The 57395-nt window shown below is 61.5% G+C and carries 52 protein-coding genes (2 of these 52 cut by a window edge); 45 read left to right on the top strand and 7 right to left on the bottom strand.

Features of this window, described 5'->3' with window-relative positions; all coding sequences use genetic code 11:
* From purL to AAIE04_RS19695, 15 genes are all read left to right on the top strand, one after another.
* Positions 1-107, top strand: partial view of a phosphoribosylformylglycinamidine synthase gene (purL, locus tag AAIE04_RS19765; RefSeq protein ID WP_498577600.1) — the end only. It extends 3787 nt beyond the left edge of the window; only the last 107 of its 3894 coding nucleotides appear in the window; its start codon lies beyond the left edge, outside the window; the stop codon is at positions 105-107.
* A gap of 887 nt (positions 108-994) precedes the next feature.
* Complete coding sequence (locus AAIE04_RS19760; RefSeq protein WP_019452329.1) at positions 995-2431, top strand: sensor histidine kinase; 1437 nt, start codon at positions 995-997, stop codon at positions 2429-2431.
* Between the two features lie 3 nt (positions 2432-2434).
* Positions 2435-3307 (top strand): two-component system QseEF-associated lipoprotein QseG, encoded by an 873-nt coding sequence (gene qseG / locus AAIE04_RS19755; RefSeq protein WP_498577564.1) that lies wholly within the window; start codon positions 2435-2437, stop codon positions 3305-3307.
* Positions 3304-4641 (top strand): two-component system response regulator GlrR, encoded by a 1338-nt coding sequence (gene glrR / locus AAIE04_RS19750; protein WP_498577563.1) that lies wholly within the window; start codon positions 3304-3306, stop codon positions 4639-4641. Before qseG ends, glrR begins: the two co-directional genes overlap by 4 nt.
* A gap of 130 nt (positions 4642-4771) precedes the next feature.
* Entirely contained in the window at positions 4772-6394 is a 1623-nt protein-coding gene (locus AAIE04_RS19745) for an NAD+ synthase (RefSeq protein ID WP_498577562.1), read from the top strand.
* An 11-nt stretch (positions 6395-6405) separates the two neighbouring features.
* Positions 6406-6744 (top strand): nitrogen regulatory protein P-II, encoded by a 339-nt coding sequence (gene glnB, locus AAIE04_RS19740; protein WP_004847623.1) that lies wholly within the window; start codon positions 6406-6408, stop codon positions 6742-6744.
* Between the two features lie 216 nt (positions 6745-6960).
* Positions 6961-7884 carry a LysR substrate-binding domain-containing protein gene (locus AAIE04_RS19735; protein ID WP_074055553.1) on the top strand — a complete coding sequence of 308 codons (924 nt, stop codon included), beginning with the start codon at positions 6961-6963 and terminating at the stop codon, positions 7882-7884.
* A gap of 115 nt (positions 7885-7999) precedes the next feature.
* Positions 8000-9463 (top strand): gamma-aminobutyraldehyde dehydrogenase, encoded by a 1464-nt coding sequence (locus AAIE04_RS19730; protein WP_498057121.1) that lies wholly within the window; start codon positions 8000-8002, stop codon positions 9461-9463.
* A gap of 73 nt (positions 9464-9536) precedes the next feature.
* Positions 9537-10691 carry a putative ABC transporter substrate-binding protein YdcS gene (gene ydcS / locus AAIE04_RS19725; protein ID WP_019452335.1) on the top strand — a complete coding sequence of 385 codons (1155 nt, stop codon included), beginning with the start codon at positions 9537-9539 and terminating at the stop codon, positions 10689-10691.
* 53 nt (positions 10692-10744) lie between these two features.
* Entirely contained in the window at positions 10745-11773 is a 1029-nt protein-coding gene (locus tag AAIE04_RS19720; protein ID WP_019452336.1) for an ABC transporter ATP-binding protein, read from the top strand.
* 1 nt (position 11774) lies between these two features.
* The gene (locus tag AAIE04_RS19715; RefSeq protein ID WP_498577561.1) at positions 11775-12719 is read left to right on the top strand and encodes an ABC transporter permease; all 945 of its coding nucleotides are present in this window, start codon (positions 11775-11777) and stop codon (positions 12717-12719) included.
* Positions 12709-13515 (top strand): ABC transporter permease, encoded by an 807-nt coding sequence (locus AAIE04_RS19710; RefSeq protein WP_016929774.1) that lies wholly within the window; start codon positions 12709-12711, stop codon positions 13513-13515. The genes AAIE04_RS19715 and AAIE04_RS19710 overlap by 11 nt, the downstream gene beginning before the upstream one ends.
* A 35-nt stretch (positions 13516-13550) precedes the next feature.
* Positions 13551-14975: an aminobutyraldehyde dehydrogenase gene (gene patD / locus AAIE04_RS19705; RefSeq protein WP_019452338.1), complete on the top strand. Its 1425-nt coding sequence runs from the start codon at positions 13551-13553 to the stop codon at positions 14973-14975.
* A gap of 139 nt (positions 14976-15114) precedes the next feature.
* The gene (locus AAIE04_RS19700) at positions 15115-17025 is read left to right on the top strand and encodes an NAD(P)-binding protein (RefSeq protein ID WP_019452339.1); all 1911 of its coding nucleotides are present in this window, start codon (positions 15115-15117) and stop codon (positions 17023-17025) included.
* A complete protein-coding gene (locus tag AAIE04_RS19695) occupies positions 17022-18206 on the top strand; it encodes a c-type cytochrome (RefSeq protein ID WP_498577560.1) in 1185 nt (394 codons plus the stop codon). Before AAIE04_RS19700 ends, AAIE04_RS19695 begins: the two co-directional genes overlap by 4 nt.
* A gap of 37 nt (positions 18207-18243) precedes the next feature.
* Here AAIE04_RS19695 and hmpA read toward each other — a convergent pair whose 3' ends face one another.
* The gene (gene hmpA, locus AAIE04_RS19690) at positions 18244-19434 is read right to left on the bottom strand and encodes an NO-inducible flavohemoprotein (RefSeq protein WP_498577559.1); all 1191 of its coding nucleotides are present in this window, start codon (positions 19432-19434) and stop codon (positions 18244-18246) included.
* A gap of 357 nt (positions 19435-19791) precedes the next feature.
* Between hmpA and glyA the strand changes: the two genes are divergently transcribed.
* Positions 19792-21045, top strand: coding sequence for a serine hydroxymethyltransferase (glyA, locus tag AAIE04_RS19685; protein WP_004941389.1), 1254 nt, complete (start codon positions 19792-19794; stop codon positions 21043-21045).
* Positions 21046-21201: 156 nt separating this feature from the next.
* Entirely contained in the window at positions 21202-22347 is a 1146-nt protein-coding gene (locus AAIE04_RS19680) for a 3-phenylpropionate MFS transporter (protein WP_019452342.1), read from the top strand.
* Between the two features lie 6 nt (positions 22348-22353).
* On the opposite strand, the gene csiE is transcribed toward AAIE04_RS19680, so the two are convergent.
* Positions 22354-23619, bottom strand: a complete 1266-nt coding sequence (gene csiE, locus AAIE04_RS19675; RefSeq protein ID WP_498577558.1) for a stationary phase inducible protein CsiE — start codon at positions 23617-23619, stop codon at positions 22354-22356.
* Positions 23620-23800: 181 nt separating this feature from the next.
* Between csiE and AAIE04_RS19670 the strand changes: the two genes are divergently transcribed.
* Both AAIE04_RS19670 and AAIE04_RS19665 read left to right on the top strand, forming a co-directional pair.
* Complete coding sequence (locus AAIE04_RS19670) at positions 23801-24436, top strand: DUF1007 family protein (protein WP_025159550.1); 636 nt, start codon at positions 23801-23803, stop codon at positions 24434-24436.
* Positions 24427-25449 carry a nickel/cobalt transporter gene (locus AAIE04_RS19665; RefSeq protein WP_063919895.1) on the top strand — a complete coding sequence of 341 codons (1023 nt, stop codon included), beginning with the start codon at positions 24427-24429 and terminating at the stop codon, positions 25447-25449. The genes AAIE04_RS19670 and AAIE04_RS19665 overlap by 10 nt, the downstream gene beginning before the upstream one ends.
* A gap of 55 nt (positions 25450-25504) precedes the next feature.
* Here the strand turns inward: AAIE04_RS19665 and suhB are convergent, their stop codons facing one another.
* Positions 25505-26308: an inositol-1-monophosphatase gene (suhB, locus tag AAIE04_RS19660; RefSeq protein ID WP_004941400.1), complete on the bottom strand. Its 804-nt coding sequence runs from the start codon at positions 26306-26308 to the stop codon at positions 25505-25507.
* Positions 26309-26427: 119 nt separating this feature from the next.
* Between suhB and trmJ the strand changes: the two genes are divergently transcribed.
* The 22 genes from trmJ to AAIE04_RS19550 all read left to right on the top strand — a co-directional run bounded on the left by trmJ (position 26428) and on the right by AAIE04_RS19550 (position 46659).
* Complete coding sequence (gene trmJ, locus AAIE04_RS19655; protein WP_019452346.1) at positions 26428-27162, top strand: tRNA (cytosine(32)/uridine(32)-2'-O)-methyltransferase TrmJ; 735 nt, start codon at positions 26428-26430, stop codon at positions 27160-27162.
* 193 nt (positions 27163-27355) lie between these two features.
* Entirely contained in the window at positions 27356-27850 is a 495-nt protein-coding gene (gene iscR, locus AAIE04_RS19650; protein ID WP_025159551.1) for a Fe-S cluster assembly transcriptional regulator IscR, read from the top strand.
* A gap of 54 nt (positions 27851-27904) precedes the next feature.
* Positions 27905-29119, top strand: coding sequence for a cysteine desulfurase (gene iscS / locus AAIE04_RS19645; protein ID WP_015378780.1), 1215 nt, complete (start codon positions 27905-27907; stop codon positions 29117-29119).
* Positions 29120-29143: 24 nt separating this feature from the next.
* Positions 29144-29530: a Fe-S cluster assembly scaffold IscU gene (gene iscU, locus AAIE04_RS19640; protein WP_004941408.1), complete on the top strand. Its 387-nt coding sequence runs from the start codon at positions 29144-29146 to the stop codon at positions 29528-29530.
* 54 nt (positions 29531-29584) lie between these two features.
* The gene (iscA, locus tag AAIE04_RS19635) at positions 29585-29908 is read left to right on the top strand and encodes an iron-sulfur cluster assembly protein IscA (protein ID WP_004941410.1); all 324 of its coding nucleotides are present in this window, start codon (positions 29585-29587) and stop codon (positions 29906-29908) included.
* 62 nt (positions 29909-29970) lie between these two features.
* Complete coding sequence (gene hscB, locus AAIE04_RS19630) at positions 29971-30492, top strand: co-chaperone HscB (protein WP_498577557.1); 522 nt, start codon at positions 29971-29973, stop codon at positions 30490-30492.
* A 32-nt stretch (positions 30493-30524) separates the two neighbouring features.
* Complete coding sequence (gene hscA, locus AAIE04_RS19625) at positions 30525-32375, top strand: Fe-S protein assembly chaperone HscA (protein ID WP_498577556.1); 1851 nt, start codon at positions 30525-30527, stop codon at positions 32373-32375.
* Positions 32376-32377: 2 nt separating this feature from the next.
* Positions 32378-32713, top strand: a complete 336-nt coding sequence (gene fdx / locus AAIE04_RS19620; RefSeq protein ID WP_004941417.1) for an ISC system 2Fe-2S type ferredoxin — start codon at positions 32378-32380, stop codon at positions 32711-32713.
* A 32-nt stretch (positions 32714-32745) separates the two neighbouring features.
* Positions 32746-32946, top strand: a complete 201-nt coding sequence (iscX, locus tag AAIE04_RS19615; RefSeq protein WP_006327336.1) for a Fe-S cluster assembly protein IscX — start codon at positions 32746-32748, stop codon at positions 32944-32946.
* Positions 32947-33169: 223 nt separating this feature from the next.
* Positions 33170-34465 (top strand): aminopeptidase PepB, encoded by a 1296-nt coding sequence (gene pepB, locus AAIE04_RS19610; RefSeq protein WP_498577555.1) that lies wholly within the window; start codon positions 33170-33172, stop codon positions 34463-34465.
* 89 nt (positions 34466-34554) lie between these two features.
* Positions 34555-35385 (top strand): enhanced serine sensitivity protein SseB, encoded by an 831-nt coding sequence (gene sseB, locus AAIE04_RS19605; RefSeq protein ID WP_498577554.1) that lies wholly within the window; start codon positions 34555-34557, stop codon positions 35383-35385.
* A gap of 162 nt (positions 35386-35547) precedes the next feature.
* Positions 35548-35973: a nucleoside-diphosphate kinase gene (gene ndk, locus AAIE04_RS19600; RefSeq protein WP_004941424.1), complete on the top strand. Its 426-nt coding sequence runs from the start codon at positions 35548-35550 to the stop codon at positions 35971-35973.
* A gap of 232 nt (positions 35974-36205) precedes the next feature.
* Entirely contained in the window at positions 36206-37402 is a 1197-nt protein-coding gene (gene rlmN / locus AAIE04_RS19595; RefSeq protein WP_004941426.1) for a dual-specificity RNA methyltransferase RlmN, read from the top strand.
* Positions 37403-37500: 98 nt separating this feature from the next.
* Positions 37501-38250 carry a type IV pilus biogenesis/stability protein PilW gene (gene pilW / locus AAIE04_RS19590; protein ID WP_025159554.1) on the top strand — a complete coding sequence of 250 codons (750 nt, stop codon included), beginning with the start codon at positions 37501-37503 and terminating at the stop codon, positions 38248-38250.
* Positions 38240-39214: a cytoskeleton protein RodZ gene (gene rodZ, locus AAIE04_RS19585; RefSeq protein ID WP_063919891.1), complete on the top strand. Its 975-nt coding sequence runs from the start codon at positions 38240-38242 to the stop codon at positions 39212-39214. The genes pilW and rodZ overlap by 11 nt, the downstream gene beginning before the upstream one ends.
* Before the next feature lie 45 nt (positions 39215-39259).
* Entirely contained in the window at positions 39260-40381 is a 1122-nt protein-coding gene (gene ispG, locus AAIE04_RS19580) for a flavodoxin-dependent (E)-4-hydroxy-3-methylbut-2-enyl-diphosphate synthase (RefSeq protein WP_016929756.1), read from the top strand.
* 139 nt (positions 40382-40520) lie between these two features.
* Complete coding sequence (hisS, locus tag AAIE04_RS19575) at positions 40521-41795, top strand: histidine--tRNA ligase (RefSeq protein ID WP_025159556.1); 1275 nt, start codon at positions 40521-40523, stop codon at positions 41793-41795.
* A gap of 13 nt (positions 41796-41808) precedes the next feature.
* Positions 41809-42429: a YfgM family protein gene (locus tag AAIE04_RS19570; protein ID WP_019452355.1), complete on the top strand. Its 621-nt coding sequence runs from the start codon at positions 41809-41811 to the stop codon at positions 42427-42429.
* Positions 42430-42440: 11 nt separating this feature from the next.
* Positions 42441-43622: an outer membrane protein assembly factor BamB gene (gene bamB / locus AAIE04_RS19565; RefSeq protein WP_019452356.1), complete on the top strand. Its 1182-nt coding sequence runs from the start codon at positions 42441-42443 to the stop codon at positions 43620-43622.
* A 255-nt stretch (positions 43623-43877) separates the two neighbouring features.
* Complete coding sequence (gene der, locus AAIE04_RS19560) at positions 43878-45368, top strand: ribosome biogenesis GTPase Der (RefSeq protein WP_019452357.1); 1491 nt, start codon at positions 43878-43880, stop codon at positions 45366-45368.
* Between the two features lie 99 nt (positions 45369-45467).
* Complete coding sequence (locus tag AAIE04_RS19555) at positions 45468-46424, top strand: AEC family transporter (RefSeq protein ID WP_498577553.1); 957 nt, start codon at positions 45468-45470, stop codon at positions 46422-46424.
* Between the two features lie 13 nt (positions 46425-46437).
* The gene (locus AAIE04_RS19550) at positions 46438-46659 is read left to right on the top strand and encodes a zinc ribbon domain-containing protein (protein WP_498577552.1); all 222 of its coding nucleotides are present in this window, start codon (positions 46438-46440) and stop codon (positions 46657-46659) included.
* A 4-nt stretch (positions 46660-46663) separates the two neighbouring features.
* Here the strand turns inward: AAIE04_RS19550 and AAIE04_RS19545 are convergent, their stop codons facing one another.
* The 3 genes from AAIE04_RS19545 to AAIE04_RS19535 form a co-directional block, all read right to left on the bottom strand.
* Entirely contained in the window at positions 46664-47005 is a 342-nt protein-coding gene (locus AAIE04_RS19545) for a protealysin inhibitor emfourin (RefSeq protein ID WP_019452360.1), read from the bottom strand.
* Positions 47005-48030 (bottom strand): M4 family metallopeptidase, encoded by a 1026-nt coding sequence (locus tag AAIE04_RS19540; protein ID WP_019452361.1) that lies wholly within the window; start codon positions 48028-48030, stop codon positions 47005-47007. Before AAIE04_RS19540 ends, AAIE04_RS19545 begins: the two co-directional genes overlap by 1 nt.
* A 62-nt stretch (positions 48031-48092) precedes the next feature.
* Positions 48093-49163: a LacI family DNA-binding transcriptional regulator gene (locus AAIE04_RS19535; RefSeq protein WP_025159557.1), complete on the bottom strand. Its 1071-nt coding sequence runs from the start codon at positions 49161-49163 to the stop codon at positions 48093-48095.
* A gap of 358 nt (positions 49164-49521) precedes the next feature.
* On the opposite strand from AAIE04_RS19535, the gene AAIE04_RS19530 reads away from it, so the two are divergent.
* Positions 49522-50832 (top strand): MFS transporter, encoded by a 1311-nt coding sequence (locus AAIE04_RS19530; protein ID WP_019452363.1) that lies wholly within the window; start codon positions 49522-49524, stop codon positions 50830-50832.
* 11 nt (positions 50833-50843) lie between these two features.
* A complete protein-coding gene (locus AAIE04_RS19525) occupies positions 50844-53210 on the top strand; it encodes a glycoside hydrolase family 31 protein (RefSeq protein ID WP_498577551.1) in 2367 nt (788 codons plus the stop codon).
* Between the two features lie 3 nt (positions 53211-53213).
* Here AAIE04_RS19525 and xseA read toward each other — a convergent pair whose 3' ends face one another.
* Positions 53214-54590, bottom strand: a complete 1377-nt coding sequence (gene xseA, locus AAIE04_RS19520; protein ID WP_154747522.1) for an exodeoxyribonuclease VII large subunit — start codon at positions 54588-54590, stop codon at positions 53214-53216.
* Between the two features lie 170 nt (positions 54591-54760).
* Between xseA and guaB the strand changes: the two genes are divergently transcribed.
* Together guaB and guaA are read left to right on the top strand one after the other, a co-directional pair.
* Positions 54761-56224 (top strand): IMP dehydrogenase, encoded by a 1464-nt coding sequence (gene guaB, locus AAIE04_RS19515; protein ID WP_026036091.1) that lies wholly within the window; start codon positions 54761-54763, stop codon positions 56222-56224.
* 101 nt (positions 56225-56325) lie between these two features.
* Positions 56326-57395: the 5' portion of a glutamine-hydrolyzing GMP synthase gene (guaA, locus tag AAIE04_RS19510; RefSeq protein WP_019452367.1), read on the top strand. It continues 508 nt past the right edge of the window; 1070 of the gene's 1578 nt are visible here — the first part of the coding sequence; it begins with the start codon at positions 56326-56328; the stop codon falls past the right edge of the window.

The following is a 57395-nucleotide window of genomic DNA, read 5'->3' as shown; positions in this document are numbered from 1 at the left end:
CGGAACGCGTGTTCCGCACGGTCAGCAACTCCTGGCACCCGGAAGAGTGGGGCGAGGACAGCCCGTGGATGCGCATGTTCCGCAATGCCCGTAAGCAGTTGGGCTAAAAACGACCACCACCGTACAGAGGGCGCAAGCAATTGCGCCCTTTTTTATGGCCGCTGTTCACCGCCGGGCGGCAGTGTCTGCATTTTGCGACAAGGGCCATTTTTCTTGTCGCTAAATGGAGACATTTAACTGGTTGATTTTATTGGTGCTAATTGGGTTTGGCTTTAGTTGTCTGCGTTTGGCGACAGCACGGCGTTTTTTTCATCGCCCATCGGTGCCTGATGAGTGAGAGTATTTGCCGTTGTAAATTTATTTTTAATTAAAATCAGTGTGTTATGATTTTTATTGCAAAGTTGGCATGCAACGTGCATTATTCTCAGCGGTTGCTCATTCAACTTTTTATGACGGCGCCGTAATTAGACGGCAAATCACCTCATAAGCCTCCGAATGATGCCAAAGAAATGGTGCCTATCGTCCAACCAAACCGATAACAGACCGTGCAAGCGGCTTTATCAAGCATCGGGCGACACGTGGAGTGAGGCACCGCCTGTATCCAACTGTGATGAAGGGTTCATCAATCCTGGATACTTACGGATGCTATTCGTCCTGTTCGATGCCAGCCGCTGCGCTACATCACCCTGGGGACGAGACTCAAGGGCATCCACACTTTCCTTGCGGCGGGGCAAACTTCTTGCCCCGGCGTCAATTCTCAACGCTGCGTTTATCCCTGTTTCGTCGCCTATGCCCGCGAACACAGACGTTGTCCAAACAGTATCGCTTTTATTCCCGTTTATCGTATTGCTGCCGCGTGTCGTCGGTGCGCTGCGCTTCTGCGCACGCTTCACCGATCCCGCGGCTTTTTCCTTGCGCGTTCAGGATTCTCCCTTGCCGGGCTTTTCTCTTTCCGGCGAGTCAGTTAGCATCGTGACAGAGCTGAGAGAATGAGATGATTTCGTTGAAAAAATGGCGTTTATTCCCCCGTTCGCTGCGGCAGCTGGTGTTGTTGGCGTTCCTGTTGGTGCTGCTGCCGCTGTTGGTGTTGGCTTATCAGGCTTATCAAAGCCTGGATCACCTCAGCGCACAGGCGGCGGACATCAACCGCACCACGCTGGTGGACGCGCGGCGCAGCGAGGCGATGACCAGCGTGGCGCTGGAGATGGAGCGCAGCTATCGTCAGTACTGCGTGCTGGTCGATCCTACGCTGCAGAAGCTGTATCAGAACCAGCGCAAACAGTATTCGCAGATGCTGGACGCCCACGCGCCGATCCTGCCGGACGAACGTTATTACCAAACGCTGCGTCAGTTGCTGACCCAACTGGCGGCGATCAAATGCCATAACAGCGGGCCGGACCAAGAGGCCTCGGCCCTGCTCGAGTCGTTCTCGCGATCCAATGCCGAAATGGTGCAGGCCACGCGCGCGGTGGTGTTTTCACGCGGCCAGCAGCTGCAGCAGGCCATCGCCGAGCGCGGTCAGTTCTTCGGCTGGCAGGCGCTGCTGCTGTTCCTGGTCAGCGTGCTGCTGGTGGTGCTGTTCACCCGCATGATCATCGGGCCGGTCAAGGCCGTGGAGCGGATGATCAACCGTCTGGGAGAAGGGCGCGCGCTGGGCAGCACCGCGTCGTTCAAAGGGCCGCGCGAGCTGCGTTCGCTGGCGCAGCGCATCATCTGGCTGAGCGAACGGTTGGCGTGGCTGGAGTCGCAGCGCCACGAGTTCTTGCGCCATATCTCGCACGAGTTGAAAACGCCGCTGGCCAGCATGCGTGAAGGCACCGAACTGCTGGCCGACGAAGTGGCGGGGCCGCTGACCTCCGATCAAAAAGAGGTGGTGGCGATCCTCGACAACAGCAGCCGTCATCTGCAACAGCTGATTGAACAACTGCTGGATTACAACCGCAAACTGGCCGACGGCCCGGCGGAACACGAGAACGTCGAGCTGCGCGACATGGTCGATCTGGTGGTCGCCGCGCACAGTTTGCCGGCACGGGCGAAAATGATCGCCACCGATATCGATCTGAAGGCGGAAATCTGCTGGGCAGAGCCTACGCTATTAATGCGCGTGCTGGATAATCTCTACTCCAATGCGGTGCACTACGGCAAGGAATCCGGTAACATTTGGATCCGCAGCCGTCAGGTTGGACAACGGGTGCAAATCGACGTCGCCAATACCGGCACGCCGATCCCCGAGGCTGAAAGAGCCATGATTTTCGAGCCTTTTTTCCAGGGTAGTCACCAGCGAAAAGGGGCGGTAAAAGGAAGCGGACTGGGGTTGAGCATCGCTCAGGACTGTATCCGTCGCATGCGCGGTGAGCTGCAACTGGCGACGGTCGCCGGTGCAGACGTCTGCTTCCGCATTGAACTGCCGTTAACCGCCGAGAATGAATAAATAATGTACACATGGTCTAAACGCCTTCGTCTTTCACAGACCGAACGTTCACCGCGTGCCACGCACAGAGCGCCGCTCGGCAAACGCCCGATCAGCTGGTTGGGCGCCGTTTTCTTTATGCCGCTGTTGCTGGCGGGCTGTGTCGATCGCGCCGTCAGCGGCGGCCTGAATCCTCAGCAGCAAGAGGCGATCCCGGATACCAAGGTGATCGATTACCGTACTGCGGCCTGCGATACCCTGTGGCAATTGGACGATAAGGACGCGTTGGATAACTCGCTCTACTGGCTGCGCGCGATGGATTGCGCCGATCGCATCGGCTCGACTCAGGCGCGCGCGCTGGCGAAAACGGTGCCTGGCGACAGCTGGTCCGGCGTTTTCAAGCAGAGCATCCTGCTGGGAAGCGCACAGCCGACCTCCGGCGAACGCCGCCAGATAATCGATCGGATCAATAGCTACCGCATGGAATTCCCCGGTTCGCTGCGTCCGCTGACGCAGCTGTGGCGCCAGCAGCAGATGCTACAGATCACGCTGTTCGATGAAAAAGCGCGTTATCAGCATCTGCAGGAAAGCAGCGACAGCCAGATCGATTCGCTGCGTCAGAACCAGGCGCGCTTGCAAGCGCAGCTGCAGGACACCTCGCGCAAGCTGGAAAACCTGACCGACATCGAGCGCCAGCTCTCGTCACGCAAGCAGCTGCAAGGCGAAATCCCGGAAAATGGTGCGGGCTCGCAAAAGGGCGAGGCCGCCGGTAAAAATGGCGCGGCCGCCAAAGGCGCCGAGTCGCAGGAGGAACCGGAAAAGGGCACCGCGCTGCCGGTTGAACCGGAAGACACCTATACGCCGCACCCCGCCAATAAGGAGTCCCACGCGCAATGACCGCACGCAAACCGGCCAACCTGTTATTGGTTGACGACGATCCCAGCCTGCTGAAGCTGTTGGGCATGCGCCTGACCAGCGAAGGTTTTCACGTCACCACCGCCGAAAGCGGCCAGGAAGCGCTGCGCCTGTTGGCGCGCGAACAGATCGATCTGGTGATCAGCGATCTGCGCATGGACGAGATGGATGGCATGGCGCTGTTCGCTGAGATCCAGAAACATCAGCCGGGCATGCCGGTGATCATACTCACCGCGCACGGCTCGATTCCCGATGCGGTAGCCGCGACTCAGCAGGGGGTGTTCAGCTTCCTCACCAAGCCGGTGGATCGCGATGCGCTGTACAAGGCTATCGACGAGGCGCTGTCGCTGTCGGCACCGGGCGGTGACGACGCCTGGCGCGAAGACATCGTCACCCGCAGCCCGTTGATGCTGCGCCTGCTGGAGCAGGTGAATATGGTGGCGCAGTCCGACGTCAGCGTGCTGATCAACGGCCAGAGCGGCACCGGTAAAGAGGTGTTGGCGCAGGCGATCCACCGCGCCAGCCCGCGCGCCGGTAAAGCATTCATCGCCATCAACTGCGGCGCGTTGCCGGAGCAGCTGCTGGAATCCGAACTGTTCGGCCACGCCAAGGGCGCCTTCACCGGCGCGGTCAGCAGCCGTGAAGGGCTGTTCCAGGCGGCGGCGGGCGGCACGCTGTTCCTCGACGAGATCGGCGATATGCCGCTGTCGCTGCAGGTGAAGCTGCTGCGCGTGCTGCAGGAGCGCAAGGTGCGGCCGCTGGGCAGCAACCGCGATCTGGACATCGACGTGCGCATCATCTCCGCCACCCACCGCGATCTGCAAAAGGCGATGGCGAAGAACGAGTTCCGCGAAGACCTTTACTACCGCCTCAACGTGGTGAACCTGAAGATCCCGGCGCTCAACGAGCGGGCCGAAGACATTCCGCTGCTGGCCAACCACCTGTTGCGCGAAGCGGCTCAGCGGCACAAGCCGTTCGTGCGCAGTTTCTCGACCGACGCCATGAAACGGCTGATGACCGCCAGCTGGCCGGGCAATGTGCGTCAACTGGTCAACGTTATCGAACAGTGCGTGGCGCTGACCTCGGCGCCGGTGATCAGTGAAGCGCTGGTGGAACAGGCGCTGGAAGGGGAAAACACCGCGCTGCCGACCTTTGCCGAAGCGCGCAACCAGTTCGAGTTGCACTATCTGCGCAAGCTGCTGCAGATCACCAAGGGCAACGTGACACAGGCCGCGCGCATGGCGGGCCGCAACCGCACCGAGTTTTACAAATTGCTGTCGCGCCACGAGCTGGACGCCAACGATTTTAAAGAATGACAGTGTTCCGCCGGTGCCTGCCATGCAGGTTCTCAACAAATCCGGCGGAATGATTTACACTCCGTTCTCTTTGCCGCGGCATGTCCCGGCGTAGAGCACCATGGAACGTATTAAGCGGGATCGTACACAAATGAGCAGATCACTTTCCATCGCCCTGGCCCAGTTGAACCTGCTGGTCGGCGACATTGAAGGCAACACCGAACGCATGTTGCAAATCGTGCAGGAGCAGCAGAAGGCGGGAGCCGATCTGGTCATGTTCACCGAACTGGCGCTGTCCGGTTATCCGCCGGAAGATCTGCTGTATCGCAATGACTTCTACCAGCGCTGCGATGCGCAGCTGCTGCGTCTGCAGCAGGCCTCCGCCGAGACGGTGATCCTGGTCGGCCACCCGTGGCGCGAAGGCGACAAGCTGTACAACGCGCTGTCGCTGTTCGCCGAGGGCCGCCTGCTGACCCGCTACTTCAAGCAGCAGTTGCCGAACTACGGCGTGTTCGATGAGAAGCGCTATTTCCACGCCGGCAACGACACCTGCGTGGTGGAGCTGAAAGGCTACCGTCTGGGGCTGCTGATCTGCGAAGATCTGTGGTTCCCTGAGCCGATCGACGCCGCCAAGGCGGCCGGTGCGGAGATTATCCTGTCGATCAACGCCTCGCCGTATAACCGCGAAAAGCCGTATATCCGCAAAACGCTGATGGCCGGCCACTGCCAGCGCACTCAGCTGCCGCTAGTGTACCTCAACCAGGTCGGCGGCCAGGATGAGCTGATCTTCGACGGCTGCTCCAAGGTCTTCGACGCCGCCGGCACCATGACTCACCGTCTGGCGGCCTTCGACGAGCAGGTGACCCGCCTGGAATTCAACGATCTGGCCGTGGTGCCGATGGCCGATCCGGCCGCTGAGCTGCCGCAGCTGGCGCAGGTGTACCAGGCGCTGGTGCTGGCGGTGCGCGACTACGTGACCAAAAACGGCTTTAAAGGCGCGGTGCTGGGCCTGTCCGGCGGCATCGACTCGGCGCTGACGCTGGCGATCGCCGTGGATGCGCTGGGCAAAGACAAGGTGCAGGCGCTGATGATGCCGTTCCGCTATACCGCGGATATCAGCATCGCCGACGCCAAAGAAGAGGCGGAAATCCTTGGCGTGGAGTTCGATATCGTCTCCATCGAGCCGATGTTCGATGCCTTTATGGGCCAGCTGTCGCCGATGTTCGCCGGCACCGAGCGCGACACCACCGAAGAGAACCTGCAGGCGCGTTGCCGTGGGGTGGTGCTGATGGCGCTGTCCAACAAACGCCGCAGCATCGTGCTGACCACCGGCAACAAGAGCGAAATGGCGGTGGGTTACGCCACGCTGTACGGCGATATGGCCGGCGGTTTCGACGTGCTGAAAGACGTGCCGAAAACGCTGGTGTTCAAGCTGTCCGAATACCGTAATACCGTCTCCTACGTGATCCCGCAGCGGGTGATCGATCGTCCGCCGTCCGCCGAGCTGGCGCCGGATCAGGTCGATCAGGACAGCCTGCCGCCGTACGATATCCTGGATGCGATCCTGGAAGGTTACGTCGAGCGCGACAAGTCGGTCGCCGATCTGGTGGCCGAAGGGTTCGATGAAGCGATCGTGCGCAAGGTGATCCGCCTGGTGGACATCAACGAATACAAGCGGCGTCAGGCCGCCGTCGGGCCGCGCATCACCGCCCGTAACTTCGGCAAAGACCGCCGCTACCCCATCACATCCGGTTTTGGCCGCAAAAATTGGTAAAAGGAAAGAAGATGAAAAAGATCGACGCGATTATCAAGCCGTTCAAACTGGATGACGTCCGCGAAGCGCTGGCCGAAGTGGGCATCACCGGCATGACGGTCACCGAAGTCAAAGGCTTCGGCCGCCAAAAGGGCCACACCGAGCTGTACCGCGGCGCCGAATACATGGTCGATTTTCTGCCTAAGGTGAAGATCGAGATCGTGGTTGCCGACGACATCGTCGACACCTGCGTGGAAACCATTATGCAAACCGCGCAGACCGGCAAGATCGGCGACGGCAAAATCTTCGTCTTCGACGTGGCGCGCGTGGTGCGTATCCGTACCGGCGAGCAGGACGAAGAAGCGATCTGATCCTCGCAAGGGTCCTCGGCCATCAGGGCGCAGCGTGCTGCGCCCTTGTCATTTCTGTTCCCCGCACATCGCACTTCTTCGCCTCATTGTTTCCCCCATTTTTGCCTGTCGGCATTCTAAAAAAGCGAACGCTATCGCGTTTTTGATACTTTTCCCGATCGCTTCATGGCCGGCGTCTACACTCAACGCAATGTTTTTGCTTGAGGAATCACCCCCATGATGACGTTACGCCAAATCCGCCACTTCATTGCAGTGGCGGAAACCGGGTCGATCTCCGCCGGCGCCCAGGCGGTGTTTGTCTCCCAGTCTTCACTGACGCTGGCGATCCAGCAGCTGGAAACCGAGATCGGCGTGCGGCTGTTCGATCGCCACGCCAAGGGCATGACGCTGACCCATCAGGGGCACCAGTTCTTGCGCCAGTCGTATCTGATCCTGGCGACGGTGGACAACGCCAAGCGCAGCCTGCAGATCGGCACCGAGAGCCTGACCGGCAAGCTGACCGTTGGCGTCACCAGCCTGGTGGCCGGTTACTTCCTGGTGGAACTGCTCACGCGCTTTAAATCGGCCTATCCCAACGTCACTGTGCAGGTGGTTGAAGACGAGCGCCCGTATATCGAGCATCTGCTGGTCAGCGGCGAGATCGACATCGGCGTGCTGATCCTGTCGAACATCGAAGACCGCGATGCGCTGCAGACTGAGGTGCTGATGCACTCGCCGTATCGCCTGTGGCTGCCGCCGCTGCACCCGCTGCTGGATCACGAGAGCATTAGCCTGGCGGACGTGGCCAAACAGCCGCTGATCCAGCTCAACGCCGATGAAATGGACGTGCACGCGCGGCGTATCTGGTCGCGCGCCGGGCTGAAGCCGGAGATCGCCATGAAAACCGCCTCGACCGAGGCGGTGCGCAGCCTGGTGGCGGCGGGGATGGGGGTGTCTATCCAGCCGGACATGGCGTATCGCGCCTGGTCGCTGGAGGGCAACATGATCGAGGCGCGCAAGCTGGACGATCTGCTGGAGCCGCTGGATATCGGGCTGGCGTGGCGGCGCGGCAGCGCGCGGCCGGAGCTGGTGACGCCGTTCCTGACCATTGCGCGCGAGAACGGCAGCAAGCACGCCGCCGGGCTTAAGCATTCGATTTAATCGAACGCGGCGTTCAGTATTTAGAATTTGTTGCCCGCCAGAGGCTCGCTTAGGCTGATTAAAACTAACTTATTCACATTTGGTTAACGTTTTTGTCACTTAGGGGCGTCAGGCGATGGCAGATGTGCAGGTTCTCTCGGGTTTGTCCTGTCAGCAGTTCATTAACGGTCAGCTTATCGACGGCGAAGGCCAGCAGGAGTGCATTGTCAATCCGGCCAACGGCGAGACGCTGATCGCCCTGACCGAAGCCTCTGCGGCGCAGGTCAGCAGCGCGGTGAAAGCCGCGCAGCAGGCGTTCGGCCACTGGTCGCGCACCACGCCAGGCCAGCGCGCCGCCTTATTGCTGCGCATCGCCGACGCCATCGAGCGGCAGGCACCGCAGCTGGCGCAGCTGGAAGCCCTCAACTGCGGCAAACCGCTGCATCAGGCGCTCAATGACGATCTGCCGGCGGCGGTCGACGTGTTCCGCTTCTTCGCCGGCGCGGTGCGCACGCAGCAAGGGCAGCTGGCCGGCGAGTATGTGCCGGGCCACACCTCGATGATCCGCCGCGATCCGGTCGGCGTAGTGGCCTCGATCGCCCCCTGGAACTATCCGCTGATGATGGCGGCGTGGAAGATCGCGCCGGCGCTGGCGGCGGGCAATACCGTGGTGTTTAAACCCTCCGAACATACGCCGCTGACCATTCTGGCGCTGGTGCCGGCGCTGCAGGAGATCCTGCCGCCGGGCGTGCTGAACATTGTCTACGGCGGCGGTGAAGGGGTCGGCAGCCAACTGGTAGGGCACCCGCAGGTGCGGCTGGTGTCGGTCACCGGCGATATCGTCACCGGGCAAAAAATTCTTCAGGCGGCGGCCAAAAGCGTCAAGCGCACCCACCTGGAACTGGGGGGCAAGGCGCCGGTGATCGTCTGCGACGACGCCGATCTCGACGAGGTGGTCAACGGCATTCGCACCTACGGCTATTACAACGCCGGCCAGGACTGCACCGCCGCCTGCCGCATCTACGCGCAGGCCGGCATCTATCCCAAACTGGTGGACGCGCTAGGCGAGGCGGTCGCCAGCCTGCGCTTCGCCCGCAAGCGCGATCAGGACAACGAGATCGGCCCGTTGATAAGTAGCCGCCAGCGCGATCGCGTCGCCAGCTTTGTCGAGCGGGCGCTCAGCCAACCGCATATCGAATTGATCACCGGCGCCGCGGCCCACTCCGGGCCGGGGTTCTACTACCAGCCGACCCTGTTGGCGGGTTGCCTGCAAAGCGACGAGATCGTGCAGCGCGAGGTGTTCGGCCCGGTGGTCAGCGTCACGCGCTTCGAGCACCTGGAGCAGGCGGTCGAGTGGGCCAACGACTCGGAATACGGGCTGGCTTCGTCGGTGTGGACGCAAAATATCGACCGGGCGCTGCACATCGCCGCCCATCTGCAATATGGCAGCACCTGGATCAATACCCATTTCACCTTGGCGAGCGAGATGCCGCACGGCGGCCTGAAACGCTCCGGCTACGGCAAGGATCTGTCCAGCGATTCGCTGCAGGATTACAGCGTTGTCAGGCACGTTATGGCGAAGTTCAAAGCCAGCTTCTAACGGTTATATCAAGAAAAATCAGGCGGCAGCCGTTCCCTGCCGCACACCGATAAGCAACACAGGGGTAATTACGATGGGAAAAACTACCGCAGTCACCACCACCGTCTCCGCGCTCTGCCTCACCGTGCTGTGCGGCCTGGCCCAGGCGGCCGATCTGCCGCAGTCGCTGGGCAAAGGCGAAGGCCGGCTGGATATCATCGCCTGGCCCGGCTACATCGAACGCGGCCAGTCCGACAAAAACTACGACTGGGTCACCCAGTTTGAAAAGCAAACCGGCTGCGCGGTGAACGTGAAGACCGCCGCCACTTCCGATGAAATGGTCAGCCTGATGGCCAAGGGCGGCTACGATCTGGTGACCGCCTCCGGCGACGCCTCGCTGCGTCTGATCTTCGGCAAGCGGGTGCAGCCGATCAACACCGCGCTGATCCCGAACTGGAAGAACATCGATCCGCGCTTGCTGAACGGCGCCTGGTACACCGTGGACGGCAAAACCTACGGCACGCCGTATCAGTGGGGGCCGAACCTGCTGATGTACAACACCAAAACCTTCCCGACGCCGCCGGACAGCTGGGCGGTGATCTTCCAGCAGCAGAACCTGCCGGACGGCAAGAGCAACCAGGGGCGGGTGCAGGCCTACGACGGCCCGATCTACATCGCCGACGCGGCGCTGTTCCTGAAGGCCACCCAGCCGCAGCTCGGCATCAGCGATCCTTACCAGCTCAACGAAGAGCAGTACCAGGCGGCGCTGAAACTGCTGCGTAGCCAGCACGCGCTGATCCACCGCTACTGGCACGATACCTCGGTGCAGATGAGCGACTTTAAAAACGAAGGCGTGGTGGCCTCCAGCGCCTGGCCGTATCAGGCCAACGCCCTGAAGGGCGAAGGGCAGCCGATCGCCACCGTGTTCCCGAAAGAGGGCGTGACCGGCTGGGCGGACACCACCATGCTGCATGCCGACGCCAAACACCCGAGCTGCGCCTACCAGTGGATGAACTGGTCGCTGGAGCCGAAGGTGCAGGGCGACGTGGCGGCCTGGTTCGGTTCGGTGCCGGCTTCGCCGGCGGGCTGCAAGGCCAGCGCGCTGCTGGGTGAGAAGGGCTGCGAAACCAACGGCTTTAACCAGTTCGACAAAATCGCCTTCTGGAAAACGCCGCAGGCGCAGGGCGGCAAGTTCGTGCCGTACAGCCGCTGGACCCAGGATTACATCGCCATCATGGGCGGCCGCTAAGCCGCGGGGCGCAGCCCGCTGCGCCCGAATTACATCAGTATGGAGCACAGAAAATGACCATTGCCGTGCAATTCATCGATGTTTCGCGGACTTTCGGCGATGTTCGCGCCGTGGATCGGGTATCCATCGACATTCAGGACGGGGAATTCTTCTCCATGCTCGGGCCGTCCGGCTCGGGCAAAACCACCTGCCTGCGCCTGATCGCCGGCTTTGAACAGCTCACTTCCGGCTCGATTCGCATCCACGGCCAGGAAGCCGCCAACCTGCCGCCGTACCAGCGCGACGTGAACACCGTGTTTCAGGATTATGCGCTGTTCCCGCACATGTCGGTGCTGGAAAACGTCGCCTACGGCCTGATGGTGAAGGGCGTCGCCAAACGCGAGCGGCTGGCGCGGGCGCAAGAGGCGCTGGAGAGCGTGGCGCTCGGTTTCGTCGCCGAACGCAAGCCGGCGCACCTGTCGGGCGGCCAGCGGCAGCGCGTGGCGTTGGCGCGCGCGCTGGTCAATCGGCCGCGGGTGCTGCTGCTGGACGAACCGCTCGGCGCGCTGGATCTCAAGCTGCGCGAGCAGATGCAGGGCGAGCTGAAGAAGCTGCAGCGCCAGCTGGGCATCACCTTTATCTTCGTCACCCACGATCAAAGCGAAGCGCTGTCGATGTCCGATCGGGTGGCGGTGTTCAATAACGGCCGCATCGAACAGGTGGATACGCCGCGCGAGCTTTACATGCGGCCGAAGACGCCGTTCGTCGCCGAGTTCGTCGGCACCTCCAACGTGGTGCGCAGCGAGCTGGCGCAGCGTCTGCTCGGCGAAAGCCGGACCTTCTCGATTCGGCCGGAACATATCCGCCTGCTGGAGCAAGGCGGCGCGGCGCAGGACGAGATCCAGGTGCAGGGCACGCTGCAGGAAATCCATTACCAGGGCGCGGCCACGCGGTATGAGATCGCGCTGAACGGCGGCGAAAAGCTGCTGGTCAGCCAGGCCAATCCGCAGTGGATCGCCGCAGGGCAACAGCGGCAGATCGGCCAGCCGATTGTCGCCTGCTGGCCGCGCGCGGCGATGGTGCCGCTGCTGGAGGAGAGGTGAGATGGACATGAGCATCGATTCCCCCTCGGCGCGCGGCGGTAGCGTGCGCGCGCTGTCGACCTGGCTTTATCGCCGGCCGACGTTGTACCTGCTGCTGTTGCTGGTGCCGCCGCTGCTGTGGTTTGGCGCGGTGTACCTCGGTTCGCTGCTGACGCTGCTGTGGCAGGGTTTTTACACCTTCGACGATTTCACCATGGCGGTGACGCCGGATCTGACTTTCGCCAACCTGGCGGCGCTGTTCAACCCGGCCAACTACGACATCATCCTGCGCACGCTGACCATGGCGGTGCTGGTGTCGCTGGCCAGCGCGGCGCTGGCGTTCCCGATCGCCTATTACATGGCGCGCTACACCAGCGGCCGCGTCAAAGCGTTCTTTTACATCGCGGTGATGATGCCGATGTGGGCCAGCTATATCGTCAAAGCCTATGCCTGGACTCTGCTGTTGGCGAAAGACGGCGTGGCGCAGTGGTTCCTGCAGCACCTGGGGCTGGAGCCGCTGTTGGCTTCGCTGCTGACGGTGCCCGGCGTCGGCGGCAACACGCTGTCGACCTCGGGCCTGGGGCGTTTTCTGGTGTTCGTCTATATCTGGCTGCCGTTCATGATCCTGCCGATCCAGGCGGCGCTGGAGCGCCTGCCGCCCTCGCTGCTGCATGCCTCGGCGGATTTGGGCGCCCGGCCGGCACAAACCTTCCGTCACATCATTTTGCCGCTGGCGGTACCGGGCATCGCCGCCGGGTCGATCTTCACCTTCTCGCTGACGCTGGGCGACTTTATCGTGCCGCAGCTGGTGGGGCCGCCGGGCTATTTCATCGGCAGCATGGTGTACGCCCAGCAGGGCGCGATCGGCAATATGCCGATGGCCGCGGCCTTTACGCTGGTGCCGATCGTCCTGATCGCCATCTACCTTTCCATCGTCAAACGTCTGGGGGCCTTCGATGCACTCTGAACGCGCGCCCTTAGGGCTGAAGCTGGCCGCCTGGGGCGGACTTGTCTTCCTGCATTTCCCGTTGGCGATCATCGCCATCTACGCCTTCAACACCGAGGACGCGGCCTTCAGCTTCCCGCCGAAGGGCTTCACGCTGCACTGGTTTAACGTCGCCGCCGGACGGCAGGACATCATCGATGCGGTGCTGCTGTCGGCGCAGATCGCCTGCCTGGCGACCGCCATCGCGCTGGTGCTCGGCACCCTGGCGGCGGCGGCGCTCTATCGGCGCGATTTCTTCGGCAAGGACAGCATTTCGCTGCTGCTGCTGCTGCCGATCGCGCTGCCGGGGATTGTCACCGGCCTGGCGCTGCTGGCGGCGTTCAAGGCGCTGAACATCGAGCCGGGCATCCTGACCATCGTCGTCGGCCATGCGACTTTCTGCGTGGTGATCGTGTTCAACAACGTCATCGCCCGGTTCCGCCGCACCTCATACAGCCTGATCGAGGCTTCGATGGACCTCGGTGCCGACGGGTGGCAAACCTTCCGCTATGTGATCCTGCCGAACCTCGGCTCGGCGCTGCTGGCCGGCGGCATGCTGGCGTTCGCGCTGTCGTTCGATGAAATCATCGTGACCACCTTTACCGCCGGCCACGAGCGCACGCTGCCGCTGTGGCTGTTGAACCAGCTCGGTCGCCCGCGCGACGTGCCGATCACCAACGTGGTGGCGCTGTCGGTGATGCTGTTGACCATGCTGCCGATCCTCGGCGCTTACTACCTGACCAAAGGTGGGGAAAGCGTCGCCGGCAGCGGCAAATAATTTCCTTACCCGACCTCTGATAAAAGGATAACCCTATGCAAAGCCAACTGTTGATTGACGGCCAACTGGTGAATGGCCAGGGCGCGACCCAGCCGGTGTATAACCCGGCGACCGGCGAAGTGATCGCGCAGGTGGCGGAGGCCAGCCCGGAGCAGGTCGATCGCGCGGTGCTGGCGGCAGACGCCGCGTTCGCCGCCTGGGGGCAAACCACGCCGAAAGAGCGCGCCGAGCATCTGCTCAAGCTGGCGGATCTGATCGACGAGCATGCCGAGACCTTCGCCAGGCTGGAGTCGCTCAACTGTGGCAAGCCTTATCACTGCGTGCTGAACGACGAGCTGCCGGCGGTGGCCGACGTGTTTCGCTTCTTCGCCGGTGCCAGCCGCTGCCTGACCGGCATGGCGGCCGGCGAGTATCTGGCCGGGCACACCTCGATGATCCGCCGCGATCCGCTCGGCGTGGTGGCCTCGATCGCGCCGTGGAACTACCCGCTGATGATGGCGGCCTGGAAACTGGCGCCAGCGTTGGCGGCGGGCAACTGCGTGGTGATCAAGCCTTCGGAGCAGACGCCGCTGACCACCTTCAAACTGGCCGAACTGGCCGCCGGGTTGTTCCCGCCGGGCGTGCTCAACGTGCTGTTCGGCCGCGGCGCCAGCGTCGGCGATCGGCTGACCGGGCATGACAAGGTGCGCATGGTGTCGCTGACCGGGTCGATCGCCACCGGCGAGCACATCATCGCCCACACCGCCGCCGGCATTAAGCGCACCCATATGGAGCTGGGCGGTAAGGCGCCGGTGCTGGTGTTCGACGACGCCGATTTGCAACAGGTGGTAGAAGGCATTCGCGGCTTCGGGTTCTACAACGCCGGGCAGGATTGCACCGCCGCCTGCCGCATCTACGCGCAGAAAAGCATTTATCCCGAGCTGGTGAAGCGGCTGGGCGAGGCGGTGGCCAGCCTGAAGATCGGCGCGCCGGACGATGAGAGCACCGAACTGGGGCCGTTGATTACCGCCCAGCATCTGGAGCGGGTCGCCGGTTTCGTCGAGCGAGCCAAAGCGTTGCCGCACGTGCAGGTAGTGACCGGCGGCGAGAAGGTGAAGGGGCCGGGCTACTATTTCCAGCCGACGCTGCTGGCTGGCGCGCGCCAGGAAGATGAGATCGTGCAGCGCGAAGTGTTCGGCCCGGTGGTGACGGTGACGCCGTTCGACGACGAAGAGCAGGTGCTGGCCTGGGCGAACGAATCCAACTACGGGTTGGCCTCGTCCGTGTGGACCCGCGACGTGGGCCGCGCGCATCGCTTAAGCGCCCGCCTGCAATACGGCTGTACCTGGGTGAATACCCACTTCATGCTGGTGAGCGAGATGCCGCACGGCGGCCAGAAACTGTCCGGCTACGGCAAGGATATGTCGATGTACGGGCTGGAGGATTACACGGCCATTCGTCATGTGATGTTCAAACATTGATTTTACAATAATTATCCGCACAATAGCGCGGCCTTTGGGCCGGCCCCGGCCGGCCGATGATAATAATATTCCCCTATGCATTTCAGGCGGCAACGCCGCAATTTGACGTGCGACGGGGAAAAATTGAAAGGAAGCCTATATGGGTATCACCCGACGCGATTTTCTCAACGGGGTGGCGATCACCATCGCCGCCGGGTTGACGCCGCTGCAAATCCTGCGCGCGTCACCGCAAACCGCCAATCAAACCCTGTACTACCCGCCGGCGCTGACCGGGCTACGGGGTAACCATCCGGGCTCGTTCGAGCATGCGCATCAACTGGGGCGCGACGGAAAAACCTTTGACTTCGGCAGCGTGCCCGCCGTTGAAGAGTTCGATCTGGTGGTGGTGGGCGCCGGCATCAGCGGCCTGGCGGCCGCCTGTTTCTGGCAGCAGCTGAAGGGCGAGCAGCAGCGCATTCTGCTGATCGACAACCATGACGACTTCGGCGGCCACGCCAAGCGCAACGAATTCAACAGCGACGACGGCATGTTGCTCGGCTACGGCGGCAGCGAATCGCTGCAGTCGCCGCGTTCCAACTTCAGCCCGGTGGCGATGGGGCTGCTGCGCAAGATCGGCGTCGATATCGATCGGTTGGAGCAGGCTTTTGACACCAATTTCTATCCGGATCTGAACCTGAGCCGCGGCGTTTATTTCGATCGCAAAAACTTCGGCGTCGATAAGGTGGTGAGCGGCGATCCGGGCCGCACGGTGGCGGACGATATTCCGCGCGATCGCCTCAACGGGCGGCCTTACGCAGAGTTCATCGGCGATTTCCCGCTGCCGGAAAGCGACCGCCAGGCGCTGATCGCGCTGCATACGGTGGAGAAAGATTATCTGCCGGAGATGACGCTGGAGCAGAAGGTCGAATGGCTCGACACCCACAGCTACACCCAGTTCCTGCGTGAGAAGGTTGGGCTGAGCGAGCTGGCGATCCGCTACTTCCAGCAGACCACCAACGATTTCCAGGCGGTGGGCATCGACGGCACCTCGTGCAGCGATGCGCGCATCTGCGATCTGCCGGGCCTCGGCGGCATGAATCTGCCGCCGCTGGACGAAGAATCGCAGGCGGATCTCGACGATCCTTATGTGTTCCATTTCCCGGACGGCAACGCCACGCTGGCGCGCCTGATGGTGCGCAAGCTGATCCCGGCGGTGGCGCCGGCCGGCAAGGACATGGACGACGTGGTGCTGGCCAAATTCGACTACAGCCAGCTCGATCGGCCGGAGTCGCCGGTGAAGCTGCGTTTGAACAGCACCGGGCTGCACGCGGCCAACGTCGGCGACAAGGTGGAAGTCACCTATATGACCGGCGAGAAGATGACCAAGGTGCGCGCGGGCCAGGTGGTGATGGCAGGCTACAACATGATGATCCCGTATCTGGTGCCGGAGATGTCGCACGAGCAGCAGGAGGCGTTGAAGCAGAACGTCAAGTCGCCGCTGGTGTACAGCAAGGTGGTGATCCGCAACTGGCAGCCGTTCATTAAGCTGGGCGTGCACGAGATCTACTCGCCGGCCGCACCGTACAGCCGCGTGAAGCTGGATTATCCGGTGAGCATGGGCGGCTACCAGCACCCGCGCGATCCGGATCGGCCAATCGGCCTGCATATGGTGTATGTGCCGACGCTGCCGGGCAGCGGCCTCAGCCCGCGCGAGCAGTCGCGCAAAGGGCGCGCGCTGCTGCTGGGCACGCCGTTTGAGGTGCACGAGCAGATGATCCGCGAACAGCTGCAGGGCATGCTGGGCGAGGCCGGTTTCGATCATCAGCGCGATATTCAGGCGATCACCGTCAACCGCTGGTCGCACGGTTACTCCTACTTCCTCAACGGGCTGTTTGACGATGAAGAAGAAGCTAAGAAAATCATCGAAACGGCGCGGCAGCCGATCGGCAAGATTGTTATCGCCAACTCCGATGCTGACTGGAGCCCGTACGCCAACTCGGCGATCGACCAGGCGTGGCGCGCGGTTAACGAACTGGCCTACGGCAAGGTTGCCGCCAAGGAGGGAGCATGAGTCTGCGTTCGCTGTACCTGTTGAGCCTGCTGGCGGCCGGCGGTTCGGCCCAGGCGATGTCAGCCGGGGAATACGTCGCCAAAGCCGGTGATTGCACCGCCTGCCACACCGCGCCGGGCGGCGCCGAATTGGCGGGCGGCATGAAATTCCCGACGCCGCTCGGGGCCATCTACGCCACCAACATCACGCCGGACAAGCTGCACGGCATCGGCGCCTATTCGTTTGAAGAATTCGATCGCGCCATGCGCCAGGGGGTTGCCAAAGACGGTCACCGGCTCTACCCGGCGATGCCGTACACCTCGTACGCCAAAATGAGCGCGGAAGACATGCGTGCGCTGTATGACTATCTGATGAACGAGGTGCCGGCGCAGAACGTCGCCAACCGCGCCAGCGACATCAGCTGGCCGCTGTCGATGCGCTGGCCGCTGGCGGTGTGGAACCAGCTGTTCCACGACGACCAGCCGTATCAGGCGGATCCGCAGCAGAGCGCCGAGTGGAACCGCGGCGCCTACCTGGTGCAGGGTGCCGGCCACTGCGGCAGCTGCCACACGCCGCGCGGCTGGGCGATGCAGGAGAAGGGGCTGGATGGCAAGGAAACGGTGTTCCTGAGCGGCGCCGAACTCGACGGCTGGTACGCTTCCAATCTGCGCGGCATGCCGCCGGAAGAGGTGACGGCGCTGCTGAAAACCGGCCGCAGCCGCCATGCGGCGGTCGCCGGGCCGATGAGCGAGGTGGTGACCCACAGTACGCAGTACCTCAGCGACGGCGATCTGAACGCCATCGCGGTGTACCTGCGCAGCCTGGCGCCGGAAAGCGTCGCCAAACCTGCCTCATCTGCTGCGCAGGCGGATAATCCGGGCGGCAAGGCGACCTATGCGATGTACTGCTCGACCTGCCACGGCAACCAGGGCGAGGGCACCGACTTCGCCATTCCGGCGCTGGCGGGCAACGCCACGGTGACGGCGGACAATCCGCTGACCGCGCTGCGGGTGGTGCTGGAAGGGGCGCATACGCCGACCACGCAACAGACGATGGCGTTCGACATGCCGGCTTACGGCTGGGCGTTGAACGACCGGCAGGCGGCCGATCTGATGAGCTATCTGCGGGGAAGCTGGGGCAACCAGGCGGCGCCGGTGACGGTGCAGCAGGTGCAGGACGCGCGCAAACTGCAGGAGAAATGAAGGGGGAGCGCGGTCTGACGGCCGCGCTCCGCAAGCATTACAGCACCTTATGCGGGCCGAAGCATTCGTAGTGGATGCGTTCGGCCTCTACGCCCATCTCCAGCAGCTGTTTACCCACGAACTGCATGAAGGCTACCGGGCCGCAGAAGTAATAGTGCATCTGCGGATCGGCCAGGCTGCCCCGCAGCGCGCTCAAATCCATCAATCCGCGGTTGTGGTAATCGCGGCCTTCCACGTCATCGGCGCTCGGCTCGCGGTACCACACATGGCGGTTCAGATTCGGCATGCGCCCGGCAATATCCGCCACTTCATCGGCAAAGGCGTGCACGTCGCCGTTTTCCGCCGCGTGCAGCCAGTGGACCTGCGCCTGATGCTGGTTGTCGTGCAGGGTGTTGAGCATGCCGAGCATCGGGGTTTGGCCGACGCCGGCGGAGATCAGCGCCACCGGCGTAGTCGGCGCCACGTCGAGGAAGAAGTCGCCGTGCGGCGGGGCGATGTAGATCACGTCGCCTTCCTGCGCCTGCTGATGCAGGTAGTTGGACACTTTACCCTGATCTTCACGCTTTACCGCGATGCGGTAGAACTCGCCGTTCGGCGAGGTGGTCAGCGAATACTGGCGAATTTCCTGATGCTCCAGGCTGTCGTGCTTGATGTAGACCGCCAGATACTGCCCCGGTTTGAAGTCCGCCACCCGGCCGCCGTCCACCGGCGCCAGCACGAAGCTGCAGATCACGTCGCTCTGCGGCTGCTTCTTCAGAATGCGGAACGCGCGCAGATCGCGCCAGCCGCCGTTATCGGTTTCGCTCTGCTGATAAATCTGCTCTTCACGCTGAATAAACACGTTGGCCAGCACGCCGTAGGCTTTGCCCCAGGCGTCCAGCACTTCCTGACCCGGGCTGAACATCTCGTCCAGCGTTGCCAGCAGGTGGCCGCCGACGATGTTGTACTGCTCCGGCTGAATATTGAAGCTGGTGTGCTTCTGCGCGATGCGCTCCACCGCCGGCAGCAGCGCCGCCAGGTTCTCGATGTTGGCGGCATAGGCGCAGATGGCGTCGAACAGCGCCTGACGCTGATCGCCGTTGCGCTGATTGCTCATGTTGAAAATGTCTTTCAATTCCGGGTTGTGCGCGAACATGCGATCGTAAAAGTGGGCGGTCAGCTTCGGCCCGGTTGCAGCCAGCAGGGGAATGGTGGATTTCACGGTGGCGATGGTTTGGCTATCCAGCATGGGAGCGCTCCTTGGGTTGGGCTCTTGACGAGAATTTTAATGATGTATTTTAAATGCATCTTATTGGGTTCCGCGTCTCTTGTAAATGCCCTTGTTTTCGTTGCGGTGTTCTTCAGGCGTCGATCGTGTTCACAGAACATGAAAAAAGCGCATTGTTCGCATGAGGAAATGTCCGTTGATAAACGGGGACATTTCGCGGATCAAAGCCTTGCGCTGCCTTATGCCAATCGTTTGCGTAAAAACCTCTGTCAAGACCTATCTTCGGTGGGGGGAAACGGTTTACACTGTGGCCCAGAACCCAAACGGGTAGTTATTTGGTGATTTTTTAGTTAGCTGATTTAAGTCAGGAGATGCCGGATGTTAAAGCGTGAAATGAACATTGCCGATTACGATGCTGAACTGTGGCGCGCCATGGAGCAGGAAGTGGTGCGTCAGGAAGAGCACATCGAGCTGATCGCGTCTGAGAACTACACCAGCCCGCGCGTGATGCAGGCTCAGGGTTCCCAGCTGACCAACAAATACGCTGAAGGCTATCCGGGCAAGCGTTACTACGGCGGCTGCGAATACGTGGATATCGTTGAACAGCTGGCTATCGATCGCGCCAAAGAATTGTTCGGCGCCGATTACGCCAACGTGCAGCCGCACTCAGGCTCCCAGGCTAACTTCGCCGTGTACACCGCGCTGCTGCAGCCGGGCGACACCATTCTGGGCATGAACCTGGCGCACGGCGGTCACCTGACCCACGGTTCCCCGGTCAACCTGTCCGGCAAGCTGTATAACGTGGTGCCTTACGGCATCGACGACAAAGGTCAAATCGACTATGACGATCTGGCCAAACAGGCGCAGACCCACAAGCCGAAAATGATCATCGGCGGCTTCTCCGCTTACTCCGGCGTGGTTGACTGGGCCAAAATGCGCGAAATCGCCGACAGCATCGGCGCTTACCTGTTCGTCGACATGGCGCACGTAGCGGGTCTGATCGCCGCCGGCGTGTACCCGAACCCGGTGCCGCACGCGCACATCGTCACTACCACCACCCACAAAACCCTGGCGGGTCCGCGCGGCGGTCTGATCCTGGCGAAGGGCGGCGACGAAGAGCTGTACAAGAAGCTGAACTCTGCCGTGTTCCCTGGCGGCCAGGGCGGCCCGCTGATGCACGTGATCGCCGGCAAGGCGGTGGCGCTGAAAGAAGCGATGGAGCCTGAGTTCAAGGTTTACCAGCAGCAAGTGGCGGTCAACGCCAAGGCGATGGTGGAAGTGTTCCTGCAGCGCGGCTACAAAGTGGTCTCCGGCGGCACCCATAACCACCTGTTCCTGCTGGATCTGGTCGACAAAAACCTGACCGGTAAAGAAGCTGACGCCGCCCTGGGCCGCGCCAACATCACCGTCAACAAAAACAGCGTGCCGAACGATCCGAAGAGCCCGTTCGTCACCTCCGGCGTGCGTATCGGCACCCCGGCCGTGACTCGTCGCGGCTTCAAAGAAGCCGACGTGCGCGAGCTGGCCGGTTGGATCTGCGATGTGCTGGACAACATCAACGATGAAGCCACCATCGAACGCACCAAGAAGAAAGTGCTGGATATTTGCGCCCGCCTGCCGGTTTACGCCTAATCCCGCTTTCGCCTGAAAAAACCCGCTGCGGCGGGTTTTTTTATGGCCGCTTGCGGCAAACTGTGAACTGTTTGGCACTCTAATGCATTGAAGTGGAATGAAGATTGCCGGGCGGTGTGAGCTCTGTCAAAGTATTGCCCTCACACCGGAGGGATCATGGTTCTGCAATCAACGCGTTGGCTCGCTCTCAGTTATTTCACCTACTTCTTTTCCTATGGCATCTTCTTACCGTTCTGGGGCGTGTGGCTGAAAGGCGAGGGCATCGCGCCCGAAACCATCGGCATTTTACTCGGCGCCGGTCTGGTGGCCCGCTTCCTCGGTAGCTTGCTGATTGCTCCCCGCGTTAAAGATCCCTCTCATCTGGTCTCCGCCCTGCGCCTGTTGGCCCTGTTGACGTTGGCCTTCGCGGTCGGTTTCTGCTTCGGCAACGGTTGGGGTTGGCTGATGCTGGTGATCGCCGGTTTCAACCTGTTCTTTTCGCCGCTGGTGCCGCTGACCGACGCCCTGGCCGCCACCTGGCAGAAGCAAATCCGCATGGACTACGGCCGGGTGCGGCTGTGGGGTTCGCTGGCGTTCGTCATCGGCTCGGCGCTGACCGGCCAGCTGGTGGCGGTGTGGGGCCATAACGCCATTCTCTACAGCCTGATCCTCAGCGTGCTGGCGATGCTGCTGGGCATGCTGTTGAAGCCGAACGTTATGCCGCAGGGGGAAGCGCGCACGCACAGCGGGGACGAGCGTTCGCTGTGGGCGCTGCTGAAAGAAGGGCCGGTCTGGCGCTTCCTGCTGTGCGTCACGTTGCTGCAGGGGGCGCATGCCGGCTACTACAGCTTTGGCTCCATTTACTGGCAGGAGGCGGGTTATTCGGCCTCGACCATCGGCTATCTGTGGTCGCTGGGCGTGGTGGCGGAGGTGATTATTTTCGCCAGCAGCAACGTGCTGTTCCGCCGCTGGAATGCGCGCAACCTGTTGTTGCTCTCCGCCTGCTGCGGCGTGTTGCGCTGGAGCCTGATGGCCTACAGTACCGAACTGGGCTGGCTGCTGCTGATCCAGATCTTGCACTGCGGCACCTTCACCGTGTGCCACCTGGCGGCGATGCGCTTTATCGCCGCGCGTCAGGGGCAAGAGGTGATCCGGCTGCAGGCGGTGTATTCGGCGTTGGCGATGGGCGGCGGTATCGCCGTCATGACGGTGATCGCCGGGTTCCTGTTCGAACATTGGCAGGGTGGGGTATTCTGGGTGATGGCGGCGGTCGCGGCGCCGGCCTTGTTCATCCGGCCACCGGCGGTCAGCGTCAGCCGTTGATGTTGATTAAGGGGCTTCCAGCAGCGCGCGGATGGCCTCGCGCTGCCGGCTTTCCAGCGGCAGCTCGGTGTAGATCAGCGGCGGGAGCGGAGCGCTGTGCACCGCCGCATAAGGGGTGATCACCAGCGTGACGCCCTGCGGCGCTCCGCCGCGCAGGTAGTCGCCCAGCGGCAGATACTTGATGTTCAGTGGCAGCAGCGTGAGCTCGCGGAGCTGATATTCCACTTCCTCTTCCAACTGCGGGTTATCCAGCGTCAGCAGCAGCACCTGTTTTTCCTGTAGTGCGTTGTCCTGCATCAGCCAGGCACCGAAGCTGATGGCCACCAGGCCCGCTTCCTCGTTGGAAAACTGCACGCCGTACTCCTGTTCCAGCGGCTTCAGCGCATCCTGCGTGGTGCGCATCAGCCGCGGGTATTTACGCACCACTTCTTCCAGCAGCATATTGTCGATGCCGATGGCGAAACGGCAGCGCTCCAGCGCCGGCGCCAGGTGGGCGAACAGCTGGCTGACCAGCTCCGCTTTGCTGCTGAAAGCCATGCCGGAAAGCTGCTGGAAACGCACGACCATGCTGTCGATCGCCGCCATCAGCCGCTGTTCTTGCGCCGAGTCATCGCTGTGGTAGCTGTGATTTTTCAACATGGTGAAGGTCAGCGCCAGAAAATCGCGCTCGTCCGCGTGCGGCGGCTGGTTAAACAGCCGGTTGCAGGCCTGATGTAGCCAGGCGGCGGCTTGCTGCTCCGGCTTTTGCCGCAGCCAGTCGCGTTGAACGGCGTCGAAACGCGGATGGCGCTGCAGGCGGTTTTGCCAGGCGCAGTAGAGCAGGTAATGCTGCAGAAATTGGCGGTCGCGCGCGTCGAAGTGGCGGTTGAGCAGCGGCTCGCAGGCGTCTATCGCTTGAGCCAGCTGCGACGCCGACCCGGCATCGGCCGCCAGCGCCAGCCGCAGGCGCGGGGCGAAGTCGCTTTCGACGAACTGCGGGCTGCAGCGCAGGGCCCGCCGCAGCCAATGGATCAGGCACAGGCGTTGGTCGAGCGCGCTGCCCCGCAGTTGGTAGCCATGGTCGGGATCGACGGCGATCTCCAGATGGTGGAAACGCTGGATTTCACTGGCCACCTCGGCTATATCTTGCCGGGTTATCGGGGGGGCGACGCCATTGATTCGGCTTAAGGTCTCCAGCTGTAACTCGGGCTCCGGCGTGTACAGCATCAGCAGCAGATGACAGCGCCGTTGTTGTCCGGAGAGCTCAGGCACGGGAGAGGTGTCCAGGCTCATATCACCTTCCGGCATATAAGGTTGCGATTATGCCTAAGCATAGCAAAAGGCTTTGTAACGTCAGGATGACAGCGCGGCTTTTACTTCGGCTTACAACTTTCGTCACAAATATTGCCGGGAGCGGCAGACCGTTTGGCAGTTATTTGTGTTACGTTATAACAAATGCAGGTAAGACAGGATAATGATGAAGTTACGTCGTCTTTTGGCTGCCCTCGGCGCCGTGTTCAGCGCTGGAGCGGCCGCTCATCCGCACAGCTTTATCGACATGAACACCACCTTCGTCGCCAAAGACCAGCGGCTGGTCGGCCTGAAAATGGTGTGGGTGATGGATGAAATCACCTCAGCGGATCTGCTCTACGATGCGAAAAACGCCAAGAGCGATTCGGAAGTGTGGAAAAAGCTGGCGGCGGAAGTGATGGCCAACGTGCTGGGGCAGCACTATTTCACCGATCTTTATCGTGACGGCAAGCCGGTGAAATACCTGAACTTGCCCAGCGAATATCACCTGTCGCGCCAGGGCAACCAGGCGGTGTTGGAGTTCGTGCTGCCGTTGGCCGAGCCGCAGCCGTTGGCGGGCAAGCCGTTTCAACTTTCTACTTACGATCCGACTTATTTCGTGGATATGACCTATAAAGACCAAAATGCGCTGCATCTGCCGCCGGAGATGGCGCAGCAGTGCAGTTACAAGCTGATGACGCCGAAGCCGAATGCGTCGCTGCAGGCCTATGCGCTGTCGCTCGACAAGAACGACTCGCCCGGCGAAGACCTGGCGCTGGGGCAACAGTTTGCCCAGCGGGTGACGCTGCAATGTCGCTAAATTTCTCTCCGCCGACGACAAGCCGACGCCACTGGGTCTTTGGCCTGTGGCCGCTGCTGCCGTTCACGCTGGCGCTGACGGCCGCCGCGCTGCTGGCGTGGCACTACTGGCCGCAGCTGCTGATGCAGAGCGTGGTATGGCAAAAAGCGCTGCATCAACAGATGGCGGGGCTGTTGCAGCAGGTGAAGGCCGCGCCGCAGCAGGCCGGGCTGGCGCTGATGCTGTTCAGCCTCGGTTATGGCGTTTTGCATGCGCTTGGGCCCGGCCACGGTAAAGTGGTGATCGCCACCTATCTGGCCACCCACCCGGCGCGGCTGAAAAGCAGCCTGAAGCTGACCTTCGCCGCGTCACTGGTGCAGGGGCTGGTGGCGATCGCGTTGGTGACGTTGATGTTGGTGGTGTTGCAGCTCTCTTCGCGCCAACTGCACCAAAGCAGCTTTTGGCTGGAGAAGGGCAGTTTTATTCTGGTGATGCTGCTTGGCGCGCTGCTGAGTTGGCGCGCGCTGAAACGTCTGTTTGCGGCGATCAAAGCGATGCGCCCGGCGCCGGCGCTGCGCATCAACAGCCTGACGCCGCTGGCGGCGGATCATGTGCACAGCGCCGACTGCGGCTGCGGGCACCGGCATCTGCCTAGCGACAGCGAGCTACAGGCGGGGAGCGACTGGCGCACCCGAACCGCCATCGTGCTGGCGATGGGCATGCGCCCCTGCTCGGGGGCGATTTTGGTGCTGCTGTTCTCCAAGGTGATCGGCGTGTTCGGCTGGGGCGTGCTTTCCGCGCTGGCGATGGCATTCGGCACATCCTTGACCATTTCCATGCTGGCGCTGCTGGTGCATTACAGCCGCCGGCTGGCGGTGCGCCTCAGCCGTTCGCGCGCGCCCGCCGCCTGGAGCGCGGTAGCCTGGGGCTCACTGGCGCTGGCCGGTGGCCTGATCCTGCTGGCCGCCGGGCTGCTGCTGTACGTCAGCGCGCAGCCGGAATTCGGCGGCGGCATCCGCCCCTTCTCTCGCTAACGGGCATAAAAAAAGCGCTGCATCGGCAGCGCTTTTTTCGATTCGCTTCTGGCGATTAACGCTTCAGCGCTTCGCTCAGTTCTTCACGCATGGTGGCCAACATGGCTTTCACCACGCGCGGGTTGCCCGCTACCACGTTGCCGGAGCTGAAGTGGTTGTGGCCGCCGACGAAGTCGGTCACCAGGCCGCCGGCTTCACGCACCAGCAGCTCGCCCGCAGCGAAGTCCCACGGCTTCAGGCCGATTTCGAAGAAACCGTCTACGCGGCCGGCGGCCACATAGGCCAGATCCAGCGCGGCGGAACCGGTGCGGCGGAAGTCCGCGCACTGGGTGAACAGTTTGCCGACGATGTTGATGTAAGGCGTAGCGTGCTGTTTGACTTTGAACGGGAAGCCGGTCGCCAGGATGGTGCCATCCAGATCTTTGGCGTTGGTGCCGCGCAGGCGGTAACCGTTGAGCTGTGCGCCCTGGCCGCGAGTGGCGGTGAACAGTTCGTTGCGCATCGGATCGTAAACCACGGCCACTTCAGTACGGCCTTTGATGCGTACGGCGATGGAAACGGAGAAATGAGGGAAGCGTTTGATGAAGTTTGCAGTGCCATCCAGTGGATCGATCACCCATTGCACATCGCGATCTTCGCCGATCAGTTCGCCGCGCTCTTCGCTCACGATGCTGTGTTGCGGATAAGACTTGCGGATGACGTCGATGATCAGATGCTCTGCATCGCGATCGACGTTGGTGACGAAGTCGTTGGTCCCTTTCTGGCTCGCTTCTACAGCGTCAGGGGTTTCGTAGTTTTTGGCAATCAGGTTACCGGCCTTGCGCGCAGCGCGCACGGCGATAGTCAGCATCGGATGCATGGGTATCTTCCAACTAGGATGTTAAAGAACAGGAAACGGCGCGAAGTATAGCAGCTGTTCGGCAAATTGCCTACGGCTGTGTTAAGATGCTGCGATTTTCCGCCACGCTCAGAGTTTGTATGCTGCACAATATCCGCATTGTTCTGGTAGAGACTTCACATACCGGCAACATGGGCTCGACCGCCAGAGCCATGAAAACCATGGGTTTAACCAACCTTTATCTGGTTAATCCGCTGATCAAACCCGATTCTCAGGCCATCGCCCTGGCCGCCGGTGCCAGCGACGTGATCGGCAACGCCACTATCGTCGATACCCTCGATGACGCCATCGCCGGCTGCAGCCTGGTGGTGGGCACCAGCGCGCGCTCCCGCACCTTGCCGTGGCCGATGCTGGAGCCGCGTGAATGCGGCGTGCGTTCGGTGCACGAAGGCGAGCACGCGCCGGTGGCGCTGGTGTTCGGCCGTGAACGCGTCGGGCTAACCAACGATGAATTGCAGAAGTGCCACTACCACGTCGCCATTCCGGCCAACCCGGACTACAGCTCGCTGAACCTGGCGATGGCGGTGCAGATCCTGGCGTACGAAGTGCGCGTGGCTTACCTCGATCGCCAACAGGCGGGCGCGCCGCAGCTGGAAGAGACGCCGTATCCGCTGGTGGATGACCTCGAGCGCTTCTATCAGCACCTGGAGCAGACGCTGCAGCGCACCGGCTTTATTCGCCCGTCCCATCCGGGCCAGGTGATGAACCGCCTGCGTCGGCTGTTCACCCGCGCGCGCCCGGAAGGGCAGGAGCTGAATATCCTGCGCGGCATGCTGACGTCGATCGAGAAACAGGACAAACATCAAGGTAATTAATTGATGCGGCGTAACGGTGGGCGACAATAGTATTAGTTATCCAAAGGTTATAACATGTATTTTATATACCTTTGTTCTTGCTAAGTACAAAACGTGCTAATACTTGAGTTAATTACTAGGTTAAATAGTTGACTGATTTACTCAGGAATGTCAGACTTTCGGCCATATTTGACCAACAGGTAACCATTGAGCTATGAGACTGACATCCAAAGGCCGTTATGCCGTAACCGCTATGCTCGACGTAGCGCTGCATTCCCAGGAAGGGCCGGTGCCACTGGCGGACATTTCCGAACGCCAGGGTATTTCGCTCTCTTATCTGGAACAATTATTCTCCCGTCTGCGCAAGAATGGCCTGGTGGCCAGCGTGCGCGGTCCGGGCGGTGGTTATCTGCTGGGTAAAGACGCGGGTGAGATCGCCGTTGGCGCTGTCATCACTGCTGTCGATGAATCGGTAGATGCAACCCGTTGCCAGGGCAAAGAAGGCTGCCAGGGCGGCGATCGCTGCTTGACCCACGCCCTGTGGCGCGATCTGAGCGAGCGCATCAGCGGGTTCCTGAACAACATTACGCTGGCTGAACTGGTCAACAACCAGGAAGTGCTGATGGTGGCAGATCGTCAAAACAACGATACGCGCCGCACGGCCAACGGTCGTCCGCAAGAAACTATCAACGTTAATCTGCGCGCATAAGCAGCTGGCGAAATTATTTTAGTTTTTGGAAGTGATGTACGGAGCACAAGAGCAATGAAATTACCGATTTATCTGGATTACTCAGCAACGACGCCGGTCGACCCGCGCGTTGCTGAGAAGATGATGCAGTTTTTGACCCTGGACGGCACTTTCGGCAACCCGGCTTCCCGTTCCCACCGTTTCGGTTGGCAGGCGGAAGAGGCGGTAGACATCGCCCGTAACCAAATCGCCGAACTGGTGGGCGCCGACCCGCGCGAAATCGTCTTCACCTCCGGGGCGACCGAATCCGACAACCTGGCGATCAAAGGCGCTGCCAATTTCTACCAGAAAAAAGGCAAGCACATCATCACCAGCAAAACCGAACACAAAGCCGTGCTGGACACCTGCCGTCAGCTGGAGCGCGAAGGGTTCGAAGTGACCTACCTGGCGCCGCAGAGCAACGGCATCATCAGCCTGCAGGATCTCGAAGCGGCGATGCGCGATGACACCATTCTGGTCTCCATCATGCACGTCAACAACGAGATCGGCGTGGTGCAGGACATCGAAGCGATCGGCGAAATGTGCCGCGCGCGCGGTATCATCTACCACGTTGACGCTACCCAGAGCGTGGGCAAACTGCCTATCGATCTGAGCAAGCTGAAAGTCGACCTTATGTCGTTCTCCGGCCACAAAATCTATGGCCCGAAAGGCATCGGCGCGCTGTACGTGCGCCGCAAGCCGCGTATCCGCATCGAAGCGCAGGTGCACGGCGGTGGTCACGAGCGCGGCATGCGTTCCGGCACCCTGCCTGTTCACCAGATCGTCGGCATGGGCGAAGCTTACCGCATCGCCAAAGAAGAGATGACCGAAGAGATGGCGCGTCTGCGCACCCTGCGCGATCGTCTGTGGAACGGCGTGAAAGATATGGAAGAAGTGTATCTGAACGGCGATCTGGAGCACGGCGCACCGAACATCCTGAACGTCAGCTTCAACTATGTTGAAGGCGAGTCGCTGATCATGGCGCTGAAAGACCTGGCTGTTTCTTCCGGTTCAGCCTGTACCTCCGCCAGCCTCGAGCCGTCCTACGTGCTGCGCGCGCTGGGCATGAGCGATGAATTGGCGCACAGCTCGATCCGTTTCTCCCTGGGGCGTTTCACCACGGAAGAAGAGATCGACTACACCATTCAACTGGTGCGTAAATCCATCGGCCGTCTGCGCGATCTGTCCCCGCTGTGGGAGATGTTCAAGCAGGGCGTGGATATCAACAGCATCGAATGGGCGCATCATTAATTCTCAGGTTTCAGGAGCAAGGTCATGGCTTACAGCGAAAAAGTAATCGATCATTATGAAAACCCGCGCAACGTGGGTTCTTTCGACAACGAAGATCCTACCGTCGGCAGCGGCATGGTAGGGGCGCCGGCCTGCGGCGACGTCATGAAGCTGCAGATCAAGGTTAACGATGAAGGCATCATCGAAGACGCGCGCTTTAAAACTTACGGCTGCGGTTCCGCCATCGCCTCCAGCTCGCTGGTGACCGAATGGATGAAAGGCAAGTCGCTCGATCAGGCTGAAGCGATCAAAAACACCCAGATCGCCGAAGAGCTGGAATTGCCGCCGGTCAAAATTCACTGCTCGATCCTGGCTGAAGACGCCATCAAAGCAGCGATTGCCGACTATAAGAGCAAGCATAGCGCCAAGTAATTTGTCTGAGTCGGCCCGGCTGCGCCGGGCTTTGATGTGAAGTGTGAGGTTGTGATGTCTATTACCATGAGCGACAGCGCTGCGCAGCGTGTTCAGGCGTTTTTGACGAACCGCGGCAAAGGTCTCGGCCTGCGTCTGGGAGTGCGAACTTCCGGCTGCTCCGGGATGGCGTACGTGCTGGAATTTGTTGACGAAGCCAACGATGACGACATCGTGTTTGAAGACAAAGGCATCAAGGTGATCATCGACGGCAAGAGCCTGGTCTACCTTGACGGCACCGAGCTTGATTTCGTTAAGGAAGGCCTGAACGAAGGCTTCAAGTTCAACAACCCGAACGTCTCAAGCGAATGCGGCTGCGGCGAGAGTTTCAACGTCTGACAGTCCATCGTGCTCCCCCGTTTCGGCGGGGGAACTTCATCCGCTAACGCCCAGAGCACGCTATGGATTACTTTACTTTATTCGGGCTGCCAGTTCGCTACACCGTGGACGGCAGCCTGCTTGCGTCCCGCTTCCAGGATCTGCAGCGCCAATTCCACCCCGATCGTTTCGCCAACCAGCCGGAGCGCGAACGCCTGATGGCGTTGCAGCAGGCGGCGACCATCAACGAAGCCTACCAGGCGCTGAAGCACCCGTTAAAACGCGCGGAGTATATGCTATCTTTGCACGGCTTCGATCTGGGCAACGAACAGCATACGATGCGCGACACCGCGTTCCTGATGGAACAGCTGGAACTGCGCGAAGAGCTCGACGCCATTGAGCGCAAGCCGGAGGCGGAGCGCCTGCTGGCCGATTTCGGCGCGCGGCTGGCCGCCTCGGTCAAACAGCGCAGCGCGCTGATGCTGCAGCAGTTGGATAGCGAACGATGGGCGGACGCCGCCGACACCGTGCGCAAGCTGCGCTTTTTGGACAAACTCCAGCAACAGGTTGAACAACTCGAAGAAAAACTGCTGGGTTTTGAGTAACACCTTCTGATTCTGATTGTGGAAGCTTCAACATGGCCTTATTACAAATTAGTGAGCCTGGCCTCAGCGCCGCGCCGCACCAGCGACGCTTGGCCGCCGGCATCGACTTAGGCACCACCAACTCGCTGGTCGCCACGGTGCGCAGCGGGCAGACGGAAACGCTGGCCGACGAACAGGGGCGCCATTTGCTGCCTTCGGTGGTGCATTATCAGGCGGACGCGCAGCGCGTCGGCTGGGAGGCGCGCCAACAGGCGGCGCAGGATCCGGCCAATACCGTCAGCTCCATCAAACGCATGATGGGCCGCTCGTTGGCGGACGTGCAGCAACGTTACCCGAACCTGCCGTATCAATTCCAGGCCAGCGACAACGGCCTGCCGCTGATCGTCACTGCCGCCGGCCCGGTTAACCCGGTCGGCGTCTCCGCCGATATCCTGCGGGCGCTGTCCGCGCGCGCGCAAGCGGCGCTGGAAGGGGAGCTGGATGGTGTGGTGATCACCGTTCCTGCCTACTTCGACGACGCGCAGCGCCAGGGCACCAAAGACGCGGCGCGTCTGGCCGGCCTGCACGTCCTGCGCCTGCTGAACGAACCGACCGCGGCGGCGATCGCCTATGGGCTGGATTCCGGCCAGGAAGGGGTGATCGCGGTTTACGATCTGGGCGGCGGCACCTTTGATATCTCCATTCTGCGCCTCAGCCGCGGCGTGTTCGAAGTGTTGGCCACCGGCGGCGATTCCGCGCTGGGCGGCGACGACTTCGATCACCTGCTGGCCGACTGGCTGCGCGAGCAGGCCGGCGTGGCCGATCGCAGCGACCACGGCGTGCAACGCCAGCTGCTGGATGCCGCTATCGCCGCCAAAATCGCGTTGAGCGATGCCGACAGCGTGCGCGTTGAGGTAGCCGGCTGGCAGGGCGAGGTGACCCGCGCCCAGTTCGAAGCGCTGATCGCTCCGCTGGTGAAACGTACGCTGATGGCTTGCCGCCGCGCGCTGAAAGACGCCGGCGTCGCCGCCGACGAGGTGCTGGAAGCGGTGATGGTCGGCGGTTCCACCCGCGTGCCGCTGGTGCGTGAGCAGGTGGGGGCCTTCTTCGGCCGCACGCCGCTGACGTCTATCGATCCGGATAAAGTGGTCGCCATCGGCGCCGCGATCCAGGCCGACATCCTGGTGGGCAACAAGCCGGACAGCGACATGCTGCTGCTGGACGTGATCCCGCTGTCGCTGGGTCTCGAAACCATGGGCGGTCTGGTGGAGAAAGTGATCCCGCGCAACACCACTATCCCGGTGGCGCGCGCGCAGGAGTTCACCACCTTTAAAGACGGCCAGAGCGCGATGATGATCCACGTGCTGCAGGGCGAGCGCGAGCTGGTGCAGGATTGCCGTTCGCTGGCGCGCTTTACGCTGCGTGGCCTGCCGCCGCTGCCTGCCGGGGGCGCGCACATTCGCGTGACCTTCCAGGTGGACGCGGACGGCCTGCTGAGCGTCACCGCGATGGAGAAATCCACCGGCGTTGAAGCCTCGATCCAGGTCAAGCCGTCGTACGGCCTGTCGGACAGCGAAATCGCCGGCATGATCAAAGACTCGATGGCCAACGCGCAAAGCGACGTGGGCGCACGCAAGCTGGCGGAGCAACGCGTGGAAGCCGCGCGGGTGCTGGAAAGCCTGCAGGGCGCGCTGGCCACCGACGCCGCGCTGCTGAGCGAGGCGGAAAGCCAGGCGATCGCCGCCGCGACCCAGGCGTTGCAGCAGGCGGCGCAGGGTGAAGATCCCGCCGCTATCGAAGACGCTATCAAAACATTAGATGCACAAACGCAAGATTTTGCCGCGCGCCGCATGGACGCTTCCATTCGCCGCGCGCTGGCTGGCCATTCTGTGGATGAGGTTTAACCATGCCTAAAATTGTTTTCCTGCCCCATCAAGATCTTTGCCCGGAAGGGGCGGTTCTGGAAGCCGAAAAAGGGGAGTCGATCCTCAACGTTGCGCTGCGCAACGGCATTGAAATCGAGCACGCCTGCGAGAAATCCTGCGCCTGCACCACCTGCCACTGCATCGTGCGTGAAGGCTTCGATTCGCTGGAAGAGAGCAGCGAGCTGGAAGACGACATGCTGGACAAAGCGTGGGGGCTGGAGCCGGAAAGCCGTCTGAGCTGCCAGGCGCTGGTCGCCGACGAAGATCTGGTGGTCGAAATGCCGCGTTACACCGTCAACCACGCGCGTGAGCATTAATTGTTAGCCGCGGCGCCAACCAGGAGATCATAATGGGACTGAAGTGGACCGACAGCCGTGAAATCGGCGAAGCCCTGTACGACCAATACCCGGACACCGATCCGAAAACCGTGCGTTTTACCGACATGCATCAGTGGATCTGCGATCTGGAAGAGTTCGATGACGATCCACAGGCTTCCAACGAAAAAATACTGGAAGCGATCCTGCTGGTCTGGTTAGATGAAGCGGAGTAAATAGCGTAACGGGCTGCCATGGGCGGCCCGTTTATTTTGTATCCGACATACCCGTCGTCTTTCAAACCGCAGCGTTGTTACCTGCACGATCACCCCCCAGTCACTTACCTGAGTAAGCTCCTGGGGATGAGATCGCTGGGCGCCTAGCTGCAATTTGAAATCCATAGGGTATGCAATAAAGCCCTAATGAAATAATAAAGGGAACATCCGGAGTAAGAAGGCTATGACAACAGAATTCATGCAGGTCACGCTGTCGCAACAACCTGCCGACGCCCGCTGGGGCGAGAAAGCGCTCCTGAGCACCAACGGCGAAGGGATGACCATCCACCTGACCGGCGCCGACAAGCTGGGCACTGTCCAGCGTGCAGGCCGCAAAATTGATGGTCAGGGCATCAAAAACGTCAAGCTGGCCGGTGACGGTTGGGATTTGGAAAACAGCTGGGCGTTTTGGCAAGGCTACCGCGGGCCGAAAGGGCAGCGCAACGTCGAATGGGCCGAGCTGCCGGAAGCCGCGCGTCAGGAGCTGGATAAGCGCCTGAAGATCGTTGACTGGGTGCGCGACACCATCAACATGCCGGCGGAAGAGCTGGGGCCGGAGCAACTGGCGACCCGCGCCGTCGATCTGATGTGCGACGTTGGGTGCGATGCCGTCAGCTATCGCATCACCAAGGGCGAAGATCTGCGTGAACAGAACTATGCCGGCATCCACACCGTCGGCCGCGGTTCCGAACGCCCGCCGGTACTGCTGGCGCTCGACTTCAACCCGACCGGTAACCCGGACGCGCCGGTGTTCGCGTGCCTGGTCGGCAAGGGCATCACCTTCGACACCGGCGGCTACAGCCTGAAGCAAAGCGCCTTTATGGATTCGATGAAGGCTGACATGGGCGGCGCGGCCACCATCACCGGCGCCCTGGCGCTGGCGGCAGCGCGCGGCCTGAAGCAGCGCGTGAAGCTGTACCTGTGCTGCGCCGACAACATGGTCAGCGGCAACGCCTTCAAACTGGGCGACATCATTCGCTACCGCAACGGCAAAACCGTTGAGGTGATGAACACCGATGCGGAAGGGCGCCTGGTGCTGGCCGACGGCCTGATCGACGCTTCTGAGCAGAACCCGCAGCTGATTATCGACTGCGCCACCCTGACCGGCGCGGCCAAAACTGCGGTAGGCAACGACTACCATGCGCTGTTCAGCTTTGACGACGCGCTGGCGCAAGAGCTGCTCAGCAGCGCCGCCGCCGAGCAAGAGCCGTTCTGGCGCCTGCCGCTGGCCGAGTTCCACCGCAGCCAGCTGCCGTCCAACTTCGCCGAGCTGAACAACGTGGCCGGCCCGGCCTACACCGCCGGCGCCAGCACCGCGGCGGCCTTCCTGTCGCATTTCGTCAAAAACTACCAGCAAGGCTGGTTGCACATCGACTGTTCAGCCACCTACCGCAAAGGCGCGGTGGAGCAGTGGTCGGCCGGCGCGACCGGTCTGGGCGTGCGCACCCTGGCCAATCTGCTGCTGAGCAAAGCCAAATAATTGAATGCCCGCCGCGTCGGGCGCTAGAATGCGCATTATCTTCGAGGCCCAGCATGCTGGGCCTCGCTCTTTGATCCCTGGAGTTTGCCATGAGTGCCCATCATCACGATGCCGCCCCGAGCGAGAACGAACTTGAACGCCTGCTGAAGCTGGCGGTGACGGAGCCGGCCCATCGCCCGGCGTTCTTCCGTGAACTGCTCGACGCCACGGTGCTGATCCTCGGCGATAGCGAGCAGGTGCAGCAGGATGGCGACATCACGCTGAACGCGGATACGCCGGTCAATATCCAGCATTGGGAAAAGCAGGACGGCGGCAGCATCATTCCGTTCTTCACTTCGCTGGATGCGTTGCAGAAGGCGGTTGAGGACGAACAGCCGTTTATCGCCATGCCGGCGCGGGTGCTGTTCGAGATTACCCAGGGCGCGGATCTGTTCCTCAACCCGAAGGCGGAATACGGCAAAGAGTTTTATCCGGAAGAGGTGGCGATGCTGCTGGTGACCGGCGGTGTCGTCAAACCGGTGGAGCACTACGTCGATAAAGAGACCCAAATCCTGCTGGGGCAGCCCGAAGAGTATCCGTCGGCGATGGTGGATGCGCTGACCACGCTGTTCAGCCAGCGCAAGCCGGTGCGCCGCGCGTTTCTGGCGCTGATGCACGACAAGGCGGCGGACGAGAAACCCAATTTGCTGATCGGGCTGGAAGTGGACGCCGAGCCGGCGGAGATCGAGGCGTTGATCAACGAGGCCGGCAGCGTCGCCAGCGAAACGGCGCCGAATGACGAGCCGGTGGACTTCTGCCTGGTGTCGGAGAAAGAGCGGGGCATCAGCCACTACCTGATCTCCCATACGCAGCCGTTTTATCAGCGCCGCTGGGGCAGTTGGCTGCGCAATTTGATCCCGTCTACCGACAAGACCCAATAACGCCGGCGCGCCGCCGAAAATGGCGAATGAAGATCATATTTTTTTAATGAAATGTTGATTTTCCCGTAGGCAAGCGTTAACGGCGCACATATAATCTGCGCCACTTGAGAAGGCCGGCAACATTGCAGACCGGCCTGTTTTGGAAGTCATACAGAGGCCATCATGACCGTAGAACGTACCTTTTCCATCGTTAAACCAAACGCTGTAGCCAACAACGACATCGGCGCTATCTACGCGCGTTTCGAGCGCGCCGGTTTCAAAATCATCGCCGCTAAAATGCTGCGTCTGACTCGCGAGCAAGCTGAAGGCTTCTACGCTGAGCACAAAGGCCGCCCATTCTTCGACGGTCTGGTTGAGTTCATGACCTCCGGCCCAATCATGGTGCAGGTTCTGGAATCTGAAAACGCCGTGCAGCGCAACCGCGACATCATGGGCGCAACCAACCCGGACAACGCACTGGCCGGCACCCTGCGCGCCGACTACGCGGACAGCTTCACCGCTAACGCCGTTCACGGTTCCGACTCCGTTGAATCCGCACAGCGTGAAATCGCTTACTTCTTCAACGAAAGCGAAATCTGCGCACGTTAATCGTGCCATTGCTGATAACCAGGCATTCACCGGCTGAAACAATAAAAATGCCCTGAATGCCTTTCAGCCATAGAAACACGCTACTAAAATTTGTACAATGCCGCGCCCCTGATAAGACGACTTGTCAGGGGCGTGTTTTTAGTGCCGCCACCCGAATCATGCGGGCTGAAATGCACAACTTACTTTCCATTCTTTAGCGCCATAACGTGTAATAACGAGGCCAGAGATCATTATGTTAGAACCCATCACGTCCGAGCACACCGTGTCTGAAAATAATTCGCTGACTACCCCCTCCGTTAACGTGGAGCAACCGGCTGCGGCCAAAATCAACCTGCTGGATCTGAACCGCCAGCAAATGCGTGAGTTCTTCGCCGAAATGGGCGAAAAACCGTTCCGCGCCGATCAGGTGATGAAGTGGATTTACCACTACTGCTGCGACGATTTCGAGCAGATGACCGACATCAACAAAGTCCTGCGCGGCAAGCTGCAGCGCGTGGCGGAAATCCGCGCGCCGGAAGTGGCGGAAGAACAGCGTTCGGCCGACGGCACCATCAAGTGGGCGATCAAGGTGGGCGATCAGCAGGTCGAAACCGTGTATATCCCGGAAGCCGACCGCGCGACGCTGTGCGTCTCCTCGCAGGTAGGCTGCGCGCTGGAGTGCAAATTCTGTTCGACGGCGCAGCAGGGCTTCAACCGCAACCTGCGCGTGTCGGAAATCATCGGCCAGGTGTGGCGCGCGGCGAAGATCATCGGCGCGCTGAAGGTGACCGGCCAACGCCCGATCACCAACGTGGTGATGATGGGCATGGGCGAGCCGCTGCTCAACCTGAACAACGTGGTGCCGGCGATGGAAATCATGCTGGACGACTTCGGCTTTGGCCTGTCCAAACGCCGTGTGACCCTGTCTACCTCCGGCGTGGTGCCGGCGCTGGACAAGCTGGGCGACATGATCGACGTGGCGCTGGCTATTTCGCTGCACGCGCCGAACGACACCATCCGCGATGAGATCGTGCCGATCAACCGCAAGTACAACATCGAGACCTTCCTGTCCGCGGTGCGTCGCTATCTGGAGAAATCCAACGCTAACCAGGGCCGCGTCACCGTCGAGTACGTGATGCTGGATCATATCAACGACAGCACCGATGACGCGCATCAGCTGGCGGAAGTGTTGAAAGACACGCCGTGCAAGATCAACCTGATCCCATGGAACCCGTTCCCGGGCGCTCCCTACGGCCGCAGCTCCAACAGCCGGGTGGATCGTTTCTCCAAGGTGTTGATGGAATACGGCTTTACGACTATTGTTCGTAAAACCCGTGGTGACGATATCGACGCCGCCTGCGGGCAACTGGCGGGTGAAGTGATCGACCGTACCAAGCGTACCCTGAAGAAGAAAATGGCCGGGGAACCTATCAACGTACGGGCGGTCTGAATCCTATAGCACCATTTTTTGTTATCTAACAGCCTGTTATGCGAAAGCGTGTCGCTGGTGGGCGTTAGCTGACGGCCGATAAGGAAATGAATGCGGGCATGAAGCTGAAACTGTGGGGTGTGTGGCTGGCGGCCGGGTTGTTGGCCGGGTGTTCCGGTTCAGCGCCGGAAAAGGAAGCACAGGTCTCTGAGGCGGGCCAGACGCGCCTGCAGCTGGGGCTGGAGTACCTGCAGCAAGGCGACATGGACGCCGCGCGCCAGAACCTGGAAAAGGCGCTGGACGCGGCCCCGCAGGATTACCGCACGCAGTTGGGCATGGCGCTTTATGCGCAGCGGAACGGTGAAAACGCCGCGGCCGAACAGCGTTATCGGCAAGCGCTCAAACTTGCGCCAGGCAATGGCACCGTACTGAATAATTACGGTGCGTTTCTTTGCGGTTTAGGGCAGTATGTACCGGCGCAACAGCAGTTTAGCGCTGCGGCGCTGGCACCCGATTATGGCCAGGTCGCCGACAGCCTGGAAAACGCAGGTTACTGTTTTCTCAAGGCCGGACAAAACGATGAGGCGCGCACGCTGTTGAGCCGCGCGCTGAAGGTCGATCCGGATAAAGGTACTCCGCTGTTGGCGGAGGCCGAAAAGCAATTTGGAGAAGGGAAGCGCGCCCAGTCGCAACTTTTATTGGATGTTTATCAGCATGTTCTGCCGGCCAGCGCCAGCAGCTTATGGTTACAGATTCGTTTCGCCGCGTTAGCCGGCCGTCAGGATAGCGTTCAACGCTATGGCAAGCAGCTAGCGCGAAGTTTTCCACAATCCAAACAGTACCAGCAGTTCTTAGCTAATGAATACTGAAGCCTCCCAAGATAAAACCGTATCCATGACGACGGGCCAGCGCCTGCGTCAGGCCCGTGAGCAACTCGGGCTGAGCCAACAGACCGTTGCAGAACGCCTGTGTCTCAAAATGTCCACCGTGCGCGATATCGAGGAAGACAGCGTTTCCGCTGACCTCGCGTCCACCTTCGTGCGCGGCTACATCCGTTCCTACGCCAAGCTGGTGCATTTGCCGGAAGACGAACTGCTGCCGATGCTGGCCAAGCAGGCGCCGTTGAAGATGGCGAAAGTGGCGCCGATGCAAAGCTTCTCGCTGGGCAAGCGCCGCAAGAAACGCGACGGCTGGCTGATGAGCTTCACCTGGCTTATCGTGTTCGTGGTGATCGGCCTGACCGGCGCCTGGTGGTGGCAAAACCACAAGGCGCAGCAGGAAGAGATCGCCACCATGGCCGATCAATCCTCGGCGCAGCTTTCACAGAATAACGAAGGGCAGTCCGTGCCGCTGACCGACGGCAACGCCGACGCCGGCACCAACGTGCCGTTGACCGACAACAGCGCCGCGCCGGCCGATACCGGCGCAGCGGCTCAGGCGCCGGCGGCTACCGCCCAAGCGCCAGGCGCGGCTCAGCAGCAGCCTGCCGTGGTGTCGCCAAGCCAGACCACTCTGCCGGAAACCGCGCCGGCGGCACAAGCGCCGCTGCCGACCGCCGATGCGGGTGTGGCTGCGCCGGCGGCCGATCCGAACGCGCTGGTGATGGACTTCTCTGCCGATTGCTGGCTGCAGGTGAGCGACGCCAGCGGTAAAACGCTGTTCAGCGGCACCCAGAAGAAGGGCGGCAAGCTGAACCTGACCGGCACGGCGCCGTACAAACTGACCATCGGCGCGCCGGCGGCAGTACAGATCCAGTATCAGGGTAAGCCGGTCGATTTAAGCCGGTTCGTTAAGTCAAACCGTGTTGCTCGCCTGACCGTCGCCGCGCAGTAATCGCGCGGCTGGTCGTGATGTCAGAGCAGCAATGGAGAGTAAGTAATGCATAACCAAGCGCCCATCAACCGTCGAAAATCAACGCGCATTTACGTCGGCAAGGTGCCTATTGGTGATGGCGCGCCGATTGCTGTGCAGTCGATGACCAACACCCGTACCACCGATGTTGAAGCAACGGTTAATCAGATTAAAGCGCTGGAGCGCGTGGGCGTCGACATCGTCCGCGTTTCGGTTCCTACCATGGACGCCGCCGAGGCGTTCAAGCTGATCAAGCAGCAGGTCAACGTGCCGCTGGTCGCCGATATCCATTTCGATTATCGCATCGCGCTGCAGGTGGCCGAATACGGCGTAGACTGCCTGCGCATCAATCCGGGCAACATCGGCAACGAATCGCGCATTCGCTCGGTGGTGGACTGCGCCCGCGACAAGAACATCCCGATCCGCATCGGCGTCAACGGCGGCTCGCTGGAGAAAGACCTGCAGGAAAAGTACGGCGAACCTACGCCGGAAGCGCTGCTGGAATCCGCCATGCGCCACGTGGACATCCTCGATCGCCTCAACTTCGACCAGTTCAAGGTCAGCGTTAAGGCGTCGGACGTGTTCCTGGCGGTACAATCCTACCGTCTGCTGGCGTCGCGCATCGATCAGCCGCTGCATCTGGGTATCACCGAAGCCGGCGGCGCGCGCAGCGGGTCGGTCAAGTCGGCCATCGGCCTGGGCATGCTGCTGTCTGAAGGCATCGGCGACACCCTGCGCATCTCGCTGGCGGCGGATCCGGTTGAAGAGGTGAAGGTCGGTTTCGACATCCTGAAGTCGCTGCGCATCCGCGCGCGCGGCATCAACTTCATCGCCTGCCCGACCTGTTCGCGTCAGGAATTTGACGTGATCGGCACGGTGAATGCGCTGGAGCAGCGTCTGGAAGACATCATTACGCCGATGGACGTCTCGATCATCGGCTGCGTGGTGAACGGCCCGGGCGAAGCGCTGGTGTCCACCATGGGCGTGACCGGCGGCCACAAGAAGAGCGGCTTCTATGAAGACGGCGTGCGTCAGAAAGAGCGTTTCGACAACGAACAGATGATCGACCAGCTGGAAGCGAAGATTCGCGCCAAGGCCGCGATGATGGACGAAAGCAACCGCATCACGGTCAACCTGCTGGAAAAATAAGCGTTATCGCTACACGGCGGGCCTGTTGGCCCGCTTGTTTATGAACCTGAAGGGCAGAAAACCGCATCCGCGTTGAATACCGGGCGGCAAAGTCCCTATAATCGGGTTCATTTTTACAGACAACGGACAGAGAACTCACGTGGCAAAGAACATTCAAGCCATTCGCGGCATGAACGACTACCTGCCGGAAGAAACGGCATTATGGCAGCGTATTGAAGGCACCCTCAAGCAGGTGCTGGGCAGCTACGGTTACAGCGAAATCCGGTTGCCGATTGTAGAGCAGACCCCGCTATTCAAACGCGCGATCGGCGAAGTGACCGACGTCGTGGAAAAAGAGATGTATACCTTCGAAGACCGCAACGGCGAAAGCCTGACGCTGCGTCCGGAAGGGACGGCTGGCTGCGTGCGCGCCGGCATCGAGCATGGTCTGCTGTACAATCAGGAACAGCGTCTGTGGTACATCGGCCCGATGTTCCGCTACGAGCGCCCGCAGAAGGGCCGCTATCGCCAGTTCCATCAGCTGGGCGCGGAAGTGTTCGGCCTGCAAGGCCCGGACATCGACGCCGAGCTGATCCTGCTGACCGCCCGCTGGTGGAAAGCGCTGGGCATCGCCGAGCACGTCAAGCTGGAGCTGAACTCCATCGGTTCGCTGGAGGCGCGCGCCAACTACCGCGACGCGCTGGTGGCGTTCCTCGAGCAGCACGTCGAGGTGCTGGACGAAGACTGCAAACGCCGCATGTACAGCAACCCGCTGCGGGTGCTGGACTCCAAGAATCCTGAGGTGCAGGCGTTGCTGAACGACGCGCCGCGCCTGTCCGAGTACCTGGACGAAGAATCCCGTGCTCACTTCGCCGGTCTGTGTGAACTTTTGGCGCAGGCAGGTATCCCATATACCGTTAACGAGCGCCTGGTGCGCGGTCTGGATTACTACAACCGCACCGTGTTTGAGTGGGTGACCACCAGCCTGGGCGCGCAGGGCACCGTCTGCGCGGGCGGCCGTTACGACGGCCTGGTCGAGCAACTGGGTGGCCGCGCCACCCCGGCGGTCGGTTTCGCCATGGGCCTTGAGCGTCTGGTGCTGCTGGTGCAGGCGGTTAACCCGGAATTCAAGGCGCCGTCGGCTATCGACGTGTACGTCATCTCTTCCGGCGCGGGCACCCAGAGCGCGGCGATGCAGCTGGCTGAACAGGTGCGCGACGCGGCGCCGCAGCTGAAGCTGATGACCAATTACGGCGGCGGCAACTTCAAAAAGCAGATCACCCGTGCGGACAAATGGGGCGCGCGCATCGCGCTGATCCTGGGTGAGAGCGAAGTGGCGGCGCAGCAGGTAGTGGTGAAAGACCTGCGCAGTGGTGAACAAGAAACGCTGGCGCAAAGCGAAGTCGCTGCGCGTCTGGCTTTGATGTTAGGTTAAGGAGAAGGACACCGTGGAAGTCTATACCACTGAAAACGAACAAGTCGACGCACTGCGTCGGTTCTTTGCCGAAAACGGCAAAGCGCTGGCGGTGGGCGTGGTGCTCGGAATTGGTGCCCTGGTTGGCTGGCGTTACTGGCAGAGCCATGAAAACTCCAACATGATGGCTGCATCGCAATCCTATCAGGAAGCCAGCGATCGTCTGGCGGCCGGCAAACCGGATGACGTGGCCGCCGCGGAGAAATTTGTCCAGGCTAACAGCAACAGCTACGGCGTATTGGCCGCGTTGCAGTTGGCCAAGCACTTTGTCGAACAGAATGATTTCGCCAAGGCGGAACAGCAACTGGCGCTGGCGCAGGGCCAGACCAAAGACGACAACCTGTTGGCGATGATCGACCTGCGTCTGGCGCGCGTCCAGCTGCAGGAGAAAAAGCTGGATGAAGCGCTGAAAACGCTGGATGGCGTGAAAGGCGAAGGTTGGGCGGCGATGATGCAGGATGTGCGCGGCGACGTGCTGCTGGCCAAGGGCGACGCCAAGGGCGCGCGCGAAGCTTACAGCAAAGGCATTGAGTCCAACGCTTCTCAGGCGCTGCAGGTTCTGCTGCGCATGAAATTGAATAACTTGTCCAGCTAAGGGGAATTCCCATGCAATTGCGTAAAACACTCTTGGTCGGACTGGTTTCCGCTGCCTTGCTGAGTGGTTGCTCGCTGTTTAACAGCGAAGAAGACGTGGTTACCATGTCGCCGTTGCCGAAAGTTGAAAATCAGTTTACGCCGAACAAGGCGTGGAGCACCTCGGTGGGCGACGGTATCGGTGAGTATTACTCCCACCTGCGTCCGGCCTATCAGGACAGCACCATTTACGCCGCCGATCGCTTCGGCATCGTGAAAGCGATGGACGCCGACAGCGGCAACGAGAAGTGGAAGGTCAATCTCTCCGAGAAAACCGGTTTCTTCTCCAGCAACCTGTCTGCGCTGCTGTCGGGCGGCCTGACGGTCGCGGGTGACAAGGTTTACGTCGGCAGCGAAAAAGCGGTGGTTTACGCATTGAACACCGCCGACGGCGCCATCGCCTGGCAGACCAAAGTGGCCGGCGAAGCGATCTCCCGTCCGGTTGTCAGCGACGGCATGGTGCTGGTGCATACCTCCAACGGCATGCTGCAGGCGCTGAACGAAGCCGACGGTGCGGTGAAGTGGACGGTTAACCTGGATATGCCTTCGCTGTCGCTGCGCGGTGAATCCGCGCCGGCCGTCGCCTTTGGCGCCGCCATCGTCGGCGGTGACAACGGCCGCGTCAGCGCGGTGCTGATGCAGCAGGGCCAGATTATCTGGCAACAGCGCATCTCTCAGCCGAGCGGCGCAACCGAAATTGATCGCCTGAACGACGTGGACACCACGCCGGTGATCGTTGACGGCGTGGTCTACGCGCTGGGTTACAACGGCAACCTGACGGCGCTGGATCTGCGTTCCGGTCAGATCATCTGGAAACGCGAACTGGGTTCGGTGAATGATTTCATCGTCGACGCGGGCCGCATCTACCTGATCGACCAGAACGATCGCGTGGTGGCGCTCAGCACCGAAGGCGGTGTGACCGTGTGGACGCAGAGCGATCTGCTGCACCGTAACCTGACGCCGCCGGTGATGTATAATGGTTATCTGGTGACCGGTGACGCCGAAGGCTATCTGCACTGGATCAACACCACCGATGGCCGTTTTGTCGCCCAGCAGGAAGTGGACAGCTCCGGCTTCCTGTCTGCGCCGATGGTGGCCAGCGACAAGCTGGTCATCCAGGCTCGCGGCGGGAAAGTTTACGCTTTCACCCGCTAACGCCGCTCGTCGTGACCCTTCTTGCACCCGAAAGCTTTCGGGTTGCAGCCAGGCGGCAAGCGCATGAGTCCTCGGGAGCTTAGTGAACTGAGTGACCAGAGCGAAGGTGCGCAGACAACGCCGCTGTGGCGCGAAAGATGAAGGGGAAAACGGCTCCTGAGTGTTCAGGGGCCGTTTCGTATTTTATAAGCTGCACCGCTGGTGTCTATCCACAGTGCAGTAACGCATTGATTATTAAGTAATGAGGCTTCAACAATGATACCTGTCGTCGCGCTGGTCGGGCGCCCGAATGTGGGTAAATCCACCTTGTTCAACCGTTTAACCCATACGCGCGATGCGCTGGTGGCGGATTTCCCGGGGCTGACGCGTGACCGCAAGTATGGTCGTGCTGAAATCGAAGGCAATGAATTCATCATCGTCGATACCGGCGGTATCGACGGCACCGAAGACGGCGTAGAAACGCGCATGGCCGGTCAGTCGCTGCTGGCGATCGAAGAAGCGGACATCGTGCTGTTCATGGTCGACGCCCGCGCCGGCCTGATGCCGGCGGATCAGGGCATTGCCCAGCACCTGCGCAGCCGCCAGAAGGCGACCTTCCTGGTAGCCAACAAAACCGACGGTCTGGATCCGGACACCGCCACCGCTGATTTCTATTCGCTCGGCCTGGGTGAAGTGTTCGCTATCGCCGCTTCTCACGGCCGCGGCGTGACCCAGCTGATCGAACACGTGCTGGTGCCGTTCGTGCCGGAAAAACCGGAAGACGTCGAGCTGACCGAGGAAGAGGCCAACGCCGCTTACTGGGCCGAGCAAAACGGTGAAACGCTGGAAGGCGAAGAAGACGAAGAGCCGGAAGAAGAGTTCAATCCGCAGGATCTGCCGATCAAGCTGGCGATCGTCGGCCGCCCGAACGTAGGTAAGTCTACGCTCACTAACCGCATCCTCGGCGAGGAGCGCGTGGTGGTGTACGACATGCCGGGCACCACCCGCGACAGCATCTATATTCCGATGGTGCGCGACGAACGTGAATACGTGCTGATCGACACCGCCGGGGTGCGTAAACGCGGCAAGGTGACGGAAACCGTCGAGAAATTCTCGGTGATCAAGACCCTGCAGGCGATTGAAGACGCCAACGTGGTGCTGCTGGTGATCGACGCGCGTGAAGGCATTTCCGATCAGGATCTCTCGCTGCTCGGCTTTATCCTCAATAGTGGGCGCTCACTGGTGATTGCGGTCAACAAGTGGGACGGCATGAGCGAAGAAGATCGCGAGCACGTGAAAGAGATGCTCGATCTGCGTCTGGGCTTCGTCGACTTCGCGCGCGTGCACTTCATTTCCGCGCTGCACGGCAGCGGCGTCGGCAACCTGTTCGAATCGGTACAGGAAGCCTACGAGTGCGCAACCCGTCGCGTAAACACCTCGATGCTGACCAAAATCATGCAGATGGCGGTTGACGATCATCAGCCGCCGTTGGTGCGCGGCCGCCGTGTGAAGCTGAAATATGCCCACGCCGGCGGTTACAACCCGCCGATCGTGGTGATCCACGGCAACCAGGTCAGCGATCTGGCCGATTCCTACAAGCGCTATCTGATGAACTACTTCCGCCGCTCGCTGAACGTGATGGGGACGCCGATCCGCATCCAGTTCAAAGAGGGTGACAACCCGTTCGCCGGCAAACGCAACCTGCTGACGCCGACCCAGATGCGCAAGCGCAAGCGCCTGATGAGCCACCTGAAAAAGAGCAAGTAATTGCTCATGAGGGGCGCGGCAGTGATGCCGCGCCCCTTTTTTATTGGCCCGAAATCGTTTTATTATCTGAAGATTACCTTGCCTGCCTGAAGGAACACCATGTCCTGGGAAACCTGGAGTTTTGCGTTCAACGTCACCGTGCCGAATCTGTTAATGATGCTGCTGGGGATCCTGCTGCGCCATTGGCGCCTGATGGATGATCGCTTCGTCGACGGCGCGACCCGCCTGGTGTTCAATCTGGCGCTGCCGTGCCTGCTGTTTTTCAGCATCGCCACCAACCACCCGCAGCTGCTCGGTAACCTGCCGCTGGTGCTGTTCGGCGCACTCGGCACGCTGGCGACCTTCCTGCTCTTGGAGCTGGCGGCCAGGTGGCTGGTGAAAGAGCCGCGCGAGCGCGGGGTATTCGTGCAGGGCGGTTTCCGCGCCAATACCGCCATCGTCGGCCTGGCCTACGCCATGACCGCCTATGGCAGCGAAGGCATTGCGCTCGCCTCGCTGTACCTGACGGTGACGGTGATCCTGTTCAACGTGCTGTCGGTCATCACCCTCACGCGCAGCCTGCAGGGCGGACAGGGCAAGAAAATCAGCCACCTGTCGCTGCTGCGCAGCATCGTCACCAACCCGCTGATCATCGGCCTGGTGTGCGGGTTGGCGTATGCGCAAACCGGGCTGGGCATCCCGGCCGTGATTCGCCAAACCGGCAGCTATATCTCCGCGCTGTCGCTGCCGCTGGCGCTGCTGTGCACCGGCGCCAGCCTGGATTTTCGCGCCATGTTCCGCTCGTCCAACGTGGCGGCGCTGTCGTCGGCGGCGAAGCTGTTTCTGGTGCCGTTCCTGATGACGCTGGCCGGCTGGCTGTGCGGGTTCCAGGGCGCGGCGCTGGGGATTATTTTCCTGTTTTCCGCCACGCCGACCGCCTCAGGCAGCTATGTGATGACGCGCGCCATGGGCGGCAACGCCACGCTGGCGGCCAATATTATCGCCATCACCACCGTCGGTTCGTTCTTCACCACCGCGTTGGGGATCTATTTCCTGCGCTCATGGGGCGCGATTTAATTTGGGAGTCGTTATGGAAGCGCACTGTCCGCAATGCCGTCAGACCATGAATTGGGTAGCGGGTCACTACCATTGTGAAGCCTGTCAGCGCGATTATCGGCAGCTGGCGAGCTGCCCGGAATGCGGGCAGCCGCTGCAAGAATTGAAAGCCTGCGGGGCGGTGGATTACCTGTGCCAGAACGGGCACGGGCTGATCTCCAAAAAGCGGGTGAATTTCAGTTATCAGCCGCTGTAAGCCCTCACTCATCCACCTGGCCGGTTTTCCACAGATCCACCAGCGCCTGCGGCGCGCTGCTCTCCGGGATTAACAGCACGATCTCGCTGCTCAGGGTGGGGCTGGTGTAGTTGATCTGCACGCGGTAGTAGCGCTGGTCGCCGCAGCCGGGGGAGGCGGGTTGGCCTTCTTCCTGCGCATAGGGCAGTGTCTGGTTCAGCAACTGATTCAGACGCTGCCGCTGCTCCGGCGTGATATCGGCCAGCGCGATGCGGCGCTGGCCCGCCAGTTTGGGAATGTAGGCGAAGCCTCCCTCGCGCGCCAGCTCAATGACCGTATCCTGATTGAGCGTCGGCAGCGGTTTCATTATTCCACCCCCACCTGATGCCAGGCTTGCTGCACCTTGTCCGCCACGCTCTGATCGAAACGCGCTTGCGCATGTTTCACCGTGGCGCGGGCAAAGGTGGCGAAGTCGGCGTTTTGCGGCAGCGCTTTGTCGCACACCGTGTCATACCAAACGTAGCCGGCTTTCTCCCAGGCGAAGCCGCCCAGGGCGGTTGCCGCCAGGTAGAAGGCGCGATTGGGAATGCCGGAGTTGAGGTGCACGCCGCCATTGTCTTCCTTGGTCTGAATATAATCCTGCATGCTGGCGGGCTGCGGGTCCTTGCCCAGCAGCGGGTCGTCGTAGGCAGTGCCGGGCGCCGACATCGAACGCAGCCCTTTGCCTTTGATGCCCTTGGCGAGCAGCCCGGCACCGATCAGCCAGTCGGCTTTATCGGCGGTTTGCTGCAGATGGAACTGCTTGACCAGCGAGCCGAACACGTCGGACAGCGATTCGTTGAGCGCCCCGGATTGTTGGTAGTAGATCAGCCCGGCTTCGCTCTCGGTCACCCCGTGCGCCAGCTCGTGGCCGACTACGTCGATGGCGATGGTGAAACGGTTGAAGATCTCGCCGTCGCCGTCGCCGAACACCATCTGCTGGCCGTTCCAGAAGGCGTTCTGGTACTCCTTGCCGTAGTGCACGCTGCCGGTCAGCGGCAGCCCTTTATTGTCCAGCGAATTGCGGCGGTAGGCCTGCCAGAAGAAATCGTAGGTGACGCCGAGGTAGTCGTAGGCTTCGTCCACCGCCACGTCGTGGTTGCTGGGTTGCCCCTCTTTGCGCACCTGTTTGCCGGGCAGTTGGGTGCCGTTTTGGGCGTCGTAGATATCGCGGATCGCTTCACCGGCTCTGGCGTTCTTTTCGGTTGGTGAACGCAGCGGCTTGTTGCCGAGCAGGCTTTGCACGTGGTTCAGGGTGTGCAGCGCGCAGTCGCGCTGCGGGGCGTTGCCGTGTTCAATGATGCGGCGCAGCATGTAGGGAGGAATGACGGAACGCATGCGCTGGGCTGACATAGTGGCTCTCCTTAGGCAAAAATTTTACCTCATCGAATGAATGCACTGAGCCTAAGTGTAGTCTACTCGTCATAAAGCCTGTGGTTATGCGTGCTCACCGCAGGCGCGCTCTTGTGCGGGCTGACGCGCCGCACTGAGGCGCGCACCGCCAGCCGGCCGTGCAGCAGCAGATTGCACGGCGGCGCGTCGGGGCGCAGCATGCGCCGCTGCAGCAGCTGGATCGCCTCGTAGCCCAGCTCATCGCGCGGCACCTGCACCGAGGTCAGCGGCACGTCGTGGATTTCCGCCAAGTTGAAGCCGTCGGTGCTCATCACCGAGACGTCGCCCGGCACGCTCAGCCCCAGTTTATTGAGCGCCTTGACCGCCCCGACCGCCATGTAGTCGCCGCCGGCCAGGATCGCCGTCGGCAGCGGGGCGCGGTTCAGATAGGTGGTCAGCGCCTGCTCGGCCTCTTCGCTGCCGAAGCCGGAGGTGGTCACCAGATGGCGGCCATCGTCGAACGGCAGGTGATGCCGATCGTAGGCCTGGCGGATGCCCGCCAGCCGCAGCTCCATGGTGTGGCGGCGCAGGCACTGCAGATTGAGGATGTGGCTGTGCCCCTGTTGGAACAGGTAGCTGGCGGAGTAGTCGCCGATCAGCTGATGATCCGGCGAAACGCTGTCCAGCCGCATCTGCCGATCGCTGCAGTTAATCAACACGCACGGCTTGTGCAGGTCGGCGGCCAGAGTGTGGATATGCTCGTCGTCGATGCCGATGAGCAGCGCCGCTTCGGTATGCGGATCGCTCATTTTTTCCAGAAACAGCGCGCCGTCGCTGTGCTGCTCTTCCAGCCCGCAGTAGCGGATGCGCACCTCGTGCTGCATCAGCGCGGCGGCGATGCCCTGAATGACCTTGTAATAGAAGATATCGGTGCGCACGTCGAACGCGCGCTGCGGCGCGAACACCATCACGTTGTTCAGCATCAGCCGGCCGCTGGAAATGCCCTGCAGAATGCCGTTTTGCTGCGCACAGTCCAGCACCTTGCGGCGCGCCTCGGCGCTGGTGTTGGCCTTGCCCGCCAGCACGCGCGAAACGGTGCTGATCGACAGCCCGGTTTGGCGGGCGATCTCCTGGATTTTCAGCTTTCCGTTCATTTTGTGATCTCCTTCAAATTCATCCGTGAGAATATTTTCACTGCGGCTTTTCAGCATCTTGACCGGCTTTGCCGGCCATTATGACTATTTTTTCACCCGCCTGTGAAAATCTTTGCAAAAAACCCCGTTTCGCTGTGCGCTATCGCTGAGTAGTCTGCATTGGTACACCAATTTTGGCGACCTGTCAGTCCAATTTTAACGGTGTGCAAAAAAGAAAACAAAAAATAAATCATGGGGTTGTGAATGTCCGTCGGCCGACGATACGGCGCCGACCCGTTTTCACCGCTCCTTTTTTGATAGCGCAACGTACCTACCGAAACGCGCGTCGTCGTAACCGGCGGCCGCGGGGAGAGAATCGATGAGTGTGGAGATCAATCAGGCGGTCGTGCAGAGCGGCCGGCGCAAGTTCAAATCGCTGCGCTGGTGGATGCTGGCGCTGTTCTTGCTGGGCGTCACGGTCAACTACATCACCCGCAACTCGCTGGGCATTCTGGCGCCGGAGCTGAAAACCAGTCTGAACATGAGCACCGAGCAATACGCTTGGGTGGTGGCCTCGTTCCAGCTGGCCTACACGGTGTTTCAGCCGATCTGCGGCTGGCTGATCGACGTGATCGGCCTGAAGATGGGCTTTTTGATCTGCGCCGGCATTTGGGCGGTGGTATGCATGCTGCACGCCGGCGCCGGCAGCTGGCTGCAACTGGCCATTCTGCGTTTCTTCATGGGGGGCGCGGAGGCGGCGGCCACCCCGGCCAACGCCAAGGCGATCTCCGACTGGTTCCCGAAGAAGGAACGGCCGATCGCCGCCGGCTGGGCGGGCGTCGGCTTCTCCATCGGCGCCATGCTGGCACCGCCGATCATCGTCATTGCTCACGTCTCCTTCGGCTGGCAGGGGGCGTTCCTGTTCTCCGGCGGGCTGGCGCTGATCTGGGTGGTGCTGTGGTGGCTGTTCTACCACTCGCCGCAGCAGCACCCGAACCTCAGCCAGCAAGAGCTGGATCTGATCCGCGAAGACAACGAACCGGTGCTGCCGAAGCTGCCGTTCCTCACCTCGTTGGCCAGCCTGTGCAAGAACAAGAAATTCTACGGCATCGCTATCCCGGCCTTTCTCGCCGAGCCGGCCTGGGCGGTATTCAGCTTCTGGGTGCCGCTATACCTGGCCACCGAACGCGGCATGGATCTGAAACAGATCGCGATGTTCGCCTGGCTGCCGTTCCTGGCGGCGGACATCGGCAGCGTCGCCAGCGGTTATCTCACCACCCTGTACCGCAAGTGGTTCGGCTGCAGCCGCGTCAACTCGGTGGTCGCCAGCTCGGTGACCGGCGCCTTCCTGATGGTGTCGCTGGCGTTCGTGGCGATCACTCAGGATCCCTATGTGGCGATCGCGCTGATCTCGATCGGCGGCTTCGGCCACCAGGTGATCTCCTGCATGCTCAGCGCACTGGTGGTGGAGTCGTTCGATAAAAACCAGATGGCGACGGTCAACGGCATGCGCGGCTCCAGCGCTTGGATCGCCAGCTTCCTGTTCACGCTGCTGATCGGCGCGGTGTCCGACACCATCGGCTTCAACCCGCTGTTCATCGCCATGGGCTTCTTCGATCTGATCGGCGCTGTGTTCCTGATTGCCCTGATCGCCGAGCGCGGCGGTAACAAAACACCTTCACACAGCTAAGTGGAATACTTATGAAAACGTTGAAAAACTGGACGTTGGTGGCGCAGCATGCCGACCATATTGAGCTGCTGGTCGATGAACGCCACCGCTTCTGTCTGTACGTGCTGGAAAAAGATCTGTTCCGCGTGCTGATCAAACGCGACGGCGAGCTGGCGCTGGATCGCACCTGGAGCATCGCGCCGCAGGAGGATGTGCCCTGGGAGGGGCGCGAGCGGCTCAGCGTCGCCGGTTTCAGCCTGCCGGGCTATCAGCTGCGCCAGGCGGGCGATCGGTTGGTGGTCAGCACGCCGCTGCTGCGCGTGACGGTGCATCAGCCGCTGTGGCTGGCCTGGGAGTATTGCAACGCCGCCGGCGAATGGCGGCCCTTGGCGGCGGATCGGCCGACCAGCGCCTACCTGCTCAATGCGCACGGCGACGGTGTGGCGCACTACCAGCGGCGTTTCGCCGATGAGCGCTATTACGGCCTGGGAGAGAAAGCCGGCGATCTGGAGCGCACCGGCCGCCGCTTTGAGATGCGTAACCTGGACGCCATGGGTTACAACGCCGCCAGCACCGATCCGCTGTACAAGCACATTCCGTTCACCATCACCCGCGGGCCGGAGGCGAGTTTCGGCCTGTTCTACGATAACCTGAGCAGCTGCTGGCTGGATCTGGGCAACGAGATCGACAACTACCACGCGGCCTATCGCCGCTATCAGGCCGAAGCGGGCGATCTGGATTACTACCTGTTCCTCGGGCCGCAGGTACTGGACGTCACCAAGGCCTTCGTGCGCCTGACCGGCCGCACCCACTTCGGGCCGAAGTGGAGCCTGGGCTACAGCGGTTCGACCATGCACTACACCGACGCGCCGGACGCCCAGCAACAGCTGCAGCAGTTCATCGCGCTGTGCCGCCAACACGCCATTCCCTGTGACTCCTTCCAGCTGTCGTCGGGCTACACCTCGATCAACCACAAGCGCTACGTGTTCAACTGGAACTACGACAAGGTGCCGCAGCCCAAGCTGCTCAGCCAGGCGTTTCACGACGCCGGCCTCAGGCTGGCGGCCAACATCAAGCCGTGCCTGCTGCAGGATCACCCGCAGTATCGGGAGGTGGCGGCGCAGGGGCTGTTTATCCGCGACTCGCAAAGCGACGCGCCCGAGCGCTCCAGCTTCTGGGACGACGAAGGATCGCACCTCGACTTCACCAACCCGGCGGCGGTGCGCTGGTGGCAGCAGGGCGTCACGCAGCAGCTGCTGGAGATGGGCATCGACTCGACCTGGAACGACAACAACGAGTACGAAGTGTGGGACGGCGAAGCGCGCTGCCATGGCTTCGGGCGGCCGATCGCCATCAAGCATATCCGCCCGGTGATGCCGCTGCTGATGATGCGCGCCTCGATGGAGGCCCAGCAGCGCTTCGCGCCGCAGAAGCGGCCGTACCTGATCTCGCGCTCCGGCTGCGCCGGCATGCAGCGCTATGTGCAAACCTGGAGCGGCGACAACCGCACCAGTTGGCAGACACTGCGCTACAACATCCGCATGGGGCTGGGCATGAGCCTGTCCGGGTTGTATAACCTCGGCCACGACGTCGGCGGCTTCTCCGGCGACAAACCGGACGCGGAGCTGCTGGTGCGCTGGGTGCAAAACGGCGTGATGCATCCGCGTTTCACCATTCATTCCTGGAACGACGACGCCACGGTCAACGAGCCCTGGATGTACCCGAGCGCCACCCCGGCGGTGCGCGAGGCGATCAACCTGCGTTACCGGCTGCTGCCGTATTTCTACACCCTGTTGTGGCAGGCCTGCGCTGACGATGAGCCGATGCTGCGCCCGACCTTCCTCGACCACGAACAGGATGCGCGCACCTTTGGCGAGAACGACGATTTTCTGATCGGCCGCGATCTGCTGGTGGCCAGCGTGGTGGAGCCGGGGCAGCGCCGGCGTTCGGTATATCTGCCGGACAACGGCGAAGGCTGGTACTGCTTCTACAGCGGCCAGTGGTTCGGCGGCGGCCAGACGGTGACGCTGGCGGCACCGCTGGAGCGTTTGCCGCTGCTGGTGCGCGCCGGGGCGGCGCTGCCGTTGTCGCAGCGGCTGGCGCATGTGGACGTGGCCGCCGACGATCGGCGCGAGCTGCGGCTGTTTCCGCTCAAGGGCTGCGGCGTGAGCAGCGGGCTGTTGTTTGAGGACGACGGTGAAAGCGAAGGTTGGCGGCAGGGCGATGCGCTGTGGCTGCGCTGGGAAATGCGCTGCGACCATCAGCGCATCATGCTGGATATCGCGACGGAAGGGCGTTTCCGCCCGGCCTGGCGCACGCTGGCGCTCAGCCTGCCGGAAGGCGAAACGCGCGCGCTGTGGGTGAACGGCGAACCGGGCCAGCGCTTTACGCTGGGGTAGGGGCTATTCGGCCGCGCGTTTCTTGCGCGGCTTTTTGGCGACGGTGATGGTTTTCACCTCGCTTTCCACCCAGCCATCCTGCAGACGGGTTTTCAGCAATTCGCCGACCTGCGCCTGTTTGGTGGTTTTCAGCAGTTCGCCGCGCGGGGTTTGCGTCACGCTGTAGCCGCGCGCCAGCGTCGCCAGTGGGCTGACGGTCTCCAGCTGGCTGCAGGCCACGCCGAAGCGCTGACGGTAGGCGTTGAGCTGCCGCTCCATCGCCTGCTGCAGACGGTATTCCTGCTGCTGCACGCGCTGTTGGTAGCGGTGAATGCGGCCCTGCGGCTGCACCTGCGCCAGCCGTTGCTGGGCGCGCTCGCTGCGGCGGGCGGCCAGGCGCAGCTGTTGCTGCATGCCGTCTTCCATCCGGCGCTGCAGCTTGAACAGCAGCGTCTGCTGGCGCGCCAGGCGCAGATGCGGATGCTGCTGCTGTAAACGGTGGTGAATGCGGGTGAACTGCTGCTGGCGCTGCGCCAGGTAGTAATCCATCGCCATCTCCAGCCGCTGCTGCTGCGACTGCAGCTGGCGCAACAGCTCGAGCTGATTGCGGCTGACCAGTTCGGCGGCGGCGGATGGGGTCGGCGCGCGCAGGTCGGCAACGAAGTCGGCGATGGTGACGTCGGTTTCATGACCGACGGCGCTGACGATCGGAATGCGGCTGGCGAAGATCGCCCGCGCCACGCGTTCGTCGTTGAAGCTCCACAGATCCTCCAGCGAACCGCCGCCGCGGCCGACGATCAGCACGTCGCATTCGTCGCGGCGGTTGGCGGTCTCGATGGCGCGCACGATCTGCATCGGCGCTTCCGCGCCCTGCACTGAGGTGGGATAGATGACGATCGGCAACGACGGATCGCGCCGCTGCAATACCTGCAGAATATCGTGCAGCGCCGCGCCGCTGGCGGAGGTGATCACCCCGACGCGTTTGGCCGGGGTGGGCAGCGGCTGCTTGAACTGCTGATCGAACAGCCCTTCGGCGCTCAGGCGCTGTTTCAGCTGCTCGAACTGTTGCTGCAGCAGGCCGTCGCCGGCGGGCTGCATGCTCTCGGCGATCAGCTGGTAGTCGCCGCGCGGTTCATACAGCGTGATACTGGCGCGCACCAAGACCTGTTGGCCGTTTTGCGGCCGGAAGGTGACACGGCGGTTGCTGTTGCGGAACATCGCGCAGCGCACCTGAGCGCGGTCGTCTTTCAGCGTGAAATACCAGTGACCGGAGGCGGGCTGGGAGAGGTTGGAGATCTCGGCGGAGAGCCAAATCTGCCCCATTTCCATTTCCAGCAGTTGGCGAACCGTCTGATTAAGGCGGCTTACGGTAAAAATGGAAGGCGAAACAGGTAGCGTCATGTGACCCAGATCAAATTTCAAAACAATCACTTAATTGGTCGATACTACATGGCTGAAAAAGGTAATCAAGACTTTTTGTAAGAAAGTGCTGGAGGCAACCGATTCCGCTCTGTATAATGCCGCGGCAATATTTTATCTTTTTCACAGCCCACCCTGGTGAGATATTGCCCATGCTACGTATCGCTAAAGAAGCTCTGACGTTTGACGACGTCCTCCTGGTTCCAGCCCACTCCACGGTTCTGCCTAACACTGCAGAGCTCGGCACCCAACTGACCAAAACCATCCGCCTGAACATCCCTATGCTGTCCGCAGCCATGGATACCGTTACCGAATCCGGCCTGGCCATCGCGCTGGCGCAGGAAGGCGGCCTGGGCTTCATCCACAAAAACATGTCCATCGAGCGTCAGGCTGAAGAAGTCAGCCGCGTGAAGAAACATGAAAGCGGCGTAGTCACCGACCCGCAGACCGTTACCCCAACCACCACGCTGCAGGAAGTGAAAGAGCTGACCGCGCGCAACGGCTTCGCCGGTTACCCGGTCGTTACCGAAGACAACGAGCTGGTCGGCATCATCACCGGCCGCGACGTGCGCTTCGTGACCGATCTGACCCAGCCGGTCACCGCGGTCATGACGCCGAAAGATCGCCTGGTCACCGTGAAAGAAGGTGAAGCGCGCGACGTGGTGCTGCAGAAGATGCACGAAAAGCGCGTAGAGAAAGCGCTGGTGGTGGACGACAGCTTCCACCTGCTGGGCATGATCACCGTTAAAGACTTCCAGAAAGCGGAACGTAAGCCGAACGCCTGTAAAGACGAGCACGGCCGTCTGCGCGTAGGCGCGGCGGTTGGCGCCGGTGCCGGCAACGAAGAGCGCGTTGACGCGCTGGTGGCGGCGGGCGTTGACGTTCTGCTGATCGACTCCTCGCACGGTCACTCCGAAGGCGTATTGCAGCGCATTCGCGAAACCCGCGCCAAATACCCGGATCTGCAGATCGTCGGCGGCAACGTCGCGACCGCAGCGGGCGCCAAAGCGCTGGCTGAAGCCGGCGTGAGCGCGGTGAAAGTGGGTATCGGCCCTGGCTCTATCTGCACCACCCGCATCGTGACCGGCGTGGGCGTGCCGCAGATCACCGCCATCGCCGACGCGGTGGAAGCGCTGGAAGGCACCGGCATCCCGGTTATCGCCGACGGCGGCATCCGCTTCTCCGGCGACATCGCCAAAGCGATCGCCGCAGGCGCATCCTGCGTGATGGTTGGCTCCATGCTGGCGGGCACCGAAGAATCCCCGGGCGAAATCGAGCTGTATCAGGGCCGTTCGTTCAAATCTTACCGCGGCATGGGCTCGCTGGGCGCGATGTCCAAAGGCTCTTCCGACCGTTACTTCCAGACCGATAACGCCGCCGACAAACTGGTACCGGAAGGTATCGAAGGCCGCGTGGCCTATAAAGGCATGCTGAAAGCCATCGTGCACCAGCAGATGGGCGGCCTGCGCTCCTGCATGGGCCTGACCGGCTGCGCCACCATCGACGATCTGCGCACCAAGGCGGAGTTCGTGCGCATCAGCGGCGCCGGCATTCAGGAAAGCCACGTGCATGACGTGACCATCACCAAAGAGTCACCGAACTACCGCATGGGCTAATGCCTTAACCTCTCCTGAGTGAGAGGCCGGGGTGGGGCGCCAAGCCCCATCCCGAAACACACATTTTCGCTCTTTTTCTCTTGTTGCTGGAATTCGCCTCAATGACACAAAATATCCATAAGCATCGCATCCTCATACTGGACTTCGGTTCGCAATACACCCAACTGGTCGCCCGCCGCGTGCGCGAAATCGGCGTTTACTGCGAACTGTGGGCCTGGGACGTTAGCGAAGAGCAGATCCGCGAATTCAACCCAAGCGGCATCATCCTGTCCGGCGGCCCGGAAAGCACCACCGAAGCCGGCAGCCCGCGCGCCCCGGACTACGTGTTCAACGCCGGCGTGCCGGTGCTGGGCGTGTGCTACGGCATGCAGACCATGGCGATGCAGCTGGGTGGCCATGTGCAGGGCTCCAACGAACGCGAGTTCGGCTACGCGCAGGTGGAAATCGTCAAAGAGAGCGCGCTGCTGCGCGACATCGAAGACGCCATCAGCCCGGCCGGCAAACCGCTGCTGGACGTGTGGATGAGCCACGGCGACAAAGTGACTGCGATCCCGTCCGACTTCGTGACCATCGCCAGCACCGACACCTGCCCGTTCGCCATTATGGCCAACGAAGAAAAACGCTTCTACGGCGTGCAGTTCCACCCGGAAGTGACCCACACCCGTCAGGGCCAGCGCATGCTGGAGCGTTTCGTACTGGACATCTGCCAGTGTGAAGCCCTGTGGACCCCGGCCACCATCATCGAAGATGCGGTCGAGCGCATCCGCGAGCAGGTGGGTGAAGACCACGTGATCCTCGGCCTGTCCGGCGGCGTCGACTCCTCCGTGACCGCGATGCTGCTGCACCGCGCCATCGGCAAACGCCTGACCTGCGTGTTCGTCGACAACGGCCTGCTGCGCCTGAACGAAGCCAAGCAGGTGATGGAAATGTTCGGTGACCACTTCGGCCTGAACATCGTGCACGTCGAAGCGGAAAACCGCTTCCTGACTGCGCTGGCGGGCGTGGACGAGCCGGAAGCCAAGCGTAAAATCATCGGCCGCGTGTTCGTTGAAGTGTTCGACGAAGAAGCCTGCAAGCAAGAGCAGGTGAAATGGCTGGCGCAGGGCACCATCTACCCGGACGTGATCGAATCCGCCGCTTCCGCCACCGGCAAAGCGCACGTGATCAAATC

The sequence above is a fragment of the Serratia sp. Ae19-1 genome, assembly GCF_059801225.1.
The sequence above is the reverse complement of the archived record's forward strand: the minus strand, read 5'-3'. Positions and strand labels throughout refer to the sequence as shown.

Coding starts and splice junctions, on each gene's coding strand:
- iscR (WP_025159551.1), top strand. CDS start 27,356: ATGAGACTGACATCCAAAGGCCGTTATGCCGTAACCGCTATGCTCGAC.
- trmJ (WP_019452346.1), top strand. CDS start 26,428: ATGCTGCACAATATCCGCATTGTTCTGGTAGAGACTTCACATACCGGC.
- fdx (WP_004941417.1), top strand. CDS start 32,378: ATGCCTAAAATTGTTTTCCTGCCCCATCAAGATCTTTGCCCGGAAGGG.
- suhB (WP_004941400.1), bottom strand. CDS start 26,308: ATGCATCCGATGCTGACTATCGCCGTGCGCGCTGCGCGCAAGGCCGGT.
- guaB (WP_026036091.1), top strand. CDS start 54,761: ATGCTACGTATCGCTAAAGAAGCTCTGACGTTTGACGACGTCCTCCTG.
- AAIE04_RS19700 (WP_019452339.1), top strand. CDS start 15,115: ATGGGTATCACCCGACGCGATTTTCTCAACGGGGTGGCGATCACCATC.
- AAIE04_RS19535 (WP_025159557.1), bottom strand. CDS start 49,163: ATGAACGGAAAGCTGAAAATCCAGGAGATCGCCCGCCAAACCGGGCTG.
- sseB (WP_498577554.1), top strand. CDS start 34,555: ATGAGTGCCCATCATCACGATGCCGCCCCGAGCGAGAACGAACTTGAA.
- AAIE04_RS19735 (WP_074055553.1), top strand. CDS start 6,961: ATGATGACGTTACGCCAAATCCGCCACTTCATTGCAGTGGCGGAAACC.
- AAIE04_RS19695 (WP_498577560.1), top strand. CDS start 17,022: ATGAGTCTGCGTTCGCTGTACCTGTTGAGCCTGCTGGCGGCCGGCGGT.
- glnB (WP_004847623.1), top strand. CDS start 6,406: ATGAAAAAGATCGACGCGATTATCAAGCCGTTCAAACTGGATGACGTC.
- AAIE04_RS19550 (WP_498577552.1), top strand. CDS start 46,438: ATGGAAGCGCACTGTCCGCAATGCCGTCAGACCATGAATTGGGTAGCG.
- AAIE04_RS19525 (WP_498577551.1), top strand. CDS start 50,844: ATGAAAACGTTGAAAAACTGGACGTTGGTGGCGCAGCATGCCGACCAT.
- rodZ (WP_063919891.1), top strand. CDS start 38,240: ATGAATACTGAAGCCTCCCAAGATAAAACCGTATCCATGACGACGGGC.
- csiE (WP_498577558.1), bottom strand. CDS start 23,619: ATGAGCCTGGACACCTCTCCCGTGCCTGAGCTCTCCGGACAACAACGG.
- patD (WP_019452338.1), top strand. CDS start 13,551: ATGCAAAGCCAACTGTTGATTGACGGCCAACTGGTGAATGGCCAGGGC.
- qseG (WP_498577564.1), top strand. CDS start 2,435: ATGTACACATGGTCTAAACGCCTTCGTCTTTCACAGACCGAACGTTCA.
- AAIE04_RS19545 (WP_019452360.1), bottom strand. CDS start 47,005: ATGAAACCGCTGCCGACGCTCAATCAGGATACGGTCATTGAGCTGGCG.
- bamB (WP_019452356.1), top strand. CDS start 42,441: ATGCAATTGCGTAAAACACTCTTGGTCGGACTGGTTTCCGCTGCCTTG.
- AAIE04_RS19530 (WP_019452363.1), top strand. CDS start 49,522: ATGAGTGTGGAGATCAATCAGGCGGTCGTGCAGAGCGGCCGGCGCAAG.
- ispG (WP_016929756.1), top strand. CDS start 39,260: ATGCATAACCAAGCGCCCATCAACCGTCGAAAATCAACGCGCATTTAC.
- xseA (WP_154747522.1), bottom strand. CDS start 54,590: ATGACGCTACCTGTTTCGCCTTCCATTTTTACCGTAAGCCGCCTTAAT.
- rlmN (WP_004941426.1), top strand. CDS start 36,206: ATGTTAGAACCCATCACGTCCGAGCACACCGTGTCTGAAAATAATTCG.
- AAIE04_RS19720 (WP_019452336.1), top strand. CDS start 10,745: ATGACCATTGCCGTGCAATTCATCGATGTTTCGCGGACTTTCGGCGAT.
- hscA (WP_498577556.1), top strand. CDS start 30,525: ATGGCCTTATTACAAATTAGTGAGCCTGGCCTCAGCGCCGCGCCGCAC.
- iscU (WP_004941408.1), top strand. CDS start 29,144: ATGGCTTACAGCGAAAAAGTAATCGATCATTATGAAAACCCGCGCAAC.
- pepB (WP_498577555.1), top strand. CDS start 33,170: ATGACAACAGAATTCATGCAGGTCACGCTGTCGCAACAACCTGCCGAC.
- glrR (WP_498577563.1), top strand. CDS start 3,304: ATGACCGCACGCAAACCGGCCAACCTGTTATTGGTTGACGACGATCCC.
- der (WP_019452357.1), top strand. CDS start 43,878: ATGATACCTGTCGTCGCGCTGGTCGGGCGCCCGAATGTGGGTAAATCC.
- iscS (WP_015378780.1), top strand. CDS start 27,905: ATGAAATTACCGATTTATCTGGATTACTCAGCAACGACGCCGGTCGAC.
- pilW (WP_025159554.1), top strand. CDS start 37,501: ATGAAGCTGAAACTGTGGGGTGTGTGGCTGGCGGCCGGGTTGTTGGCC.
- AAIE04_RS19555 (WP_498577553.1), top strand. CDS start 45,468: ATGTCCTGGGAAACCTGGAGTTTTGCGTTCAACGTCACCGTGCCGAAT.
- AAIE04_RS19730 (WP_498057121.1), top strand. CDS start 8,000: ATGGCAGATGTGCAGGTTCTCTCGGGTTTGTCCTGTCAGCAGTTCATT.
- hscB (WP_498577557.1), top strand. CDS start 29,971: ATGGATTACTTTACTTTATTCGGGCTGCCAGTTCGCTACACCGTGGAC.
- AAIE04_RS19760 (WP_019452329.1), top strand. CDS start 995: ATGATTTCGTTGAAAAAATGGCGTTTATTCCCCCGTTCGCTGCGGCAG.
- ndk (WP_004941424.1), top strand. CDS start 35,548: ATGACCGTAGAACGTACCTTTTCCATCGTTAAACCAAACGCTGTAGCC.
- AAIE04_RS19670 (WP_025159550.1), top strand. CDS start 23,801: ATGATGAAGTTACGTCGTCTTTTGGCTGCCCTCGGCGCCGTGTTCAGC.
- hmpA (WP_498577559.1), bottom strand. CDS start 19,434: ATGCTGGATAGCCAAACCATCGCCACCGTGAAATCCACCATTCCCCTG.
- AAIE04_RS19665 (WP_063919895.1), top strand. CDS start 24,427: ATGTCGCTAAATTTCTCTCCGCCGACGACAAGCCGACGCCACTGGGTC.
- glyA (WP_004941389.1), top strand. CDS start 19,792: ATGTTAAAGCGTGAAATGAACATTGCCGATTACGATGCTGAACTGTGG.
- iscA (WP_004941410.1), top strand. CDS start 29,585: ATGTCTATTACCATGAGCGACAGCGCTGCGCAGCGTGTTCAGGCGTTT.
- AAIE04_RS19715 (WP_498577561.1), top strand. CDS start 11,775: ATGGACATGAGCATCGATTCCCCCTCGGCGCGCGGCGGTAGCGTGCGC.
- AAIE04_RS19710 (WP_016929774.1), top strand. CDS start 12,709: ATGCACTCTGAACGCGCGCCCTTAGGGCTGAAGCTGGCCGCCTGGGGC.
- AAIE04_RS19540 (WP_019452361.1), bottom strand. CDS start 48,030: ATGTCAGCCCAGCGCATGCGTTCCGTCATTCCTCCCTACATGCTGCGC.
- AAIE04_RS19745 (WP_498577562.1), top strand. CDS start 4,772: ATGAGCAGATCACTTTCCATCGCCCTGGCCCAGTTGAACCTGCTGGTC.
- ydcS (WP_019452335.1), top strand. CDS start 9,537: ATGGGAAAAACTACCGCAGTCACCACCACCGTCTCCGCGCTCTGCCTC.
- iscX (WP_006327336.1), top strand. CDS start 32,746: ATGGGACTGAAGTGGACCGACAGCCGTGAAATCGGCGAAGCCCTGTAC.
- AAIE04_RS19680 (WP_019452342.1), top strand. CDS start 21,202: ATGGTTCTGCAATCAACGCGTTGGCTCGCTCTCAGTTATTTCACCTAC.